Source organism: Halorubrum sp. T3 (assembly GCF_000296615.1).
In the GTDB taxonomy this organism is placed as follows: Archaea; Halobacteriota; Halobacteria; order Halobacteriales; family Haloferacaceae; genus Halorubrum; species Halorubrum ruber.
In genome coordinates this window covers 1,111,218-1,168,341 of record NZ_JH815330.1, presented here as the reverse complement: position 1 = coordinate 1,168,341, position 57,124 = coordinate 1,111,218, and the positions used below count along the sequence as shown (strand labels likewise).

The 57,124-nt window shown below is 69.6% G+C and carries 52 protein-coding genes (1 of these 52 running past the window's edge); 26 read left to right on the top strand and 26 right to left on the bottom strand.

Annotation, left to right across the window (positions count from 1 at the left end; translation table 11 throughout):
• The 3 genes in view from B378_RS0114960 to B378_RS0114950 are tightly spaced (at most 59 nt apart) and all read right to left on the bottom strand, a layout consistent with a single transcriptional unit that may run on beyond the window.
• A protein-coding gene (locus B378_RS0114960) for an amidohydrolase family protein (RefSeq protein ID WP_017344577.1) crosses the window boundary here: on the bottom strand, nt 1-93 show its start. It extends 972 nt beyond the left edge of the window; only the first 93 of its 1,065 coding nucleotides appear in the window; its start codon is at nt 91-93; its stop codon lies beyond the left edge, outside the window.
• Between the two features lie 59 nt (nt 94-152).
• On the bottom strand, nt 153-953 hold the full coding sequence (locus tag B378_RS0114955) for a class I SAM-dependent methyltransferase (protein ID WP_017344576.1): 801 nt from the start codon (nt 951-953) through the stop codon (nt 153-155).
• Nucleotides 954-984: 31 nt separating this feature from the next.
• The gene (locus B378_RS0114950; RefSeq protein ID WP_017344575.1) at nt 985-2,265 is read right to left on the bottom strand and encodes an HD domain-containing protein; all 1,281 of its coding nucleotides are present in this window, start codon (nt 2,263-2,265) and stop codon (nt 985-987) included.
• A 196-nt stretch (nt 2,266-2,461) separates the two neighbouring features.
• On the opposite strand from B378_RS0114950, the gene B378_RS0114945 reads away from it, so the two are divergent.
• Nucleotides 2,462-2,866 carry a universal stress protein gene (locus tag B378_RS0114945; protein WP_017344574.1) on the top strand — a complete coding sequence of 135 codons (405 nt, stop codon included), beginning with the start codon at nt 2,462-2,464 and terminating at the stop codon, nt 2,864-2,866.
• 47 nt (nt 2,867-2,913) lie between these two features.
• On the opposite strand, the gene B378_RS0114940 is transcribed toward B378_RS0114945, so the two are convergent.
• The 4 genes from B378_RS0114940 to B378_RS0114925 all read right to left on the bottom strand — a co-directional run bounded on the left by B378_RS0114940 (nt 2,914) and on the right by B378_RS0114925 (nt 7,901).
• Nucleotides 2,914-4,116: an HD domain-containing protein gene (locus B378_RS0114940; protein ID WP_017344573.1), complete on the bottom strand. Its 1,203-nt coding sequence runs from the start codon at nt 4,114-4,116 to the stop codon at nt 2,914-2,916.
• 82 nt (nt 4,117-4,198) lie between these two features.
• Nucleotides 4,199-4,762 carry a transcriptional regulator gene (locus B378_RS0114935; RefSeq protein WP_017344572.1) on the bottom strand — a complete coding sequence of 188 codons (564 nt, stop codon included), beginning with the start codon at nt 4,760-4,762 and terminating at the stop codon, nt 4,199-4,201.
• A 50-nt stretch (nt 4,763-4,812) separates the two neighbouring features.
• Nucleotides 4,813-6,114 carry an RNA-guided endonuclease TnpB family protein gene (locus B378_RS0114930; RefSeq protein ID WP_017344571.1) on the bottom strand — a complete coding sequence of 434 codons (1,302 nt, stop codon included), beginning with the start codon at nt 6,112-6,114 and terminating at the stop codon, nt 4,813-4,815.
• A 476-nt stretch (nt 6,115-6,590) separates the two neighbouring features.
• Nucleotides 6,591-7,901, bottom strand: a complete 1,311-nt coding sequence (locus B378_RS0114925) for a phosphoribosylamine--glycine ligase (RefSeq protein WP_017344570.1) — start codon at nt 7,899-7,901, stop codon at nt 6,591-6,593.
• 167 nt (nt 7,902-8,068) lie between these two features.
• Here B378_RS0114925 and B378_RS0114920 point away from each other — a divergent pair, with 167 nt between their 5' ends.
• The 9 genes from B378_RS0114920 (at nt 8,069) to B378_RS0114880 (ending at nt 18,039) form a co-directional block, all read left to right on the top strand.
• Nucleotides 8,069-8,875 (top strand): alpha/beta fold hydrolase, encoded by an 807-nt coding sequence (locus B378_RS0114920; protein WP_026046314.1) that lies wholly within the window; start codon nt 8,069-8,071, stop codon nt 8,873-8,875.
• 1 nt (nt 8,876) lies between these two features.
• Nucleotides 8,877-10,481, top strand: coding sequence for a class I adenylate-forming enzyme family protein (locus B378_RS0114915; RefSeq protein WP_017344568.1), 1,605 nt, complete (start codon nt 8,877-8,879; stop codon nt 10,479-10,481).
• A 55-nt stretch (nt 10,482-10,536) separates the two neighbouring features.
• Nucleotides 10,537-11,238, top strand: coding sequence for a helix-turn-helix domain-containing protein (locus B378_RS0114910; protein WP_017344567.1), 702 nt, complete (start codon nt 10,537-10,539; stop codon nt 11,236-11,238).
• 167 nt (nt 11,239-11,405) lie between these two features.
• Nucleotides 11,406-12,833 carry an ABC transporter substrate-binding protein gene (locus B378_RS0114905; RefSeq protein ID WP_017344566.1) on the top strand — a complete coding sequence of 476 codons (1,428 nt, stop codon included), beginning with the start codon at nt 11,406-11,408 and terminating at the stop codon, nt 12,831-12,833.
• Nucleotides 12,833-13,762, top strand: coding sequence for an ABC transporter ATP-binding protein (locus B378_RS0114900; RefSeq protein WP_017344565.1), 930 nt, complete (start codon nt 12,833-12,835; stop codon nt 13,760-13,762). The genes B378_RS0114905 and B378_RS0114900 overlap by 1 nt, the downstream gene beginning before the upstream one ends.
• Nucleotides 13,759-14,457 (top strand): ABC transporter ATP-binding protein, encoded by a 699-nt coding sequence (locus B378_RS0114895; RefSeq protein ID WP_017344564.1) that lies wholly within the window; start codon nt 13,759-13,761, stop codon nt 14,455-14,457. The genes B378_RS0114900 and B378_RS0114895 overlap by 4 nt, the downstream gene beginning before the upstream one ends.
• Nucleotides 14,454-15,512, top strand: coding sequence for a branched-chain amino acid ABC transporter permease (locus B378_RS0114890; RefSeq protein ID WP_017344563.1), 1,059 nt, complete (start codon nt 14,454-14,456; stop codon nt 15,510-15,512). The genes B378_RS0114895 and B378_RS0114890 overlap by 4 nt, the downstream gene beginning before the upstream one ends.
• On the top strand, nt 15,502-16,833 hold the full coding sequence (locus tag B378_RS0114885; protein ID WP_017344562.1) for a branched-chain amino acid ABC transporter permease: 1,332 nt from the start codon (nt 15,502-15,504) through the stop codon (nt 16,831-16,833). The genes B378_RS0114890 and B378_RS0114885 overlap by 11 nt, the downstream gene beginning before the upstream one ends.
• 150 nt (nt 16,834-16,983) lie before the next feature.
• Nucleotides 16,984-18,039, top strand: a complete 1,056-nt coding sequence (locus B378_RS0114880; protein WP_017344561.1) for a 3-oxoacyl-ACP synthase — start codon at nt 16,984-16,986, stop codon at nt 18,037-18,039.
• A gap of 600 nt (nt 18,040-18,639) precedes the next feature.
• Here the strand turns inward: B378_RS0114880 and B378_RS0114875 are convergent.
• From B378_RS0114875 to B378_RS0114860, 4 genes are all read right to left on the bottom strand, one after another.
• On the bottom strand, nt 18,640-19,047 hold the full coding sequence (locus B378_RS0114875) for a MaoC family dehydratase (protein ID WP_017344560.1): 408 nt from the start codon (nt 19,045-19,047) through the stop codon (nt 18,640-18,642).
• 90 nt (nt 19,048-19,137) lie between these two features.
• Complete coding sequence (locus B378_RS0114870; protein WP_017344559.1) at nt 19,138-20,370, bottom strand: FAD-dependent oxidoreductase; 1,233 nt, start codon at nt 20,368-20,370, stop codon at nt 19,138-19,140.
• Nucleotides 20,371-20,543: 173 nt separating this feature from the next.
• Nucleotides 20,544-20,777: a DUF2892 domain-containing protein gene (locus B378_RS0114865; protein ID WP_017344558.1), complete on the bottom strand. Its 234-nt coding sequence runs from the start codon at nt 20,775-20,777 to the stop codon at nt 20,544-20,546.
• Between the two features lie 128 nt (nt 20,778-20,905).
• Nucleotides 20,906-22,525 carry a cryptochrome/deoxyribodipyrimidine photo-lyase family protein gene (locus B378_RS0114860; RefSeq protein ID WP_017344557.1) on the bottom strand — a complete coding sequence of 540 codons (1,620 nt, stop codon included), beginning with the start codon at nt 22,523-22,525 and terminating at the stop codon, nt 20,906-20,908.
• A 100-nt stretch (nt 22,526-22,625) separates the two neighbouring features.
• Here B378_RS0114860 and B378_RS0114855 point away from each other — a divergent pair, with 100 nt between their 5' ends.
• Entirely contained in the window at nt 22,626-24,542 is a 1,917-nt protein-coding gene (locus tag B378_RS0114855) for a prolyl oligopeptidase family serine peptidase (RefSeq protein ID WP_017344556.1), read from the top strand.
• 66 nt (nt 24,543-24,608) lie between these two features.
• Here the strand turns inward: B378_RS0114855 and B378_RS0114850 are convergent, their stop codons facing one another.
• The 7 genes from B378_RS0114850 to B378_RS0114820 all read right to left on the bottom strand — a co-directional run bounded on the left by B378_RS0114850 (nt 24,609) and on the right by B378_RS0114820 (nt 31,429).
• Entirely contained in the window at nt 24,609-25,481 is an 873-nt protein-coding gene (locus tag B378_RS0114850; protein ID WP_017344555.1) for a sulfurtransferase, read from the bottom strand.
• A 139-nt stretch (nt 25,482-25,620) separates the two neighbouring features.
• Nucleotides 25,621-26,043, bottom strand: coding sequence for a universal stress protein (locus tag B378_RS0114845; RefSeq protein ID WP_017344554.1), 423 nt, complete (start codon nt 26,041-26,043; stop codon nt 25,621-25,623).
• Between the two features lie 69 nt (nt 26,044-26,112).
• The gene (locus tag B378_RS0114840; RefSeq protein WP_017344553.1) at nt 26,113-27,102 is read right to left on the bottom strand and encodes a Gfo/Idh/MocA family protein; all 990 of its coding nucleotides are present in this window, start codon (nt 27,100-27,102) and stop codon (nt 26,113-26,115) included.
• Nucleotides 27,103-27,188: 86 nt separating this feature from the next.
• A complete protein-coding gene (locus B378_RS0114835; RefSeq protein WP_017344552.1) occupies nt 27,189-27,710 on the bottom strand; it encodes a GNAT family N-acetyltransferase in 522 nt (173 codons plus the stop codon).
• On the bottom strand, nt 27,707-28,954 hold the full coding sequence (locus tag B378_RS0114830) for a TIGR00300 family protein (protein WP_017344551.1): 1,248 nt from the start codon (nt 28,952-28,954) through the stop codon (nt 27,707-27,709). The genes B378_RS0114835 and B378_RS0114830 overlap by 4 nt, the downstream gene beginning before the upstream one ends.
• Before the next feature lie 177 nt (nt 28,955-29,131).
• Nucleotides 29,132-29,335, bottom strand: a complete 204-nt coding sequence (locus tag B378_RS16535; RefSeq protein ID WP_082224278.1) for a hypothetical protein — start codon at nt 29,333-29,335, stop codon at nt 29,132-29,134.
• A 192-nt stretch (nt 29,336-29,527) separates the two neighbouring features.
• Entirely contained in the window at nt 29,528-31,429 is a 1,902-nt protein-coding gene (locus tag B378_RS0114820; protein WP_017344550.1) for a site-2 protease family protein, read from the bottom strand.
• 108 nt (nt 31,430-31,537) lie between these two features.
• Between B378_RS0114820 and B378_RS0114815 the strand changes: the two genes are divergently transcribed.
• Both B378_RS0114815 and B378_RS0114810 read left to right on the top strand, forming a co-directional pair.
• On the top strand, nt 31,538-32,023 hold the full coding sequence (locus tag B378_RS0114815; RefSeq protein WP_017344549.1) for a MauE/DoxX family redox-associated membrane protein: 486 nt from the start codon (nt 31,538-31,540) through the stop codon (nt 32,021-32,023).
• Nucleotides 32,024-32,086: 63 nt separating this feature from the next.
• Entirely contained in the window at nt 32,087-32,326 is a 240-nt protein-coding gene (locus tag B378_RS0114810) for a hypothetical protein (RefSeq protein ID WP_017344548.1), read from the top strand.
• A gap of 36 nt (nt 32,327-32,362) precedes the next feature.
• Here the strand turns inward: B378_RS0114810 and B378_RS0114805 are convergent, their stop codons facing one another.
• The 3 genes from B378_RS0114805 to B378_RS0114795 form a co-directional block, all read right to left on the bottom strand.
• Complete coding sequence (locus tag B378_RS0114805; RefSeq protein WP_017344547.1) at nt 32,363-34,048, bottom strand: methyl-accepting chemotaxis protein; 1,686 nt, start codon at nt 34,046-34,048, stop codon at nt 32,363-32,365.
• A 167-nt stretch (nt 34,049-34,215) separates the two neighbouring features.
• The gene (locus B378_RS0114800) at nt 34,216-35,199 is read right to left on the bottom strand and encodes a 5,10-methylenetetrahydromethanopterin reductase (protein WP_017344546.1); all 984 of its coding nucleotides are present in this window, start codon (nt 35,197-35,199) and stop codon (nt 34,216-34,218) included.
• Nucleotides 35,200-35,201: 2 nt separating this feature from the next.
• Nucleotides 35,202-35,957 carry a coenzyme F420-0:L-glutamate ligase gene (locus tag B378_RS0114795; protein WP_017344545.1) on the bottom strand — a complete coding sequence of 252 codons (756 nt, stop codon included), beginning with the start codon at nt 35,955-35,957 and terminating at the stop codon, nt 35,202-35,204.
• 428 nt (nt 35,958-36,385) lie between these two features.
• On the opposite strand from B378_RS0114795, the gene B378_RS0114785 reads away from it, so the two are divergent.
• On the top strand, nt 36,386-36,889 hold the full coding sequence (locus tag B378_RS0114785) for a DUF367 family protein (protein ID WP_017344543.1): 504 nt from the start codon (nt 36,386-36,388) through the stop codon (nt 36,887-36,889).
• A gap of 81 nt (nt 36,890-36,970) precedes the next feature.
• Nucleotides 36,971-37,444: a redoxin domain-containing protein gene (locus B378_RS0114780; RefSeq protein WP_017344542.1), complete on the top strand. Its 474-nt coding sequence runs from the start codon at nt 36,971-36,973 to the stop codon at nt 37,442-37,444.
• Nucleotides 37,445-37,924: 480 nt separating this feature from the next.
• On the opposite strand, the gene B378_RS0114775 is transcribed toward B378_RS0114780, so the two are convergent.
• Entirely contained in the window at nt 37,925-38,287 is a 363-nt protein-coding gene (locus B378_RS0114775) for a DUF5518 domain-containing protein (protein ID WP_017344541.1), read from the bottom strand.
• Nucleotides 38,288-38,424: 137 nt separating this feature from the next.
• On the opposite strand from B378_RS0114775, the gene B378_RS0114770 reads away from it, so the two are divergent.
• Entirely contained in the window at nt 38,425-40,875 is a 2,451-nt protein-coding gene (locus B378_RS0114770) for a cation-translocating P-type ATPase (protein WP_017344540.1), read from the top strand.
• 99 nt (nt 40,876-40,974) lie between these two features.
• Nucleotides 40,975-43,128, top strand: a complete 2,154-nt coding sequence (locus B378_RS0114765; RefSeq protein WP_017344539.1) for a GH32 C-terminal domain-containing protein — start codon at nt 40,975-40,977, stop codon at nt 43,126-43,128.
• Here B378_RS0114765 and B378_RS0114760 read toward each other — a convergent pair.
• Nucleotides 43,122-44,492, bottom strand: a complete 1,371-nt coding sequence (locus B378_RS0114760; RefSeq protein WP_017344538.1) for a glycoside hydrolase family 68 protein — start codon at nt 44,490-44,492, stop codon at nt 43,122-43,124. The genes B378_RS0114765 and B378_RS0114760 overlap by 7 nt on opposite strands.
• A gap of 108 nt (nt 44,493-44,600) precedes the next feature.
• Complete coding sequence (locus B378_RS0114755; RefSeq protein ID WP_017344537.1) at nt 44,601-45,428, bottom strand: hypothetical protein; 828 nt, start codon at nt 45,426-45,428, stop codon at nt 44,601-44,603.
• 227 nt (nt 45,429-45,655) lie between these two features.
• Between B378_RS0114755 and B378_RS0114750 the strand changes: the two genes are divergently transcribed.
• The 5 genes from B378_RS0114750 to B378_RS0114730 all read left to right on the top strand — a co-directional run bounded on the left by B378_RS0114750 (nt 45,656) and on the right by B378_RS0114730 (nt 51,486).
• A complete protein-coding gene (locus B378_RS0114750) occupies nt 45,656-47,089 on the top strand; it encodes an extracellular solute-binding protein (protein ID WP_017344536.1) in 1,434 nt (477 codons plus the stop codon).
• 148 nt (nt 47,090-47,237) lie between these two features.
• Nucleotides 47,238-48,242: a carbohydrate ABC transporter permease gene (locus tag B378_RS0114745; protein WP_049890545.1), complete on the top strand. Its 1,005-nt coding sequence runs from the start codon at nt 47,238-47,240 to the stop codon at nt 48,240-48,242.
• A 1-nt stretch (nt 48,243) separates the two neighbouring features.
• Nucleotides 48,244-49,221 (top strand): carbohydrate ABC transporter permease, encoded by a 978-nt coding sequence (locus B378_RS0114740; protein ID WP_017344534.1) that lies wholly within the window; start codon nt 48,244-48,246, stop codon nt 49,219-49,221.
• A 6-nt stretch (nt 49,222-49,227) separates the two neighbouring features.
• On the top strand, nt 49,228-50,409 hold the full coding sequence (locus B378_RS0114735) for an ABC transporter ATP-binding protein (RefSeq protein WP_017344533.1): 1,182 nt from the start codon (nt 49,228-49,230) through the stop codon (nt 50,407-50,409).
• A gap of 138 nt (nt 50,410-50,547) precedes the next feature.
• Nucleotides 50,548-51,486, top strand: coding sequence for a carbohydrate kinase (locus B378_RS0114730; protein WP_017344532.1), 939 nt, complete (start codon nt 50,548-50,550; stop codon nt 51,484-51,486).
• A gap of 38 nt (nt 51,487-51,524) precedes the next feature.
• Here B378_RS0114730 and B378_RS15945 read toward each other — a convergent pair whose 3' ends face one another.
• Nucleotides 51,525-52,628, bottom strand: coding sequence for a TrmB family transcriptional regulator (locus B378_RS15945; protein ID WP_017344531.1), 1,104 nt, complete (start codon nt 52,626-52,628; stop codon nt 51,525-51,527).
• 158 nt (nt 52,629-52,786) lie between these two features.
• Here B378_RS15945 and B378_RS0114720 point away from each other — a divergent pair, with 158 nt between their 5' ends.
• The 3 genes from B378_RS0114720 (at nt 52,787) to B378_RS17165 (ending at nt 54,498) form a co-directional block, all read left to right on the top strand.
• On the top strand, nt 52,787-53,779 hold the full coding sequence (locus B378_RS0114720; RefSeq protein WP_017344530.1) for a hypothetical protein: 993 nt from the start codon (nt 52,787-52,789) through the stop codon (nt 53,777-53,779).
• 114 nt (nt 53,780-53,893) lie between these two features.
• Nucleotides 53,894-54,193, top strand: coding sequence for a hypothetical protein (locus tag B378_RS0114715; RefSeq protein ID WP_017344529.1), 300 nt, complete (start codon nt 53,894-53,896; stop codon nt 54,191-54,193).
• A gap of 128 nt (nt 54,194-54,321) precedes the next feature.
• Complete coding sequence (locus B378_RS17165; protein ID WP_017344528.1) at nt 54,322-54,498, top strand: hypothetical protein; 177 nt, start codon at nt 54,322-54,324, stop codon at nt 54,496-54,498.
• Between the two features lie 59 nt (nt 54,499-54,557).
• Here B378_RS17165 and B378_RS0114705 read toward each other — a convergent pair whose 3' ends face one another.
• Complete coding sequence (locus B378_RS0114705) at nt 54,558-55,625, bottom strand: type II glyceraldehyde-3-phosphate dehydrogenase (protein WP_017344527.1); 1,068 nt, start codon at nt 55,623-55,625, stop codon at nt 54,558-54,560.
• A gap of 185 nt (nt 55,626-55,810) precedes the next feature.
• Here B378_RS0114705 and B378_RS0114700 point away from each other — a divergent pair, with 185 nt between their 5' ends.
• On the top strand, nt 55,811-56,761 hold the full coding sequence (locus tag B378_RS0114700) for an aminopeptidase (RefSeq protein WP_017344526.1): 951 nt from the start codon (nt 55,811-55,813) through the stop codon (nt 56,759-56,761).
• The last annotated feature ends 363 nt before the right edge of the window (nt 56,762-57,124 follow it).

Sequence of the window (57,124 nt, the reverse complement as noted above, 5' to 3'; positions counted from 1 at the left end):
CTCGATCCGGACGATCTCGCCGTCCGCGACGACGACCCGGCCCTCGACCGGCTCGAAGTCGCGACCGACCAGTACCGTCCCCTCCAGATGCATACCGAGGGCTCGCCAGCCCGGGGTTAAAACGTCACGGGAAGCGACCCCGCTCGGCGGCCTCAGCGCCCGTCGAGCCGGGCCCAGAACCCGAGCGTCTCGGGGAGGAGCTCTCGCGGCTCGGCGGCCGCGGCGGCGTCGCCCTCGCTCGTCGTTTCGCCGCCCTCGCTCGTCGTTTCGCCGCCCTCGGGCTCCGGTTCGACGACGCGCTCGACGACGAACCCCGCGTCCACGAGGGCGCGGTGGAGCTCGGAGACGGTGCGGTCGAACGCCACGAGATCCGCGTCGTACGACTCGTCGATCTCGACCTCGCGGCGCGGCGGCGCGTGGTAGCCGCGCCGGGGCGCGCCGCCGTCCGGGTCGATCAGCTCCCGGAACGGGTGCATCACCGCCAAGTAGAACGCGCCGCCCGGCCGGAGGACGCTGCGCGCCTCGCGCACGGCGGCGTCGAGGTCCGCCACGAGCTGGAACGCCGCCTCCGAGAACGCCGCGTCGAAGGCGTCGACGGCGAGCGGGACGCCGGTCACGTCCCCCTGAACGAACTCGGCGTCGACGCCGTAGTGGTCCCGGAGGCGCCGTGCGTGTCGGAGCTGCTCCTCCGAGACGTCGACGCCGACCGCCCGGCCGGCGCCCGCCAGCGCGGTGCCCACGGTCCCCTGTCCGCCGCCGCAGCCCAGCTCGACGACCGCCGCCTCCTCGATCGGCGGCGGATACTCGGCACCGGTGGCGGCGTGGCCGTCGGAGTCGAACGGGGTCGGCGCGGGCGGCGCTCCTCCCTCGTCGGTGTCGGCGTTCCACAGCGCCTGGAACGCGTCGCTCCACTCGTTCCAGAGGCGGCGGTTCTCGCGGTGCGCGTCGGTCACGCCGGCACGTCGAACGGGGTCGGCATAAACCTCACTCGAACTCGTCGAGCGTCGTCGGCATCGCGCCGCGCACCTCGGTCACGAGCCCGTCGGGGTCGAGGCCGAGCACGTCCGCGGCCGCGCGGCCGACGCGGTCGGTCGCCGGCTCGGGGGCGTACACGCCGAGGCGCCACTGGTTTCGCTGGGCGGTCCGAAGCGCGGAGACCAGCGGCGACTGTCGTTCGAGCCGCCGTATCTCGCCGTTGACGGTGACGCGCGCGGTCGACTCGCGCATCGTCGGCTCGGGCGGCACGTCGAGGATCACGTGGTCGCGGGCGACGCCGGCCTCCGCAGCGATCTCGCGTTCGAGGGCGGTCTCGGCCGCGCGGTCCGCGTCGTGGACGCGGTCGGGGACGTCGTCGTACTCGGCCCACACCGCCAGCTTGTAGAGGTCGCGCTCGTCGTACCGGCGGGCGAACTCGGCTGTCGCCCGGCAGTCGCGGACCGCGGCGAGGAAGTCGTGGTCGTCCATCCGGCGCAGCTCGGCCGCCGTCGTCGCGGTCGCGTCGAGGAGTTCGCTCGCGGCCCGGCGCAGCATCGCCTTCGAGATGCGCGCGACGTGGTGGGTGTACACGACGGGGTTCATCAGCGCGCGGGCGAGCAGGAGGCTCTCCGCGGTCTGGACGTTCCCCTCGTCCAAGACGAGCTCCGGACCGTCGCGATCGGGTCCGCTCCAGCCGTCCGGTCCGTCGGCGTCCGCGCCCGCACCGCGCTCGACGAACGTCAGCTCGCGGACGAACCGCTCGGTGTCGATGGTGCCGTACGGGACGCCGGTGTGGTAGGCGTCGCGCACGAGGTAGTCCATGCGGTCGACGTCGAGCTCGCCCGAGACGAGGCCGGCGTACGGGCCCTCGCCGGCGACGATTTCGGCGATCCGATCCGGGTCGAGGTCGTGGTCGCGCAACACCTCGCCGACCGCGCCGGTCGCGAGCAGCTCGTCGACGTCGTCGTGGTACTTCCCTGTCCGGCGGTGTGTGAGCGACTCGAGGTTGTGGCTGAACGGGCCGTGGCCGACGTCGTGGAGCATCGCCGCGGCCTCGATGCGGTCGGCGCGTTTCCCCTCGATCCCGAGGTGATCGAGCGCGCGGTTCGCGAGGTGGTAGACGCCGAGGCTGTGTTCGAACCGGGTGTGGTTCGCGGATGGGTAGACGAGCTGGACCGTGCCGAGCTGTTTGACGTGGCGCAGCCGCTGGAGGGCGGGCGTGTCGACGAGGTCCGCGGCGACACCGTCGATCTCGATGTGGTCGTGGACGGTGTCCTTGACCGTGAGCATGCGTCCGCCTTCGGCGGCACGGGATAAAAGGCTGGGAGTGTCGCCCGGGTCGGGGGAGCGCCGCTGCGGGCCGCTGTCCTCGCGGGCCGACTCCGCCGCGGCCCGATTTCCTCGCGATCCGACTCCGCCCCCGACCGATTCCGTCGCCCGCAAATTTGCGGCACGATTTATCACCCGGCCGCGCGAACGATCGCGTATGTACGACGTACTCATCGGCGTCGGGCTTGACGACGAATCGCGGGCGACGGCACAGGCCGAAGCGGTCGTCGACCTGCCGGGCGACTCCGACGAGGTGACCGCGCACCTCTGTCACGTCTTTCAGGATAACCCGGAGGGGGCGTCGGTCCACCAGCTCGGGGCCGTGCGGCGCGCCCGGGAGATCCTGGAAGACGCCGGCGTGAACTGCGTCCACCACGAGGCGAGCGGCGATCCGGGCGAGGAGCTCATCGCGGCTGCCGACGCCGCCGACGTCGACCTCATCTGCGTGTCGGGCCGCAAGCGGAGCCCGGCCGGCAAGGCGGTCTTCGGCAGCACCACGCAGACGGTCGTGTTGAACGCGGACCGACCCGTGTTGACCGTCCCGGTGTCGGCTAAGGACTGAGTCGACGCAGAAGCGACGGGCTCGGGCACCGCCCTCGCCCGCAGCGCTCAGGCAGAGGGTCGTCCCGTCGCGCGCAGCCCCAGAATGTCCCGCGCCGCGGCCGCGACGGCGTCGACGCGTTCGGCCGGGCAGTAAACGCCGAGCGTCCAGCGGCGGCGCTCGGCCGCCCGGAGCCCGGTCACGAGTTCGGAGGCGTCCTCCAGCCGCTGGGGGACGCCGTCGACGACGACCGCGGAGCCGGATTCCTTGAGCGCCGGTCGCGAGGGGATGTCGACGACGACCGCGTCGCGGTCGACGCCGACGGCGTCCGCGATCTCGCGCTCCGCGGCCCGCTCCTCCGCGCGGCCGGCGTCGACCGTCCCCGCCGGCACCTCGTCGATCCCGGCCCAGACGGCGCGCTTGTAGAGGTCGCGCCGCTCGATGCGCTCGCCGAGCGCCGGGACGCGGTCGCGGAGCGCGACGAGGAGGTCGTGGTCGGCCATCTCGCGGAACGCCTCGACGTCCGTCCCGGTGCGGTCGAGGTACCGCTCGGAGGCGCGCTCCAGCATCGCGCCCGCGACCCGGGAGACGTGGTGGCGGTAGACGACGGCGTTCATCAGCGACCGCGCGACGAGCAGGCTCTCGGCGGTGGCGACGTTCCCCTCGGCCAAGACGAGGTCAGCGGACGCCCCGCTCCCGTCGCCGCCGATCAGCCGGAGTTCGGTGACGAGCCGACCGGTGTCGACGGTGCCGTACGGGACGCCGGTGTGGTGGGCGTCGCGCACGAGGTAGTCCATGCGGTCGACGTCGAGTTCGCCCGAGACGAGGGGGCCGAGCGCGCTCTCGCCGTCGATCAGGGCGGCGACGCGTTCCGGCTCGAGCCCGTTGCGTTCGAGGACCCGACAGACCTCGCGGTCCGCGTCGGTGAGCAGCCACCGCACGTCGTCGTGGTCGCGCCCGGTCGCGCGCCGGATTATCCCCTCGGTCTGGTGGCCGTACGGGCCGTGGCCCACGTCGTGGAGCATCGCCGCGGCGCGGACGTGCGCGGCCGTGTCGTCGTCGACGCCGAGCCCGTCGATCGCGCTGCGCGCGAGGTGGTAGACGCCGAGGCTGTGCTCGAACCGCGTGTGGTTCGCGGAGGGGTAGACGAGCCGGACCGTGGACAGCTGTTTGATGTGTCGCAGCCGCTGGAACGCCGGCGTGTCGACCAGCTCGGCGGCCACGTCGCCGAGCCGGACGTGGCCGTGGACGCTGTCCTTGATCGCCTTCATCGCCGTCGCCTCGCGTCCCGCGCGGTCGGCGACGCGTTGCGCGACCGCGATCTCGACCCGGCGACGGGGGTGGTGGCGCGGGTCACTCGTCGACGACGTCGATCCCGAACCGCTCTTCGAGCGCTCGCACGACGGACCCGCCCACGTCGGCGGTCGCGGCCCGCCCGTCCTCGACCGCGAGGAGGTCGTCCTCGTCGACTCCGAGCTCGGCGGCGACTTCCTCGACGGTCAGCCCGGCGTCCTGTCGCGCCTCGGTGACGACGTCGCCGTAGCCGGAAACGAGGTACGGGAGACGGTCCGCCTCGTAGCTCGTCCCCTCCTCCTCCCAGCGCTTCGAGTCGCCGGTGGCGGAGTCGTACATCTTCGCCTGCTTGCGGGCGAGCTCCTTGTTCCGGCTCTCGGTCGCCCCCGAGCCCGAGTCGCCGCCGCCGGCGCCGCCGGGGCTCCCGCCGGAACTGCCGCCACGCGACCCGCCGCCGCCGCTCGGCGCGTTGCCGGCGTCGTCGTGGGGGCGGCAGTTCGAACACACGAGCAGCTTCGCGCCGGCGACCGTCGCCTTCCGGAGGTCCGTGGTCTCGCGACCGCAGAGCTCGCACGCGTCGCCGTCGTCGCCGCCGCCGCCGCCGCCCGTCGAGTACTTCGGCATACCCCGTGTAGTGGTCCGGACCGTTAAAAAGTCGTGGAGGGCAGCGTCCGTCAGTAACCCACGACTGAAGTCGTGGGCTTGTCAGTGGACTCCCCTTCTGTCGTCGAATCGACGCTGGCGGTGAATCCGCCCTTCAGGTTCAGCGTCCCTGACGTCAGCGCACACTGACAGGGTGCGCCTCCATCCGAAGACATCTGCCCCGAATGGAGTCGTTTCATCAGTTTCCGAGCGATGTTCTTGCTCGCGTTGTAGTCCGCGTTCAGCTCGTACTCGCACTTCTGACACACGAACTGGTGTTTCGACCCCCGATTCCTCTCGTGTGTAAAGCCGCACTTCGAACACCGCTGACTCGTGTACGCCGGGCTCACCTGCTCGACCTCGACATCGAGCAGCTCGGCTTTGTACTCGACGTACTCGTACAAGCGTCGGAACGCCCACGCGTGGAATCGCTTCGCACCAGTCATCCGATCCCGGATATCGGTCAAGTTCTCGAACGCGACGTGCGTACATCCGTGATCGCGAGCTTCGTCGAGAATCTGGTTCGAAGCACGATGGAGTTCGTCCTGTATCCAGCAGTGTTCGCGATCATCCATCGACTGGATCGACAGGTGCGCCGACCGCGTGCCCGTCTGTTGCATCGTTCCGCGCGTCTTCTCGAACTCGCGGCGTCGGTGGTTCATCTCGTCGGCGTTCCCGATGAACGCGCCCGTTGAAGTCACGGCGAGCGAGCCGTCCACGTTCAGATCAACGCCGAGGACTGTTCTGTGCTCGGCGTTAGAAGACGCAGCCGCGGACTGCTCGTATTCGTCTGTGGTACAGCGCATTCGTGCGTGGAGGTAGAATGAGTCGGTCGAGCGGTCGTACTGGAGCGTGGACATCCGGAACTCGTACTCCTCGTTCAGCAGGTACTCGCCGATCGGTGTTCCCTCAGGGTCATCGGGGATTATATACTCACACTCGACACGCCCGTTTACCGTGGACAGAGAGACGTAGTCGCGGTGGAACGTCGCGGAGCGCTTGTCGTAGACGACGCTCCACGCGTCGAACTGCGGTTGACTGGTGGTTTCGCCCTTTTTGAGTCGGGCAACACCGCTTTTTGTGGCTTCGATAGCGCGTCGAATCCCCTTCTGGACGAGGTTCGCAGTCAACTCCGTCTCGTCCCGGAGTCGGTCGTAGAGCGCGTTCTCGGCTTGTTGTTTCGACGTGACGCAATGCTCGTCCGGGTGTCGCCACGCCCATGCTGCGGTTGTGTTCGCACAGTGGAGGAACTGCTCTTTCGTCTGATGGAGGTCGTCGCACCGCCCCTCGGGCACGTTAAGTTTGACTTTGACGGTGCGAATCACATCCCCCATCTGTATTTCACATATCAATCTATTTATTCATAAATCCTGCGGCTGGTAGTGGGGAGTCAAGTTGCTATCGCCCGTTGGTTCTGACGAGTAATGTCGGATTCCTCCTCGTTCCTCTGTGAATTGAGAAACTATTGCGGTGGCGCGTGCCAACGAGCGGCCGCAGGCCGCGAGTCGCACGCGCGAGGGAGTCGCTGGCGCCAGCGGCGCCAGCGACGAGGCTGGGGTGGTGTGAGGTGTTGTGCGGTCGCGGTCGGGTGGGACTCAAAGCCCCAGCCGGGAGGCGGGCGCAGGCGACGCAAGGACCGCAGGGAGCGAGCGACTGAGGACCGCAGCGAGCGTGCGCCCGCCTCCCGGCTGGGGCTTTGGAGGTGTTCACCACAGGATCTTCGATCCCATATAAAAATCCGATGACGACATCTAACCTCCACTTATAAACTGCTACCCCGTCACGGCAATTTACCCACTCCTGATCTCGATCACGGCCCGAGGTAGCCCCACGCCTGGAGCCGGTCGCCGTCGCCGTCGACCCAGCGCTCGCCGATGTCGTCGCGGTAGTACATGTTCGGCATCACGATATTGTCGATCCGGTCGTACGCTTGCTCGCGCGCCGCGCCCATCGTCTCCCCTTTCCCGGTCACGACGATCGGCATCCCGCTCTCGCCGGCGACGCGCCACTGCCCGTCGACCTGCTTCGTGTCCTCCAGATGGATTCCCTCGCGGTCGTCGGTCTGGAAGACGACCGCGGCGTTCCGCGAGTTTTCGTCGTACGTCTTCTCGTCGTCGAACGGGAACGGCGGCAGGACGACCCTGACGGCGATCTGGTAGCCGCCGTGGACCTCGGGCTCGGGCTTGTTCCCGTGCGCGAGGTCGTAGAAGAACTCGGCGGTGGACGACTCGATCGACTCCTCCTGGAGGGCGATCGTCGGATACCCGAACCGCGGGGTGAACTCCAGCGGGTAGATGCCCGTCTCGTTGACGATACAGTTGATGTCGATGCTGCCGACGTACCCCTCGTCGGCGAGCCATCCCTCGATCTTGCCGAACGTCTCCTCGAACAGCCTGTTCTTCCCCGCCCAGAACATCGACGTCCCCATCTCGCCGGTCGACGGGCCGATGTTTCCCGGGAACAGCTTCTTGTGCTCGAAGTTGAAGTTCACTCGGTCGACGAACTCGTTCCCGTCAAAGAAGCCACAGATGGCGATTTCGACGCCGTCAACCTTCCGCTGGAGCTGGAACCCCTTCATCCGGTGGCCCCACGCCTTCTTATACGCCCGAAGCACGTCGACCACGTCGCTGCCGTCGTCCTCGTTGCCGACGTACAGCAGGCGCTTGACGTTCTGAACCTCCCCGAGCGGCTTGATCACATACGGGGCGGGGTTCTGCTGAACGTGTTTGATCCCCGCGTCGAACTCGTGGAACACGTGGTGTTCGACCGTGTTGACGCCGTGGTCCTCTAACACCTCCATCGCGTAGCCGCGGTCCTCTTCGAGGCGGTCGGTGTTCGGCGTCCCGCCGACGACGGCCTTCCCCTCCGCGCGGAGTTCCTGCGCGAGTTCACCCGTGCCGATATCCGACCCGACCCAGATGTCGTCGAAGATTATCACGTCGGCCCAGTCGACCTCGGCGCGCCAGTCGTCCGTCTTCGGGACGAACCCGTCGCCGATCTCCCGGTCGCTTTCGGCCTCGATGTAGTACTTCACGTCGTGGCCCTCGCGGCGGACCTGCCACGCCAGGTCCGTGATGAGCGCCGCGTCGGCCGAGACGAAGAGGAAGTTCGCGGTGTCCATGCGGGGTTCTCTCGCGGGACGGACTTGAGTGTGGGTGCCGGGCCGGGGGCCGAACGGTCGCGGGGCGGGCGGCGAACCACGTGAAGACGCCCGCGCCCCCAGTCGTCTCCGAGGAGGTTGAAACGTTAACACGCGGGTTGATGGGCCGTGGCGTGGTCGATCACGGTATGCCAAGCGTGACACGCGACGGCGTGACGATCGACTACGCCGTCGACGGGGACCCCGACGGACCGACCGTGCTGCTGCTCGAAGGGCTCGGGTACGGCCGGTGGATGTGGCGGTGGCTCGCGGAGGCGTTGGCAGACGACTACGAGGTCCTCCGCCCGGACAACCGCGGCACCGGAGACTCCGACGTGCCGGAGGGACCGTACACCGTCGCCGAGATGGCGGCCGACGCGGCCGCGGTCCTCGACGACCGCGGCGTCGACGCGGCCCACGTCTGCGGCGCGTCGATGGGCGGGATGATCGCCCAGGAGTTAGCACTCGCCGACGACCGCGTCGCCTCGCTGACGCTGCTATGTACGTCTCCGGGCGGCGACGACGCGGCCCCGACGCCGCCAGAGGTCCAAGAGCACATCTTCTCGGCGCCCGAGGACGCCGGCCCCCGCGAGCGGGTCCGCTACCTGATGGAGCCGGCGGTCTCCGACGGCTTCTACGAGCGCGAGCCGGAGCTCGTCGACCGGATCGTCGACTGGCGGCTCGCGGGCGACGCGACGCCGGCTGGCCGCGAGGCGCAGGCCGCGGCGGTGGCCGGATTCGACGCGAGCGACCGGCTCGGCGACCTGTCGATTCCGACCCTGATACTTCACGGGACCGCGGACCGGGTCCTCCCGGTCGAGAACGCCGACCTGCTGGCGGAGCTCCTCCCGCACGCCGACGTCGAGCTGTTCGAGGGCGGGCCGCACCTCTTCTTCATCGAGGAGCGCGAGCGCGTCAACGACCGGGTCCGGACCTTCCTCGGCGAGGTCGCCTGAGATGGCGACGGAGAACGATCCCCAGGCGGACGACCGCGGGGACGGAAGCGCCGCCGACGCCGACCCGCGACCGCACCCGCACGGCGACCGCGGCTACGACTGGGTCGGATCGCTGTCCGCCCGCCGCGCGCGGCTCTCGCCGGACCGCGTCGCGGTCACCGACACGGCCGCGAACGCCGAGTACACGTACGCGGAGTTAGAGGAGCGCGCCAACCGCACCGCGCGCTTCCTCCGCGAGGCCGGCGTCGAGACGGGCGACCGCGTCGCCGTCGTCTCGCGGAACCGCGTCGAGCTCGTCGACCTGTTCTTCGCGACCGCGAAGACGGGGGCGGTGCTGGCGCCGCTCTCGCACCGGCTCGCCGAGCGCGACCTCGCCGCGGTGTTAGGCACCGTCGACCCCGAGCTGCTCCTCGTCGAGGCCCCGTTCGGGGGCGACGTCATCGACGCGTTAGAGCGGGCCGACGTCGAGCCCGCCGTCCGATCGATCCCGACCGACGGCGACGACGCGTGGCGGTCGTACACGCGGGATCTACCCGTGGACGGCTCGCCGGTCGAGACCGCCGAGGTGTCGCTCTCGGACCCGCACCTCTTCTTGCACACCGGGGGCTCGACCGGAACCCCGAAGGAGACGGTGATCAGCCACGGTGCGATCCGCTGGAACGCGTTCAACACGATCACGGCGTGGGGGCTCCGCGAGGATGACGTGACGCCGATGGTGTTCCCGATGTTCCACACCGGCGGGTGGAACGTGCTCACGGTCCCCTTCTTCCAGATGGGCGGGCGCATCCTGCTGAGCCCGGAGGTCGACCCCGGCCGCGTCCTGCGCGACGTCGAGCGCGAGTCGGCGACGACCCTCGTCGCGGTGCCCGCCGTGTTGCGGATGATGGCCCGCCACGAGGAGTGGAGCGAGACCGACCTCTCCTCGCTCCGGTTCGTGAAGAGCGGCGGCGGCCCCTGCCGGGAGAGCGTCATCGCGGCGTGGCGCGACCGCGGCGTCGAGATATCGCAGGGGTACGGGCTCACCGAGTGCGGGCCGAACAACTTCGCGATGCCCGACGACTTCCCGCCGGAGAAGACCGCCAGCGTCGGGGTCCCGGCGCTCGCGGTCGACGCGCGCGTCGTCGACGAGGACGGCCCGGTCCCCGACGGCACGGTCGGCGAGCTGGAACTCGCGGGGCCGGCCGCGGCCGACGGCTACTGGAACGAGCCCGAGGAGACGGCGGCGACGTTCGGCGACTGGGTGTCGACCGGCGACCTCGCGCGCGTCGACGAGGACGGCTACTACCACATCGAGGGGCGGAAAAAGAACATGTTCGTCTCGGGCGGCGAGAACGTCTACCCGCCCCGCGTCGAGGACGCGCTCACCGACCACCCAGACATCGAGGAGGCGGTCGTGATCGGCGTGCCGAGCGAGCGGTGGGGGACGGTCGGGAAGGCGATCCTCGTCGGCGACGAGTCGCTGACGCTCGCCGACGTGGAGTCGCACCTCGCCTCGCGCGTCGCCCGGTACGCGATCCCGAAGGAGCTGGCGTTCGTCGACGAGATGCCGACCTCGGGCCCCTCGAAGATCGACCGCGCGGCGCTGAAGGAGCGCTTCGGCGAGTAGGCGGCGCGGATTCCACAGGAACAACCATTATATACGCGGACAATAAGGAGGGGGCATGCTCGACGTCACGATGGATATGGAGCAGTTCGACTGCCCGTTCATCGACACCTCCGCCGACCACGACGTCTCCTTCTCCGCGATGCACTGGCAGTTGGACACCGCGGCGGAACAGCTGGAGACGCGGCTGCTCGTCGAGTCGCCGGACCGGTACGAGCTCGGCGAGGGGCTCTCGGCGCTCCGCAACCACGAGAACATGGCCGAGTACAGCCTGTTCTCGAAGGAGGACGGCACCGCCATCATCCGGACAGTCATCGAGGAGACGAACGCGATGTCGACGATCACGGACCACGGCGGCTACATCACCGGCCCCTTCCTGATCGCCGACGGCTCCGAGCGCTGGCAGGTCGGGTTCGACGACGAGGCGACGACCGAGGCGGCGCTCCACGACCTCGAGAAGGGTAACGAGTTCGTCGTCGAGGACCGCTCTGAGCTGTCGATGGAGGCGCTGTTCGACACGATGCGGAACGCGAACGCGGCCTCGACGATGCTGGACGCGTGCCGCGACCTGACCGACGTCGAGCGCGAGACCATCGAGTCCGCGGCCGACGCGGGGTACTTCGAGTCGCCGCGCGAGGCGACGCTGTCGACGCTCGCCGACGAGTTCGACGTCTCGACCGCGGCCGTCTCGAAGAACATGCGCCGCGGCGAGAAGAAGCTGCTCCGCAGCGTCGTCGCCGCGCTCGACCGACTGGAATAGGGTCCGGAGCGAACTGCCGGCGCGGGGAGCACGCGAATCCGACCACGTTAGCGTGTCGTTCGAGAAACGCGGTTCAGCCCCCTTTTCCGGCGTATTCGGTCGAATCCGCGCGGACTGTTAACATCTTAACTCGGCCCTTCATGGTGGTGTCCGTCCTCGATCAGTGTATGCGAGACGACCACACACGGCGAGCGTATCTGCGACGAACCGGCGCCGCGGTCGGCGCGGCCGGACTCACCGGACTGGCGGGCTGTTCCGGCGGGGGGGACGGCGGGGACGGCTCCGACGGCGGGGATGGATCGGACGGCGGGGACGGTTCCGACGGCGGAGACGGTTCCGACGGCGGCGATCTCTCCGGCGAGACGGTCCGGATCGGGGCGCTCCAGCCGACCTCCGGAGACCTCCAGTACTACGGGCAGATCAGCCTCCGCGGGTTCTACTCCGGGCTGGCGTACAAGTACGACCTCGACCCGATCGAGGAGGCCACGCCGGGGACGTACACGGTCGAGCCCGAGGGCGGCCCGACCTACGAGATCATCGTCGAGGACACGCAGTTCAGCCCGGACACGGCCCAGAGCGTCGCGACGGACCTCGTCTTAGAGGAGGAGATCGACGTCCTGTTCGGCGGGACCTCCTCGGACAGCGCACGCCGGCTCATCGACACCGTCGTCGACGAGACGGACGTCCCGTACCTGATCGGCCCCGCGGCCGACGCCGGCATCACCGTGAGCGACGAGTTCTGTCACCCGATGGCGTTCCGCGCGAGCGAGCACACCGCGATGGACGCGCGGGCGGGCGGGACGTACGTCGCCGAGAACTTCGACATCGACACGGTCGCGATCTTCGCGTCCGACAACGCGTTCGGGCAGAGCGTCGCGAGCAACTACACCGAGGTCTTAGAGAGCAACGGAGTCGACGTCCTGGAACCGCGGTTCGTCGAGGTCGGCTACTCCGAGTTCGACGGGCTCTTCGAGCAGGCGGTCTCCGACGGCGCGACGGGCGTCGTCGGCGGCTTCACCGCGTCGACGCTGCCCCAGTTCCTCACCTCGGCCATTTCCTACGACGTCCAGGTGTTCGGCGGCTTCGCGGCGCTGCTGACGACGCAGCTCATCGGCGGCACGATCGAGTCGGCCCTGGGCGAGGACTTCACCGCGCAGGACATCAAGGACGCCGGGCTCGGTCCGTTCACCAGCCGGTACCACTGGAACCAGTACGAGAACCCGATCAACGAGGAGTTCCGGCAGATGCACGTCGACGCGTACGGCATCGTGCCCGACCTGTTCAGCTCCGGCACCTTCACCGCGGCCTCGGCGCTCGCGCAGGCCGTCTCGGAGTCCGGCTCGACCGAGGGCGCCGACATCGCCGACGCGCTGCGCGGGATGACCGTCACGGACACGCCGAAGGGCGAGGACGGGTACACGTTCCAGGAGCACAACAACCAGGCGGCGTCGAAGATGACCGTCGCGTGGCCGGTGCCGACGAGCAACGAGTACGCCGAGACCTGGGACGCGCCGATCATGCCCGGCGAGCCCCTCGAACGGCTCGACGCCGAGGATGTGATGGTCCCCGAAGAGGACGCCGGCTGCTCGCTGTAATGCTGTTGGAGACCGACGGGCTCACGAAACGCTTCGGCGGCATCACCGCCGTCGACGGCGTCGACTTCGCCTTAGAGGCCGGCGAGCTCTGCTCGATCATCGGCCCGAACGGCGCGGGGAAGACGACGTTCTTCAACCTGCTCACGGGCGTGTTGGAGCCCTCCGACGGGCGAATCCGGTTCGATCCGGCGGGCGGAGCCGACTCGACCGGCTCCAACGGCTCGGGGTCGGCCGGGGACGACACGGCGCTCGACATCACCGCCGCCTCGCCGGACGAGACGGCGCTGGCCGGGATCCACCGGTCGTACCAGATCACGAACCTGTTCCCCACGCTGTCGGTGCTGGAGAACGTCCGCGTCGCCGCACAGGCGAGCCGCGGGAACGACTCGTGGAAGCTGTGGCGCAACGTGTCCGACTTCGAGGACCATTACGCGGAGGCGACGGCGATCCTCGAGCGGATCGGGCTCGCGGCGGAGGCGGAGACCGTCACACAGAACCTGAGCCACGGCGAGAAGCGGAGCCTCGAGGTCGGCGTCGCACTCGCCGGCGACCCCGACCTCCTCCTGCTCGACGAGCCGACCGCCGGCGTGTCGAGCGAGGGCGTCGACGAGGTCGTCGCGCTGATCGAGGACGTGGCGGAGGACCACTCGGTGATGCTCATCGAACACAACATGGAGGTGGTGATGGATATCTCCGACCGGATCGCCGTCCTCCACCGCGGCGAACTGATCGCCGACGGACCGCCAGAGGACGTGCGCGGCGACGAGACCGTTCAGGAGGCGTACCTCGGCGGGTACGGCCGCGAGGAGTCGGGACGCGACGGCGGCTCGGCGGACGGCCCCGCCGAGAGCGACGCCGCGACCGACGGCGGCCGACAGGTGGGCGCCCGAGCCGGGCGCCGCGCCGACCTCGGAGGTGACCGGCCGTGAGCCTGCTCGAACTCGACGGCGTCCACACCTACTACGGCGAGAGCCACATCCTCCAGGGGCTCTCCCTGTCGGTCGAGGCGGGCGAGATCGTCGCCCTCGTCGGCCGGAACGGCGTCGGGAAGACGACGACCCTCCGCACCGCGCTCGGGCTGACGCCGCCTCGCGAGGGAACGGTCCGGTTCGACGGGACCGACGTGACCGGGATGAAGCCCAACGAGATCGCCGCCCGCGGGATGGGCTGGGTACCCGAGGAGCGTCGCGTGTTCTCGCATCTCACGGTCGAGGAGAACCTCCGCGTCGCCGCGCACTCGGCGGCCGACCCGGACGCACGGATCGCGGAGGCGTACGAGCTGTTCCCGGCGCTCGACCGCTTCGCGGACAAGGAGGCGGGCGACCTGAGCGGCGGCCAACAGCAGATGCTCGCCATCGCCCGTGGCATGGTCGGCGACAACGACCTGCTGTTGGTCGACGAGCCGAGCGAGGGACTCGCGCCCCAGATCGTCGAGGACGTCGTGGAGGCGCTCCGCGCGGCCTCCGCGGACACGACGATGGTCCTCGTCGAACAGAACTTCCGGCTGGCGATGGACCTCGCCGACCGGTTCTACCTCGTCGACCACGGCGTCGTCGTCGAGGCGGGCGAGACGGCCGGCGTCACGAGCGACGACGAGCGGATCCGGAGGTACCTAACGGCATGACCCCCGGAACGCTCCCCGCTCTCGTCGACGCCGCGGCCCTCGCCTCCGCCGTCGACCCGGGCGCGCTGCTGGCGACCGGCGGCGCGGTCGACGGGCTTCGGACCGCCGCCCGCGTGCTCGTCGAGGGGATCGGCAAGGGCGCGGTGTACTTCACCATCGCCGTCGGTCTGACGCTCGTCTTCGGGCTGATGGGCGTTCTCAACTTCGCGCACGGCGCGGTCGCGATGGTCGGCGCGTACCTCGGCGGACTCGTGCTCGTCCTCGTCGTGGGCGCCAACACCGGAACCGTCGCGACGATACTCGTCTTCTTCGTCGCCCTGGCGCTGGTGTTCGCGGTCACGACCGCCGCCGGCAGCGCGATGGAGGTGGCGCTGATCCGACCGATCTACGACCGCACGCCCACCTACCAGATCCTGTTGACGTTCGGCGTCTCGCTGGTCATCGAGGAGCTGGCCCGGATCGTCTTGACGCTCCGCGGGATCCAGCCGAACCCGCAGTGGCAGGCGCCGATGGCGACCACCCCCGACGTGCTGCTCGGCCGGACCGACCTGCTCGGGATCGGCGTCAGGCGGCTGTACCTCTTTGAGATCGCGATCGGCGCGGTCGTCGCGGTCGCCGTCTGGGCGTTCCTGACGAAGACGCTGTACGGCCTCTACATCCGTGCCGGCAGCGAGGACACCGAGATGGTCCAGGCGCTCGGCGTCGACGTGCGGCAGGCGTTCACGGTCGTGTTCGGCGTCGGAACCGGCCTCGCCGCGGTCGGCGGCGTCCTGCTGATGTGGGACCCGATCTGGGGGCCGAGCGTCCTCCTGAGCGTCGACGTGCTGCTGTACGCGTTCGTCGTCGTCATCATCGGCGGGCTCGGCAGCTTCACCGGAACGCTCGTCGCCGCGGGCATCGTCGGCGTCGCCGACTCGGTGACGACGTGGCTGTTCACCACCGGGATCGTCGCCTTCCCCGGCCTCTCTGAGGTGACCATCTTCCTCCTGCTCGTGGTGATGCTGATCATCCGCCCGCAGGGGCTCTACGGCGTCGAGGAGGTGGGTGGCCATTAGCGACTCCGACTCGCTTAGCGACGAAGCGGCTCCACTCGGCGAAGAAGCTCCCGTCGACGAGACGGACCCGATACCGCCGTCGACCGCGACCGGTGGGCTCCGCGAGCACCTGCGGGATCACGCCGTCCACGCGGCCGTAATCGTCGGGTTCCTGCTGTACCCGCTCGTCTACGAGGCGCTGCTCGCGACGCCGGCCGCGACGCTCGCCGAGGCGTTCCTCCCCGCGGTCACGTTCATGATCGCGGTGTTGTACATGGGGCTGTTCGCGATGAGCTTCGACTTCGTCAGCGGGTACACCGGGTACCTATCCTTCGGCCACGCGGCCTTCTACGGCACGGGCGCGTACTTCGTCGTCCTCGCCGCGAACGGGCAGGTTCCGGGGATCCCCGCGGGGACGCCGTTCATGATCACGCTCCTGCTCGGGGCGGTACTCGCCGGCCTGCTTGCGATCGTGATCGGGTCGGTGTCGTTCCGGCTCACGGGCGTCTACTTCGCGATGATCACGCTCGGGTTCGCGCAGGTGATCTACGAGCTGATCCGCTCGTGGGGGTACGTCTCCTCGAACCCGACGGAGGGAACGACCGTGAGCGGCGACGCGCTCGCGGTCGGCGTCCCGTACATCGACGCGCTGAGCCTCAACCTGGGGCGGCTGACGGGCGAGAGCGTCGAGAACCTGCTCGGGCTCGGGATCGACCTGTCGGCGACGGTGGTCTCCTACTACGCGCTGGGGATCGTGGTCGTCGTCTGCTACTTCGCGATGCAGCGGATCGTCCACTCGCCGTTCGGCCGCGTGATGGTCGCGATCCGCGAGAACGAGGAGCGCGCCCGCGCCGTCGGCTACCCGACCTACCGGTTCAAGCTGGCCGCGTTCGCGATCAGCGGCTTCTTCGGGGCGATCGCCGGCGGCGTCTTCGCGGCGTACTCCCGGTCGGTCGCACCCGACGGGACGTTCTACTTCCTCGTCACCGCGGACGCGCTGATCACGACGATCATCGGCGGGTTCGGCACCCTCGCGGGGCCGGTGTACGGCACCCTGTTCACGCAGGGGTTAGAGGACGTCCTCTCCACCGAGAGCGGCGGGATAGCGACCCTGCTGCGCGAGGGGATCCCGGAGGGCGTCTACGAGACCGACCTCTTCGGGGTCAGCCTGGAGCTGTTCGTCAACACGGCCGTCGACGGGCGCGCTCCGCTGTACCTCGGGATCATCTTCGTGCTGTTCGTGCTGTTCGTCCCGAACGGCATCCTCGGGACCCTGCGCGACCGGCTCGGCGGCACCGTCGGGAAGCGGCTCCCTGACCACCTGCGGCGCTACCTCCGGTAGCGTCGCGGGCCCGCCGCGCTGTCGCGGCGGACGCGGAACGGCGATACGCTACGATTCGGACTTACGACACATGATCGACACCACGCGACACGACGAGAGGGCTCGAACGCGACAGGACGAAACGGACCGAACGCGGCATCGAAGAAGAGCATGACCGTCGGGATCACCGGACTCGGGACGTACGTCCCGGACGAGACCGTCACGGGCGAAGCGATCGCCGCGGAGAGCGGGATCCCGGAGGCGGTCGTCGTCGAGAAGATGGGCGTCCGCGAGAAGCGCGTCTGCCCGCCGGACGGCGACCACGCGACCGACATGTCCGTGAAGGCGGCCGAGGCCGCGCTGGCGGACGCGGACGTCGACCCGACCGACCTCGACGTCGTCGTCTACCACGGCTCCGAGTACAAGGACCACGTCGTCTGGTCGGCGGCGGCGGCGATCACCGACCGGCTGGGGGCGACGAACGCCTATGCGACCGAGAGCTACACGCTCTGTGCGGGCGCGCCGATCGCGCTCCGGCAGGTGACCGCCCAGCTGGAGACGGAGCCGATCGACGCCGCGCTGCTCGTCGCCGCCAGCCGCGAGGAGGACCTCGTCGACTACGGCAACGAGGACAGCTCGTTCATGTTCAACTTCGGCAGCGGCGCGAGCGCGTTCGTGGTCGAGGCGGTCGACGACGGCGGGGACGGGTCGGCCGACGGCGACCCCTTCGACGGCCGAGCGCGGGCGACCGTCCGCGCGAGCGCGGCGGAGACCGACGGCTCGTTCGCCGACGACGTGGTGATGCCCGCCGGGGGATCGAAGCGCCCGCCGAGCGAGGAAACCGTCCGCGAGGGGCTCCACACGCTCGACGTCCCGGACCCGGAGGGGATGAAGGAGCGTTTGGGGCCGGTGTCGCTGCCCGCGTACCTCTCGGTCGCCGACACCGCCTTGGAGCGGTCCGGGTTCGACCGCGACGACCTCGATTACGTCGCGCTCACCCACATGAAGCGGTCGTTCCACGAGCGCGTCCTCGATGAGCTCGGGCTCGACCCAGCGAGCGACGGCTACTACCTCGACGAGTACGGCCACGTCCAGAGCGTCGACCAGGCGCTGGCCACGGAGCGCGGCGTCGAGACGGGTCGGCTGGAACCGGGCGACCTCGTCTGCCTGCTCGCGGCCGGAACGGGGTACACGTGGTCCGCGACCGTCGTTCGGTGGCACGGCTGACCGCTTATAAATAGCGAGGCGTGGGGCGTGTCCCGCAACCTCGCAGGACCGTCGCTCAGAACGTCTTTACGTGGTTTCGCTTGAACCGGACGATTTTATAAATAGAGTCCATCAAATCTCGGCGAGCGCTTCCGGATTCCGGTCGCTCATTTATAACTCGTCGCTAGCGGTTCGGGGACGAATACCGCCACATCCTCGGCCGCTTATTTATAAATAGCTGCTAGCGATTTGGCGGCGAACACCGTCAAAGCCCCAGCCGCGAGGCGGGCGCACGCTCGCTGTGCTCCTCAGTCGCTCGCGCTGCTCGCTCCTTGCGGTGCTTACGTCGTCATCAGAACGCGAAGCGTTCTGATTGGCTCACGAGAGCTTCGCTCTCGTGAACGCCTGCGCCCGCCTCGCGACTGCCCCTTTGAGTCCCACCCCGCACCGCCCCGCACAGCACCTCACCCCTCCCCAACCTCGTCGCTGGCGCCACCGGCGCCAGCGACTCCCTCGCGCGTGCTCCTCGCGTCCTTCGGACGCTCGGAGGCACGCGCCACCGCCTCGACTCGTCGATTATTTATAAACAATACCGACCGGGCGGCTGCTGTCATCGGTCAGTTACTCGTCGCCGTGCGGCACCGACAGCACCGTCGCCTCGCCCGAGAGGACGCGCTCGTCGCGCTCCGGGACGGTCGCAGTCGTCTCGACCGCGAGCCGGTCGCCGCCGAGGTCGTCGATGACGCTGACGCTCGCTTCGACCGTCTCGCCGGGGTAGACCGGCTTCTCGAAAGAGAGGTCTTGAGAGAGGTAGACGATGTCGCCGGAGAGCCGCGCGAGCGCTCCGGAGACGACGGCCGCGGATATGATTCCGTGCGCGACGCGGCCGCTGAACATCGTCTCGGCGGCGTACTCGTCGTCGAGGTGGATCGGGTTCTCGTCGCCCGAGAGCTCCGCGAACGCCTCGATCGTCTCCTCGGTCACCGTTACCTCGTTGGTCGCCGTCTCGCCGACCGTCGCGACTGGCATACCGATCGGTCTCACCGGCGGGGCCTCAACCCCGTGGTTCAGCCTCGAACCCCCGCCGGGGTCCCGCGGCGATCCGGCGATCCGGCCGGGTCAGTCGTCCGCCGGCGCGTCGACCACGTCGGCGTCGGTGGGGTTCGCCCCGCCGTACTCCGCCACGAGTTCGTCTAACCGCTCGGGGTCGTCGGCGTGCGCGAGCGGCTCGTCCGCGGTCTCGCAGGCGGCTTCGACCCCGAGGCGGTCGCAGACGCGGTCCGCGGTCGTCTCCGCCATCTGTCGGTAGGTGGTCAGCTTGCCGCCCACGACGCTGTAGAGGCCGTCGGCGCCGTCGCGCTCGTGGTCGAGCAGCGTGAACCCGCGGGAGATCCCGCGGCGGTCCTGCCCGGCCTCGTCCGGCTCGTAGAGGGGTCGAACGCCCCACCAGGTCCGCACGGTCGGCGCGTCCGCGACCGCGGGGAGCATCGCGGCGCACTCCTCGACGGAGCGCTCCACCTCCCAGTCGGCGGTCTCGTAGTCGTCGGGATCGGAGACGGGGACGCTCGTCGTCCCCAACACGACCTCGCCCTCGTGGGGGACCACGATGTCGCCGTCGTCGGGGTCGCGACACCGGTTCAACACCGGGCCGAGTCCCTCGTACTCGACGGAGACCATCACGCCGCGGCTCGGCGCCATCCCGACCTCGACGCCCGCCAGCTCCGCGATCGAGTCCGCCCACGCGCCGGTGGCGTTGACGACGACGTCGGGCGACAGCGTCGCGTCGACCGAACCGCCGACGCTGACGGACGCAACCTCGCCGTCGCGGACCGTCACGTCCTCCACCGGCGCGTGGGGATAGACGCTCGCCCCGCGCCGCTCGGCGTCGGCGGCGTTGGCCGCGACTAACCGCGACGGGTAGATGGCGCCGTCGGGGACCCGGAACGCCGCCTCGACCTCGTCCGCGAGCCCCGGCGCCGCCTCGCGGGCGTCGTCGCCGTCGAGGCGTTCGGTCTCGATCCCGAGCGACTCGCAGGCGGCGAGTTTCTCCTCTAAGTAGTCGGGGTCGTCGCCGTCGAGGCGGACGAACAGGCCGCCGGTGTCGCGGACGCAGGCGCCGGCGATCGACCTGAGCGTCCGGTTCTCCTCGATACACTCGCGCGCCCCCTCGGCGTCGGCCTCGGCGTACCGGGCGCCGCTGTGGAGGAGGCCGTGCGACCGGCCGGAGGTGCCGCTGCCGAGCCCCCCGCGGTCGACGAGCGCGACGTCGACCCCGCGCATTGAAAGGTCGCGGGCGACGCCCGTTCCCGTCGCGCCGCCGCCGATCACGAGGACGGTCGGGTCGCCGCTCACGGGGCGATCACTCCGGCTCGGGTGCGGTCACGGGCCGCCGCGAGACGCCGCCTACTCGGACTACTGTCGCGCATGGGAACGATACGCATCCGCGACACTTGAGACTGCCGTCCACTTCGGCAAAAACCGCGTTCCTAAGAGCCTCTATTCTTAAAATAGGCCAGCGTCGGGGGTCAGCGCGAGCCGCCGGCGTCGGCCGGACAGGTGTCGACGCCGAGCAGCGAATACAGGCCGCAGGTCCCGGTCGCGGCGGTCCCGAGCATCATGAGGGCGACGACGCCGAGCACCGGAGCCGCGATGGCGGGGAGCGGCGCGGCGTTGGCGAGCGTAGCTAACGAGGCGACACCGGCAAGAGCGCCGACCGCGGTCCTGACGCGCTTGTCCGTCGCACCGACGTTTTGGTTCATGCGCTACAATACGGCACACGACCGTATGAACCTTTCCACCGTCGGTATCTCGGGTCGTCGCGCTCGGTCTGATCGGGCGGACGCTCGCACGGTGGGCGGCGGGAATCGGCGGGGACGCTCGGCCCGCCTCACCCGAAGTCGTCGAGGCCGGTCTGAGAGGTCCCGCCGGCGTCGGTCGCGTCCGCTCTCCCCGGCTCGCCGCGCTCGGCCGCGATCGACCGTGCGGCCTCGATCCCGCCCGACAGCGACGCGCGACGCGCTGTCTCCTCCTCGCCGAGTCGCGCCGCGGCCGCGCCGTGGACCGCGCCGTACCGCTCGCGGAACTCGCTGCGGGCCGCCTCGTAGTCGACGACCGGGTACGGGTACTCCTCGCCGACCCGGACGCCGACCTCGCGCTGGACCGCGAGGGGCGCCTTCTCGGGGGCGTCGAGGTGTGCGGCCGGCAGCGGGTCGAGTTCGGGGACCCACCGCGTGACGAACTCGCCGTCCGGATCCTGATCGCGCACCTGCTTGCGGGGGTCGTACAATCGCAGACCGGGACGGCCGACCAGCCCGCACTGCGACTGCCACTGGGTGTAGTTGATCGCGGCGTCGCCGTCGATCAGGTGCTCGTAGAAGTGGTCCGCGCCGATCTTCCACGGCTGCTGGAGGATATGGAAGTAGACGGAGGCGCACAGCGCCCGCATCCGGAAGTTGAGCCACCCCGTCTCCCGCAGACAGCGCATGCTCGCGTCGACCATCGGGAACCCGGTCTCGCCGCGCTTCCACGCCGCGACGAGGTCGGGATCGTGTCGGTCGTGGTTGAACCCCTCGTAGACGGGGTTGACGGCGCGGTCGAGCCATCCCGGCCAGTCGAGCAGCTTCTGGGTGTAGTGGCGGTTCCAGTAGAGCCGGGAGACGAACATCGACTTGCCGCGGCCGTCGGGCGCCTTCTCGTCGACGTGCCGGTGGACCTCCCGAACCGAGAGGCATCCGAACCGCAGATAGGGGGAAAGGCCGCTCGTTCCGTCGCGGGCGTCGACCGGCGAGGAGATGGAGCCGGGGTATTCCGCGATCCGTTCGGTGAACGCGCGGAGGCGCTCGCGGCCGGCCTCGCGCCCGCCGGTCGGGACGCGCGTCTTCGTCGACTTGACGTCGTACGCGTCGGCGACCGCTTCGGGGTCGATCCCGGTCTCGACGCCGTCGACCGCGACGGATCGGGGGTCCCAGTCGAACGGGTCGGCCGCGAGCCACGACTCGACGTGATCGCTCCAGTCCTCGCGCGGGCGGTCAGCGTCGCGGACGAGGCCATCCCCGTCGACGAAGCGGACACCGAGCCGCTCGCGGGCGCGCTCGTCGCGGCGGCGCCCGTACCGACCGGTCGCGCTCGCGCTCGCGACCACGTCCCAGCCGGCGTCGACGAACCGCCCCAGCACGTCGATCGGGTCGCCGTGGGCGTACGTCAGCCCGGCACCGTCGACGTCGCGGTACTGGCGGTCGAGGTCGCGCAGGCAGTCGTGGAGGAACGCGATCCGCGCGTCGCAGGCCGCGCCCCGCTCGTCGTAGAATCCGGGGTCGAAGACGAACAGCGGGACGATCCGGTCGGCCTCGTCGGCGGCCGCCGCGACCGCTGGGTTGTCTTTGATCCGGAGGTCGTCGCGGTGCCAGACGACGGTTCCTGTCTCGTCGGGTCGACCGTCGGCCTCGGAGAGCGACCGGACCGCTTCCGAGTCGGGGCTCGACGGGAGCCCGGCGTCGCCCGCGGTCATGTAAATTAGTGGTAACGGGCCGGCGGCGCAAGGGCCTGTCGGCCGCCGCGGGGTCCGCGGCGGAAACGTTGAATAGGGAGCCGTCACCGTGTTGACATGGATGTCAGACTCAGACGAGACCGACGTACTGCGCGAACTCGCGAAGCTGCCGACGATCGCGAGCCCGCGCGTGTCCCCGGACGGAGAGACCGTCGCCCTCTACTACGACGTCACCGGCCGCAACGAGCTTCACCTCTATGACCTCGACGACGGCTCCCTAGAGCAGCTCAGCGACGGCGACGTTCCCCGGTCGGTCCGGGCCGGGTTCAAGTGGGACCCGAGCGGCGACCGACTGTTCTATCACCGCGACGAGGCCGGCGACGAGCAGCACGACGTGTGGGCGATGTCGCTCGACGGCGAGAGCGAGCCCGTCGTCGAGATGGACGGACAGATCCGGCTCCACGACGTGGGCGAGGACGGCGAAACGCTCCTGCTCGGCTCCAGCCGCGACGGGCAGATGAACCTCTACCGCCACGACCTGCCGAGCGGCGAGACGGCGAAGCTCACCGACTACGACCGCGCGGTCAACGCCGGCGAGCTCTCGCCCGACGGCGACCGGATCGCGTACGCGACCAACGAGACGGACACCTACGAGAACCTCGACGCCTACGTCGCGGACGCGGACGGCGCGAACCCGCGGAACCTCGGGGTCGGCGACCTCGGCGCGGAGGTCGTGCCGACCGACTGGGGCCCCGACGGCGAGCGCCTGCTGATCACGGACAACAGCGCCGACCTCGGCCGGGCCGGGATCGTCGACCTCGGCGGCGGGGACGCGGCCAGCCCGGACGGCGACGCCGCGGACGTGACCTGGTTCGGCGCGGGCGAGTTCGAGGAGTCCCCGAGCCACTTCCTCGACGACGGCGACCGGTTCGTCGCGAGCCGGACGCGCGGCGCCGTGACGGTCCCGGTCGTCTACGACGCCGAGACCGGCGAGGGCCGCGAGCTCGACTTCCCGGCCGGCGTCGCCAGCGTGGCCGACGGCCGCCTCGCGGACGACCGCCTGCTCGCGTACCGGACGACGTCGAGCCGGCGGCCGGAACTAGTCGCGTACGACCTCAGCGCCGACGAGACGGAGACGCTGTTCGACGCGGAGTACGGTCCGTTCGACCCGGACGACTTCGTGGAGCCCGAGACGGTCTCGTTCGCCTCCGACGGCGTCCCCGAAACGCCGGCGCGCGCGGTCGACCACGACCCGTACGAGGAGTTCGAGATCGAGGGGCTGCTGTTCGACTCGGGGCGACGCCCCTCGCCGCTGATCGTCAACCCGCACGGCGGCCCGCGACACCACGACAGCCGGCGGTTCAGCTACCGCGTCCAGTTCCTGCTCTCGCGCGGCTACTCGGTCCTCCAGGTGAACTACCGTGGCTCCACGGGGCGTGGCCGCGAGTTCGTCCAGGAGCTGTACGACGACTGGGGCGGCGCCGAGCAGGGCGACGTGGCGGTCGGCGCCGAGCACGTCCTCGACGAGTACGACTGGCTCGACGAGGACCGCGTCGCCGTTTACGGCGGCTCCTACGGCGGCTACTCCGCGAACTGGCAGATGGTCCAGTACCCGGACCTGTACGCCGCGGGGGTCACGTGGGTCGGCGTCAGCGACCTGTTCGACATGTACGAGAACACCATGCCGCACTTCCGGACGGAGCTCATGGTGAAGAACCTCGGCGAGCCGGACGAGAACGAGGCGATCTACCGCGAGCGCAGCCCCGTCAATTACGTCGAAAACGTCGACGCGCCCCTCCTGATCGTCCACGGCGTCAACGACCCGCGGGTGCCGGTCTCGCAGGCGCGCATCCTCCGCGACGCGCTCGATGACGCCGGCTTCGAGGAGGGTGTCGACTACGAGTACGAGGAGCTCGGCGAGGAGGGCCACGGCTCCGGCGACATCGACCAGAAGATCCGCTCGCTGGAGCTGCTCGACGACTTCCTCGACCGCAAAATCGGCGCGGAGCGGACCGCGGTCGCGTCGCTGGAGGGCTGAGGCGGTGACTCCCCGCGTCGGGAGTAGTTGAAAAGGGGTACGGCGGTCAGCGACCGCGAGCTTCGCTTACTCGCCGGTCTCGATCGGCGCGCCGACGAGGTTCCCCCACTCGGTCCACGAGCCGTCGTAGTTGCGGACGTCGTCGTAGCCGAGCAGCTCGTGGAGCAGGAACCACTCGATCGACGAGCGCTCGCCCACGCGGCAGTAGGTGATCGTCGATTCGTCGCCGTCGACGCCGGCGTCGCTGTACAGCTCGCGGAGCTCGTCCGCGCTCTTGAACGTCCCGTCCTCGTTCAGCGTGGTGCCGATCGGTACGTTGCTGGCGCCGGGGATGTGGCCGCCGCGCTGGGCGGTCTCGTTGAGCCCCTCGGGCGCGATGACCTCGCCGGAGAACTCCTCGGGGGAGCGGACGTCGACCATCGGGATCCCCTCCTCGATCGCCTTGTCGATGTCGTCCTTGTACGCGCGGACGCTCTCGAAGGGGCCGCGGGCCTCGTAGTCGCGCGGCGTGAAGTCGGGCTCTTCGGTCGAGAGCGGGTAGTCGTTCTCGACCCAGTACCCCTTCCCGCCGTCGATCACGCGGATGTCGTCGTGGCCGTAGTACTTGTAGATCCAGTAGCCGAACAGCGCGAACCAGTTCGGGACGCGGCCGCCGCCGTACACGACGACCGTCGTGTCGGCGTCGATGCCGCCCTCGCCGTTTCGGGCCGCGAAGTCCGCCTTCGAGACGATGTCGCGCTCGGTCTCGTCGGTGAACACCGCGTCCCACTCGAAGTTGAGCGCGCCGGGGACGTGGCCCTCCTCGTAGGGCGTGTACTCCGACTCGTCGGTGACGGTCGGGTTGTTGATCTCGACGAGCCGGAGGTCCGAGTCGTCGTCCTGGAAGCGGTCCAAGCGGTCTTCGACCCAGTCCGCCGTGACGAGTACGTCTTCTGTCATCACCCGTACTACGGTCTAACGCCGTTTTGAACGTCCGATAATGGCGGTTCTTTCCGGCGCCTGTGACAGCCGGATCGGCGCGCGAAAACGGAAAATTCGACCGCCTCGCGGCCGCTCAGTCGTTTTCTTCGGCTGACACCTACCGGATCACCGTCACGGGCACGTCGGCCTTGTCGACGACGCTTTTCGCGACGCTGCCGACGACCTGCTCGCGCTCCTCCGAGAGCCCCCGGTGGCCGACGTAGATGGCGTCGACCGGCTCCTCGTTCGCGTACTCGGTGAGCGCGTCGGCCGGACGCCCCGTGAGGAGCTGGGTCTCGACGTCGATCGGTTCGTCGACCGCCTCCTCCGCGATGCTCCGAGCGCTCTCTAAGACCCCTTGTCCGGCCTCGACGGCGGCCTCCTCGCCCGGGAGGACGATCGTCCCGTCGACGAGCTCCGAGTCCGGCGTCAACACGTGGGCGATCTCGAGCGTCTCGTAGAACGCGACCGCCTGACGCGCCGCGTACCGGACGGCTTCGTCGCTCTCCGTCGACCCGTCGGTCGCAACGAGGTAGCTCATACGCGGAGATGCGTCCGTGAGACACATAACTCCTGCCGGGCGTTCCCGGCCGACGACTCCGCGATCGGGTTACTTCTCCCGGCCGCTACCTCCCGGCCGAACCCGATCCCCATCCGAGGCGTGGATCGCGTCGAGCACCTCCTGAACGCGTGTCGCCTCCGCGAACGAGACGAGGTCGCCGCCCTCGCCCTCAACCGCCCCCGCAAACTCCGTCAGGAGCGCGCTCACGGTGTCGCCGCGCTCGTCAACGAGCGTCTCCTCGTCCTCGCGCCCCCGGTTCCGAACGAGCCGGTACCACGCCGTCAGCGACAGCGACGCCTCGTCGCCGACGACCGTGATCGCGTTCTCCTCCTCGCCCTCGTGGTCGCAGAGCAGGTCGATCGTTCCCCTGACGCCGTCGACCCGGAAGGAGCCGACAACGTCGTCCTCGTAGGTCTCCGGTCCGGAGTAGCCCACGTCGGCGGAGACGGTCTCGATCGGGCCGAACAGCTCCTGAACGCCGAACAGGAAGTGCGTCCCGACCTCGCGGAGCGGGCCGCCCTGCTCGCGCGACTCCAACCACGCCACGTCCTGCCACTCGCGAGGCCACTCCGGGAACCGGAACCGGAGTTCGACCCGGCGCGGGTCGCCGATATCGCCCGCGGCGACCGCCTCGCGCAGGCGGACGAACCCCGGCGTGTAGCGGAACGGGAGGTTCACGGCCGTGACGCGGTCCGTCTCCTCCGCGAGCCCGACGAGTTCGCGGCCCGTCTCCGCGTCCGCCGCGATGGGCTTCTCGCAGATGACGTGCCTGTCGGCAGCGAGCGCGTCGGCGACGACCTCGCGGTGGGCGAGCGGCGGCACGCCGACGTACACCGCGTCGAGGTCGTCGCGCTCGACGAGCGAGGCGTGGTCGGTCGTCGTCTGGGTGCGGTCGGTGCCGTGGTCGGCCGCGAGCGACGCCGCGCGGTCCGCGTCGAGGTCGCAGGCGGCCGCCAGTTCGTATTGGTCGTGCTCCGCGACGGCGGCCGCGAGTCGGTTCCCGATGACGCCGCAGCCGACGATCCCGATCTGTATCACGGCCGACGAGAGCGGGCGAGCGCGCTTGTAGCTTCGGGAGTCGGAACGGGTCGGGTCGGGCCGATTGCGGTCGCGTGGCCGTGATGTCAGGCGTCGTCCAGCGGCCGCGCCACCATCTTGCCCCACGGCTCGAAGCCGTGACGGTCGTAGAACCCCTTCGCGCGCTCGTTCGCGGGGTCGACGTCGAGGACCAGTCGGTCGAGTGGGAGGTCCTGATCGGCCGCGAGCGCGAGCGCGGCGTCGATCAGGTCGTCGGCGACGCCGGTGCCGCGGTGGTCGGGGGCGACGTAGATCTCGTTCAGGACCGCCGCGTCCCAGATCATCGCGGTGCGCTCGGGGAGGACGAAGACGTAGCCGACGACCGAAGCGCCGCTTTCGGCCTCACTTCGGTCGACCGCGACGGTCACGCACCGCTCGTCGTCGGCGACGCAGCGGTCGACCCAGTCGAGCCACCGCTCGCGGTAGGCGTCGGTGAGCTTCCCCTCGTAGGCGGCCGCCTTCTCGTCGCCGCCGGTGTTCTCGCCGAGGCCGCGCTCGAAGGCGCGCTTCAGTTCGTAGAGGCCGTCCGCGTCGCGCTCGCGGTCGTAGGGGCGGAGTTCGGGGGTCACGCCTCGTCCCCCTCCAGCACGAACTCCGCGAGCGTCGGCACGAACGTCCCGATGTCGGTGACCATCCCGATCGCCTGCGCGGAGCCGCGGTCGAGCAGCTGGGTGACCGTTGCGGGGTTGATGTCGACGCAGACGGTCTTCGTCGTCGACGGGAGGCAGTTTCCCACCGCGACGGAGTGGAGCAGCGTCGCGAGCATGATCACGAGGTCGGCGTCGTGGGCCTGCTCGCGGATCGCGTCCTGCGCCTCGACCGCGTCGGTGATCGTGTCCGGGAGCGGGCCGTCGTCGCGGATCGAGCCCGCGAGGACGGTGTCGACGTCATTCTCGACGCACTCGTACATCACGCCCTCCGTGACGATTCCCTCGTCGACTGCCGCCTCGATCCCGCCGGCCCGGATGATCTCCGAGATGGTCCAGATGTGGTGTTTGTGGCCCTTCCGCGGGTGTTCGAGCGTCTCGACGTTCATCCCCAGCGAGGTGCCGTAGATGGAGCGCTCTAAGTCGTGCGTGGCGAAGCCGTTGCCCGCCGAGAGCGCGTCGACGTAGCCAGCGGCGACGAGGTCCGCGAGCGCGTCGCCGGCGCCGGAGTGGATCACGGCCGGCCCCGCGACGACCATCACGTTGCCGCCGTCTTCCTTCACCGCGCGAAGCTCCTCGGCGACCTCGCGGATCGTCGACTCCGAAGGGCGCTCGGCGGAGACGCCGCCCTGCATGAAGCCGAACGCGCCGCCGCCGCTCCGCGGGCGCTCCGGCGGGTTCACGCGGATCCCGGACTGGTCCGTCGCGACGAGGTCGCCTTCCTGGACCGCGTTGAGCGTCTTGGTGTAGGCGCGGGGGGAACCGTCGGAGGCGCCTTCGGGATCGACGACGAGCGCGCAGTCCATCTCGATCCGCTCGACGTCGATCCACTCGCCGTCGTACAACACCTCGGTCGGGTGGTTCGTCGTCGAGTAGAAGTTCGGCGGCACCACCTTGTCCGCGGGCGCCGCGACGAGGTCCACCTCGGAGGGGTCCTCCAGTACGGCGCCGTTCTGGTGGAGCTCGTGGAGGATGTCGCGCAGCGTCTCTGGGTCGTCGGCGGAGACGGTCAGCCGGCAGTACGACTCCTCAGTTTCGTGTTTTCCGACGTCGAACTGCTCGACGTCGAACGAGCCGCCGAGGTCCATCACCGCGCCGAAGCAGCGCTGCATCGTGCCGCTGTCGATGATGTGACCTTCGAGTTCGACGGTCCGCGAGTGCGTCATACGGAGGCGTCGCGCCCGTCGGGGAAACCGGTTTCCCTCGGTCTGTTACGACTCTTCAACAGAGAGGATTCTGACGTATCTCGCGCAGTACGGAAACGGCGGTGAACGGTAGCGAGGGAGTATGAACCTGTGTGGTTGATCGGTTACTTATAAACCGGATCGTGGTGTTGCCGTCGGCTATTTATACGTGGCCGATGGCGCGGTGACGATCTCCAAAGCCCCAGCCGCTCGTTTATAAATGACGGCCAGTAGATCGACGAAGACAACCTCCAAAGCCCCAGCCGCTCGTTTATAAATGCCTGATCGCGGATCGACGGAGACAACCTCCAAAGCCCCAGCCGGGAAGCGGGCGCACGCTCGCTGCGCGCTTCGGTCGCTCACTCCGTTCGCTCCCTCCAGTGCTTGCGTCGCCTGCGCCTGCTTCCCGGCTGCCCCTTTGAGTCCCGCACCGCACGGCACCGCGCCTCACTCCTCCCCAGCCTCGCGGTTCGCGCTCTTCGAGCGCTCACCGCTCCCTCGCGCGTGCTCCTCGCGGCCGCCTTCGGCGGCCACTCGGAGGCGCGCGCCACCGCCTCAGATAACCCCGAGCGCGGTGAGGATCTGGTTGCCAAAGATCATCGCGACCAGCCCGGCCAGCATGACGAGCCCGGACGAGACCGTTATCGTCCGCACCGCGGCGTGCCGGTCGCTGATCGGGACCCGGCTGATCACCGCCTCGGCGACCATCCGGAGGATGCGGCCGCCGTCCAGCGGGAACGCCGGCAGGCAGTTGAACAGCGCCAGCTGGATGTTGATCCACCCCGACCAGAAGAGGAGGTTCGCAAGCAGGAAGGTGCCGCCCCCGAGCGCCGCCAGCGGCCCCTCGACGACGAAGAAGTTGGTCAGGTCGCCGGTGAACCCCGCGAAGTTGAACGGGAGTCCGAAGAGGCTGCCGAGCGGGAGGATGAGCGCGACGAAGACGAGGCCGAGCGGCGACTCCGTGACCCCGCCGAGCGGGAGCCCGTCCGCGGCCTCCTGACCGCCGTCGCCGCCGAGCAGTTCGAGGTACGCGCCGGCGGGGTACTCGGTGACGCCCACGTCGTCGAGCGCGAGCCCGCTCGTGCCGGGGAAGACGCTGACGCCGATGAACCCGCCGTCGCGATTCGGGTGCGCGTCGAGCTCCACGTCGTACGTGGTGCGCTCGCCGTCGGCGTCGTAGACGGTGACGGGAACGGTCTCGCCGGCCTCGCGCTCGCCGAGGACGGCCGAGAGCGCCTCGTTGTCGGCGACGCGCTCGCTGTCGACCGAGACGATCGTCAGCGGCTCGCCGAGCGCGGCGCCCGCGTCGTGGATCGGGCCGTCCTCCTGAACGCCGACGACGTACGCGCCGACCGGCACGTCGGGGACGGTGACCGCCGCGTCGCCGTCGGCCGCCTCGACGCCGGACGCGTTCTCGGCGCCCGGCGCGTCGCGGACTTGGTCGAGGACGGTCGCGTTCCCCGTCACGGTCAGCGTTGCGCGCTCGTCGCCGCCGACCGCGTCGAAGAAGTCCGACTCGGTCGCGACCGGCTCGCCGTTCACGGCCGCGATCGTCACGGGCACCTCCTCGATGGTCACCCCGAGGGGGTTGCCGCCGGCGGAGCCGACCACCTGTAGCTCGCGGTCGACCGTCACCGTCTCCCGCGTCTCGCCGTCGTCGACCGTGAGCGCGACGGAGTCGCCGGCGTCGGCGATCGCGGACTCGAACTCGCCGCTCGTCTCGATCGGCGTCCCCGCCACCTCGACGACGCGGTCGCCCTGCGAGAGGTCGGCCGCGGCCGCCGGGGAGCCGGGGTTCACCTCGCCGACCGCGTAGCCGGCCGCCGGCGAGATGGCGCCGACGACCGGGCCGAAGAGGAGCGCGAAGACGACGATCGTCAGCACCGTGTTCGCGGTAACGCCGGCCGCGAACATCCGGGCGCGGGCGCCGCGAGACGCCTCTTGGGTCGCCTCCTCGTCGGGTTCGACGAACGCGCCGACCGGGAGCAGCGCGAAGAAGACGAGCCCCATCGAGTCGATGTCGATGTCCTCGACCCGGCAGAGCAGGCCGTGCGCGCCCTCGTGGACCACCATCGCGCCGGCGAGGCCGGCGACGATCTCGGGCGCGACCGACAGCGGGAGGAAGTCGTTGACGCCGGGGATGATGAGGAAGTTCTGCGGCTGCTGGATCGCGGAGGGCTGCGCGTTCGTGAACGCGGACATCGCCGATGAGAGGATGAGCGCGAACGACGCCACCATCGCCACCAAAGCCCCGCCGAGTCCGAGGTTGGCGACCGCACGCCAGAACCGCTTCGGGGCCGCGAGTCGACCGAGGAAGGCGCGCCCGCGGAGCGTCCGGAGGGTCAACACCGGGCCGGAGACCCTGAACGCGTCCGGGAGGACCCCCTTGTTCCGCAGGTACATCGCGACCGCGGAGTACGCGAGGATCCCGGTGAGCACCCAGAACAGCGTGTTCATTACGGGTCAGTTAGGTTCGGCCGTTCCTAAGACGTTCGGTTCCCGGAATCCGGGCCGGCCGCGGCGGGGCGGCGAGGAGTAATACGCCTCCCGTTCGTGGGACGAGGCGTGACCGACGCAGACCGAACGCAGTCCAGGCCGGTGGCCGACGCGCCGGACGAGTCGCACAGCCAGGGAAGCGGCGAGTCCGAGCGCTCGCTCGCGCCGCTGATGGGCGCGACGTACGTCGTCGCCGGTATCGCGCACTTCCTCGCTCCGAAGCGGTTCGCCGAGGCGGTTCCGCCCTCGTTCCCGCGGCCGGTGGGGCTCGTCTACCTCTCCGGAATCGCCGAGATCCTCCTCGGGATCGGCGTCGCGATCCCGCGGACGCGACGCCCGTCGGCGTGGGGGATCGTCGCCCTCCTCGTGGCCGTGTTCCCGGCGAACGTCCACCTCGCCCGGAGCGACACCCTGAACGACCTCGTCTCCGACCGGCTCGTCGGCCCGGCGCGGCTCGCGGCGTGGATCCGGCTGCCGTTCCAGGGCGTCCTGATCGGCTGGGCGCTGCGGTACGCGCGCGCCGACGAGGCGGCGACGCCGCGGTCGGAAGGGTGAATCGATCGGCGAATCGCCGCCGCGAACTCAACACCCAAGTACCCCCCGGCCCAACCGTGGCCCATGATCGCGCTCATCGACTTCGTTTCGCGGCTGGTCGGCGACGTCGGCCGGTTCGTCGACATCTTCCTGAACGACCTGATCCTCGGCGCGGGCGACCCGCTGTCGGCGCTGCTCGTCGTCGTCGGACAGCTCCTGCTTGTCGGCGGCGTCGCCGTGTTCGGCTACGCCGCGGTCGGCGCGCTGCTCAACGAGATCGGCGTGAACCTCCCCGCGCTCGGCGGTCGCGGCCGCTCCGAATAAAGAGGTGAAAACCGGGGGCTCGATCGGACCCTCTCTTCAGTCGTCGTCGGCGCCCGTCGCCGACCGCGTCCCGGAACCGCTCGCCGGCCCCCCGACCGCGGTCGCGGCCCCGTCCGACCCGTCCGGCACCTCGAACTCGTTCAGCCGCGCGAGCAGCTCGTCGGACTGGTCCGAGAGCGTGTGGACCTGCCCCGTCACCTCGGAGACGGTCGCGGTCTGCTCCTCGGCCGCGGCCGCGACGGTCTCGGCCTCGGTCGCGGTCTGTCTGCTCACGGACGCGACCCCGTCGACCATGTCGACGACCTCCTGGGTCGTGCGCGCTTGGTCGTCGGTCGCGTCGCTGATCTCCTGGACGGTCTCGTCGACCGTCGTCACGTCCTCGACGACCCCCTCGAACTCCCGCAGCGTCGACTCGATCGTCTCGACGCCGTCCGCGACCTGCGTCTCCATCTCCTCGGCGTCGGCCGCGGTCTCTGCCGACGCCTCTTGGACCTCCTCGATCCGCCCGGAGATCTCCGCCGCAGACTCGCGGGTCTCCTCCGCGAGCGACTTCACCTCGTCCGCGACGACCGCGAACCCGTCGCCGGAGCCGTCGGCGCGCGCCGCCTCGATGGAGGCGTTCAGGGCGAGCAGGTTGGTCTCCTCCGCGATCTCGTCGATCACGGCTGCGATCTCGTCGATCTCGCCGACCCGCTCCGCGAGGTCGGTGACCGCGGCCGCCGTCTCGCCGATCCGGGTTTCGAGGGTCTCCAGCTCCGCGATCGCCTCGGCTGCCTCCTCTCGGCCGGACCGACCGCGCTCGGCGGCGTCGCGGGCGGTCTCGGCCGCGTCGTCCGCGCTCGCCGCGATCTCCTCGACCGTCGCGGACAGCGTGTTCATCTCGCCGGCGATCGCCTCTAACTCGTCCGTCTGCTCTGCTGCGCCGTCGGAGATCTCCTGAACCGAGCGGGCGACTTCGCCGCTCGCGTCGTCGACCTCGTCCATGCTCGCGCGCACGTCGTCCGCGGTGCCGGCCACGTCGGCGGTGAACGAGCCGACGTCGCCGAGCGTCTCGCCGAGGGTCGCCACGAGCCGGTTGTAGTTGTCGACGAGCTCGGCGTACCGCTCCTCGTCGGTCGCCAGCGCGTCCGCGTCGATGGTCGCCGTCAGGTCGCCGTCCTGCGCGCGCTCCGCGGCGTCGCCGAAGGCGTCGACGAGCGCCTCCAGCTCGGCCGTGTAGGCGGCGAGGTTCTCGGCCATCTCGTCGAGCGACTCGCCGAAGGAGCCCGGGACGTCCTCGTCGAGCGCCGGGTCGTCGAACTCCTGAGCCGCGAGCGCCTCCGCCTGCGCCGAGACGGTGGTGAGATAGCCGTGGACCTCGCCGAACGCGCCGACGAGGCTCCCGACCTCGTCGGGTTGGGTTGGATCGAGCGCGCCGGCCGCGTCGCCGTCCGACTGATCGGCCGCGTCGACGCCGCTCGTCCCCTCGATCTCTCCCGCGGCGATCGCGTCCGCCTCGCGCTCTAACGCTCGGATCGGGGCGACGAAGTCGCGTCGGACGATGAGCAGGGTGTTGTAGATGGCGACGACCGCGCCGAGGAACAGGGCGCCGGAGACGACGTACGCGGCGGTCCCGGAGAGGACAAACTGCGTGACGAAGATGCCGACGGTGACGAGGAACTGGATGCCGACCGCCGTGACGACCTTGCGCTCTATCGACTCCGTGACGCCGAGGGCGTCCATCGTCCGCCACAGAATAGCCTCGTACCGCCCGCGTATCCCCGGGCGGCGCTGTCGTGTCGTGGACATGTTCGGACCTCGATGAGAACGCCATATGAACCTCCCGCCGGGGTTATCAGGACCGATTCTCGATTGTCACGGGGTGAGAATCCGCCGCGGTGCGGGAGGTGTTAAAAGAGCCCGTCGACCGCGTCGGCGGCGAGGTCGACGGCGTTCTCCAAGTCCGGGCCGAGCGGCGAGCCGACGACGAGCCCGTCGGCGTGCTCGGCGACCGCGGCGGCGCGTTCGCGGACGGTCTCGGGGGTGCCCGCCATACAGAACGCGTCTATCATCTCCGGGGTCACGCGCTCGAAGGCGGCGGAGAACTCGCCGGCCGAGACGCGGTCGCCGATTTCCGTCGCCGCGTCCGGGTCGATCCCGTGGCGCTTCAGGACGGGCGGCGCGGCGCCCGCGGTGATGAACGCGACCGGCGGGCGGGCGGCCTCGCGGGCGGCGGTCTCGTCCTCGGCGATAGAGACGGCGGCGTACGCGATCAGGTCGAACTCGCCGCGGTGGTCGGGCCTGTCCGCGAGGCCGTCGTCGACCTGCTCGCGGGCCCACACGAGGTCCTTCGGGTGCGAGCCGTTGTACAGCAGCCCGTCGGCGTGCTTCGCGGCCATCCGGCACATGTGCGGCCCCTCGCCGCCGACGTGGACCGGAATATCAGCCCCCTGCGGCGGCTCGTAGTTGAGCCCGGCGTCGGTCGCGTCGAAGGTCCCCTGGTGGTCGACGCGCTCGCCGGCCCACAGCTTCTGGGCGGTCTTGAACGCCTCCAGCACGGGGCGGAGCCCGCGCTCGTCTTCGAGCCCGAGGTTCGCCAGCGTCGAGGGGTCGCCGGGGCCGAGGCCGAAGACGGCCCGGCCCCCGGACGCCTCGTCGAGGGTGGCGACCTTCGAGGCGAGCGTCACCGGGTGCGTCTCGTAGGGGTTCGCGACGCCCGGGCCGAGCCGGACGGAGTCCGTGGCGGCCGCGAGCCGCGAGAGGAACGCCCACGGGTCGCGGTTGTTGTAGTGACACGTCGAGTAGACGGCGTCGTAGCCGGCGTCCTCGGCGCGGACGCCGAGGTCGACGAGGCGGGACAACTCGTGTTCGGGGGTGAGTTCGATACCGAGCATGGTTATTCGTCGAAGGTCCACTCCCGCAGGGCCTGCCGGACGAAGTCGCCCTCGACCTCGCGGAAGTGGTTGTCCGAGCCGTCGTGGTCGCCGAACTCCCAGTCGCGGACGACGACGACGGGGGTTCCGCCGTCGCCCTCGCCCGCGACGAGGTTGGCGGCCGCGGCCAGCTCGTCGATCACGTTCTGGACGGTGACGCCCATCTCGCGGCCGTCGCGGTCCGTCTCGCCGCGCCAGTCGCGACTGGCGGGGGTTCCGGCCCAGCCGATCGCGACGCCGCGCTGGCCGTGGCGGAACGGGCGCCCGCAGGTGTCGCTGACGACGACGCGGTCGGCCGCGAGCCCCTCGCGGATCCGCGCCGCGCTGTCGGAGGGGCGCTCGGGGAGCAGCAGCAGGTCGCCGTCGGGAACGTTCGACCGGTCGATGCCGGCGTTAACGCCGATATGGCCGAAGCGCGTCGCGGTGAGGAGGAAGGGCGCCTCCATGAGGAGCTCCGTCGACTCCTCGATGACGGCCTGCGCGAAGCGCGGATCCTTCTGTTCGCCCGAAATCTCCGCGAGCCGGTCGGCGACCGCCTCTGCGCGCTCGCTCGCCGGGAAGTCGTCGAGGTCGAAGACGCGCCCCTCGGCCTTCGAGACGACCGTGCTGGCGACGACGACCACGTCGTCCTCACGGAGGTCGACGCGCTCGTCGATCATGGCCGCCAGATCGTCTCCCTCCCGGATCTCCGGGAGGTCCGGAACCGCGAACAGCTCCATACGATCACCTGCGCGGCGACGAGGAAAAACACCGCCGGTACCGGGTCGGTTTGACGGTATCGGGACCGTGGCGCGAGATCCGACGATGCGTATCATCGTTCGTCGAACTAAATCCGAAATAGCTGTTTGATATTCGTTGTACAGGGAGAAAAGATAAACGTATATTAGGAGATAGAAGAGATAACGAGACGTTCAGCCGAACAGTTTTGTACCACGAGCGGCAAGCGTGGCCTGCGATGTGTGAACTAACGACGGACGACGAACCGGCGCCGGTCGAGACGCGGACGCGCGTCCCGGCCGAGAGCGACGACTCGGAACCGATCCTGACCCGGACCCGCGCCCCGTGACGGGCGGCGGGCGACGGCTCCGCGTATTTTTGTGTTGTCCACGTCCGCACGGCTTATAGGCGACTCCGTCGAATCCGGGGTGTGGACCTCCACGTCCGGTACGAGGGCGACGACGACCCCGACAAGTGTACGGCCCGGAAGCTCGCGCGCTTCGACCTCGCGGCGCTCCATCGCTCGGACCGGGCCACGCCGTACGGGGTCGTCCTCAACCCCCACGCCGAGCGGGCGCTCTCGCCGGCGGACGCCGAGATGGCCCGCGAGAGCGCCCTCGTCGCGCTCGACTGCTCGTGGGAGTCGGCGGGCGAGAAAATGTTCTCGTTACCCGGCGAGCACCGCGCGCTCCCGTACCTCGTCGCCGCCAATCCCGTGAACTTCGGGCGGCCGATGCGGCTCACGACGGTCGAGGCGTTCGCGGCCGCACTGATCATCCTCGGCGAGCGCGACCACGCCGAGCGGGTCCTGTCGAAGTTCACGTGGGGCGAGACGTTCCTCGAACTCAACGACGAGCCGCTCCGGCGGTACGCCGACTGTGATGATTCCTCGGAGATCGTCGCGATCCAACAGGAGTACCTCGACCGCGAGTAGCGGTCCGCGACCCCGCGCCGACACCGGCACCGAACGCGGTCGCGACAAGCCTTTTGCGTGAATCGACCGTACTGTGTGAAGATGGTATCCACAGGCGACGCCGCACCCACGTTCACCGCGACGGTCGGCACGAGCGACCACGAGCCGTTCGACCTCGACGAGGAGATCGGCGACGGGCCGGTCGTGCTCGCCTTTTTCCCCGGCGCGTTCACGCCGCCGTGTACGAATGAGATGATCGCGTTCCAGGAGCGCGCCGACGCGTTCGAGTCGGCCGGCGCGACCCTCTTCGGGGTCAGCGCCGACTCGCCGTTCTCGCAGGGCGCGTTCCGCGAGGAGCACGGGATCGAGTTCGACCTCGTGAGCGACATGGCCGGCGACGCGATCCGGGCGTACGGGCTGGAGATCGACATCGCCGAGCTGGGCCTCCACGGCATCGCCAACCGGGCGGTGTTCGTGATCGACGACGACGGCGAGGTCGTCTACGACTGGGTCGCCGACGACCCGACGAACGAACCCGACTACGAGGCGGTCCTCGACGCCGTCGAGAGCGCTTAAAAACCAGTTGCCGCTCCAGTCATCTTTTTATAAGCCAGCGGGGTGACCGTAGTGGCGCATCTCTCTGGAGCCCCAGCCGATCGCTTATAAATAACTGCTAACCGATCAGCGGCAAACACCCCCAAAGCCCCAGCCGCGAGGAGGCCGTACGCTCGCTGTCGTTCGAAAGGCGCTTTGCGCCTTTCGTGATGACGAGAGAGCTTCGCTCTCTCGAACCACGCTCCTCGCTCAGTCACTCCGTTCCTTCGCTGCGGTGCTTGCGTCGCCTACGGCCTCCTCGCGGCTGCCCCTTTGAGTCCCGCCCCGCACAGCGACCGCACCTCACGCCTCCCCAGCCTCGTCGCTCGCGCTTAAAAGCGCTCGCGACTCCCTCGCACGCGCTCCTCGCGGCCGTTTAAAAACGACCGCTCGGAGGCGCGCGCCGATGAGGAAACTACCTTTTTTGACCCCCTTAAAACCGACTGTCTCGCAAAAACGTGCTTATTTCCCGACCACGCCGCCGATGGCGCCCGCGAGCGCCGAGTCGACGGCGAACAGAAACGTGAGGAACAGCCCGACCACGAGGACGCCGGCGCCGCCGAGCAGGCTCCCGAGCGGGCCGCCCACGAGACCGACGAGCCCGCCGAACGCGGCGAGCAGCAGCGTGACGACGACCCCGCTCACCGACCCCGCGAGCAGGCCGTGCCAGAAGCCGGAGAGCAGGCCGCCGCCGGCGAGGTAGCCCGCGACGAACCCGCCGACGAGCCCGGCGGCCGCGTGTCCGACGACCGGGACGGCGGTCGCCAACACCCCGGCGATCAGCATCACGACGAACCCATAGCCGACGGCGCGCCAGTCTGTCATGCCCGCGAGTAGCCCACCGACGGGTAAATACTCGCGGATGTTTTAGTATATCTAATCGATATTTTAATAATTACTTATAAAATAACCCGTGAGAATGGCAGTTGGATTAATAATGATGCGGCGGATAGGGTCGGACAATGAGCGACTCACGCGAATCGAACGGCCCCGACGACGGGGCGACGGATCCGCCCGGCGGCGGCGCGACCGACACCCCCGACGGCGCGCGGCTCCGGCTCGCCGTGCCGGACATGGACTGTTCGTCGTGCGCGGGGAAAGTCGAGGGCGCGCTCGACCGCGAGGGCGTCCTCTCGATCGACACCCGCCCGACCACGGGCGTCGTCGTCCTCACGTACGATCCCGACCTGACGGACGTCGAGGCGCTGACGGCCGCCGTCGAGGCCGCCGGCTACGCGGTCGAAGACGCCGACTCCGACGGCGTCGCCGACGACCTGTTCACGAGCCCCCGAGCGATCGCGACCGCGGTCGGCGGCGTCTTCCTCGCGGTCGGACTCGCCTTGGAGTGGCTGCTCCCGGGCCTCGACCCGACGTTCGCGACCGTCGGCGGCGTCGGCTTCCTCGGGCCGTGGGGCGTCACCGGCGCGTCGGTCGCGTTCCTGCTCGCGGTCGCGGTCGCGGCCCCGCCGATCCTGCGGAACGGCTTCTACTCGCTGCGCGGGCTGAGCCTCGACATCGACCTGCTGATGAGCGTCGGCGTCGTCGCCGCGCTGCTCGTCGACCTCCCGTTCGAGGCGGCGACGCTCGCGGTGCTGTTCTCGGTCGCGGAGCTGCTCGAACGGTACTCCATCGACCGGGCGCGCACCTCCCTGCGCGAGCTGATGGAGCTGTCGCCCGACGACGCGGTCGTGATCCGCGACGGGGAAGAGGAGACGGTGCCCGCCGAGAGCGTCGCAACCGGCGAGCGGCTCGCGGTGCGCCCCGGCGAGCGCGTCCCCCTCGACGGGGTCGTGAAGGAGGGCTCCGGCGCGGTCGACGAGTCGCCGATCACCGGCGAGTCCGTCCCCGCAGAGAAGGAGCCCGGCGACGAGGTGTACGCCGGCTCGATCAACGAGGCGGGCTACCTCGAAGTGGAGGCCACCGCGCCCGCCGAGGAGTCGACCATCGCGAGGGTGGTCGAGCTCGTCGAGGCCGCCAACGGCGAGGAGACGCGCGCCGAGCGGTTCGTCGACCGCTTCGCGAGCGTCTACACCCCGATCGTCGTGGTCGGGGCGATCGCCACGGCGACGCTCGGCCCGCTCCTCGTCGGCGGCGGCGCGGAGACGTGGTTCGTCCGCGGGCTCACGCTGCTCGTCGTCGCGTGCCCGTGCGCGTTCGTCATCTCCACCCCCGTCAGCGTCGTCTCCGGCGTGACCGCGGCCGCGCGCAACGGCGTCCTCATCAAGGGCGGCGAACACCTGGAGGCCGCGGGCGACGTCGACGCCGTCGCGCTCGACAAGACGGGGACGCTCACGCGCGGCGAGCTGTCGGTGACCGACGTAGTCCCCCTCGGCGACCGCGAGGCCGACGACGTCCTCGCGTGCGCGACCGCCATCGAGCGCCGGAGCGAACATCCCGTCGCGGCGGCGATCGTCGCGCGCGGGAGCGAGTCCGCGGACGGGACCGGTGGTACCGACGCCGCGAGCGACGACGTCGAGGTCACCGGCTTCGAGGCGCTGACCGGCGAGGGAGTGCGCGCCGACCTCGACGGCGAGACGCACTACGCCGGCAAGCCATCGCTGTTCGAGGAGCTCGGCTTCGATCTGAGCCACGCGCACGTCCGCGCCGACGGCGGGTCCGCGCTGGCGGATCGAGACGGCGCCGAGGGAGCCGACGCCCCCGCGGAGCCCGAGTCCTGCGATCACGGCCAGTTCCTCGACTTGGCGAGCGAGACGATCCCGCGGCTCCAGGCCGAGGGGAAGACGGTCGTGCTCGTGGGGACGGAGACTGAGCTCGAGGGCGTCATCGCGGTCGCGGACACCGTCCGCCCGGAGGCGGCGTGGGTCGTTGACCGGCTCCACGAGCTCGGGATCGACCGCGTCGCGATGCTCACCGGCGACAACGAGCGGACCGCCCGGGCGATCGGCGAGCGCGTCGGCGTCGACGAGGTGCGCGCGGAGTTGCTCCCCGAGGAGAAGGTCGACGCGGTGCGCGAGCTCGGCGCCGAGGCCGACGGCGTGGCGATGGTCGGCGACGGGATCAACGACGCGCCGGCGCTTGCGGCCGCGGACGTCGGGATCGCGATGGGTGCCGCCGGCGCCGACACCGCCATCGAGACCGCGGACGTGGCGCTGATGGCCGACGACCTGACGCGGCTCCCGTACGTGGTCGATCTCTCCTCGCGCGCGAGTTCGACGATCCGGACGAACATCGGCGCCTCGCTCGCCGTGAAGGCGCTGCTCGCCGCGGGCGCCCCGCTCGGCTACGTGAGCGTCGCGATGGCCGTGGTCGTCGGCGACATGGGGATGAGCCTCGGCGTCACCGGCAACGCGCTCCGGCTCGGTAACGTCGAACCCGCCGAGCCCCCGACCGCAGACGCGGAGGCCGCAGAGTCGTACGCGGAGGCCGCCGAATCGAACGCAGAGGGGGCGTAGGGTCGGGCGACGACGGTCTCGCCGCGGGCGATCGGCGCCACCGCGTCGGCGTTGACCGGAGACGATACGACTTTTACTCGGGAGCAAGTTATCTTTGCTATGATTGGCCGCGAGACACGAGTCGGGTTCGTCTGTGACGGCGCGCCGTCGGACGAACAGCGGGCAGCGCTGTCGTGGCTGGAGGCACGGTCGGTCGAAATCGTGCGGGTCTCCCCCGCCGAAGTCGGAGAAGTTACCGACGAGTGCGACGTGCTGTGGTGGCACCGCGACGCGCCGATCGAAGAGAGTCTCCTCTCTGAGGGTACCGGGGACGCCTTCGACGCCTTTCTCGCAGATGGCGGCGGGCTACTGCTCACGCTTCGAGCGATGGCCGTCGTCGACGACATCGGGATCGATCCGGTGGCGCCGGACGCGGTCGGGACCGAGAGCGTCACCGAACCCACCGGCGTGCTCTGGCGGACGCTCTACGACGACCACCCGGCAGTAACGGCGTTCGATTCGGTTCGGATCCCGACCTGCGATCGAGGGGCAGTCCCGACGGCTCACTACGAGCGCGCGGTGCCTTCGAACGGCGAAGTGCTCGCGTCGACCGTCCGCGGTGACCGGGACGTCCCGAACGAGATGACCGTGGTCTCGTGGGACCGCGGCGGCGGCGTCATGGGCGTCGGAGCGCCGGTGGCGTTCGACGAGCCCGCGGCCGAGCCGATCGCCGACGCGCGCTCGGAGCTGGTCGCCGGCTGTCTGTCGGCGGTCGACGGCGGCGGTGACCAGCCCGGCCGTCCGAAGACGGCCGACGAGCTGACGGCGATGCGAGAGGCGTTCGCCGACGACCCGGGCCGACCGCGCTATCACTTCACCCCGCCGGCGAACTGGCTGAACGATCCGAACGGGCTGATCCGGTTGGACGGGCGGTACCACCTCTTTTACCAGTACAACCCCGCAGGGCCGTTTCACAACGCGATCCACTGGGGCCACGCCGTCAGCGACGACCTCCTTCACTGGACCGACGAGCCGATCGCGCTCTCGCCGTCTCCGGACGGCCCCGACCGCGACGGCTGCTGGTCGGGATGTGCGGTCGACGACGACGGGACGCCGACGATCCTCTACACGGGCGGGGACGGCCGCTGGCAGCTCCCGTGTCTCGCCACGAGCGGGGAGCCGGACCTCCGCGAGTGGAACAAGGACCCGGGGAATCCTGTGATCGAGGAGCCGCCGTCCGATCTCGACCTCCTGTCGACGGAGGACTGGGAGATCGAGTTCCGCGACCACGCGGTCTGGCGGGACGGCGAGACGTGGTACCAGCTCATCGGTAGCGGCATCTCCGACCGAGGCGGGACGGCCCTCCTGTACGCGTCCTCGGACCTCCGCGAGTGGGAGTACGAGGGGCCGCTGCTGACGGGAGACGACGGACACGGCGCCGTCTGGGAGTGTCCGGAGCTGTTGGACCTCGGCGAGCGGTCGCTCCTCCACGTCTCCAACTACGAGGATGTCGTGTACTTCCTCGGAGAGATCGACGACGGCGAGTTCGACGTCGCTCACCGGGGCGTGCTCGACCCCGGCGACTTCTACGCGCCGCAGTCGCTCCGAGACGGCGACCGCTACCTGACCTGGGGGTGGCTCCCGGAGACGCGGGAGACGAGCGCCCAGTGGGACGCCGGGTGGTCCGGAGCCCTGTCGCTCCCGCGGGTGCTGTCGCTCGGCGACGACGGACGACTCCGGCAGCGACCCGCCGCCGAGGTGGATCGGCTCCGCCAGCGCCGACTGTCGACCGCGGTCCCGGACGTCCTCGACGAGCGCCGCCACGCGCTCGACGCGGACGGCCGGACGCTGGAGGTCGATTTGGAGGTGTCGCTGGCGGACGCCTCGGCGTTCGAACTCTCGGTGTTCGAATCGACCGACCGAGACGAGCGGACGGCGATCCGCTACACGCGCGAGGGCGAACTGATCGTCGACCGCTCGGAGTCGAGCCGCGATGGGGTCGGCGCGGCCGACACCCAGCGGCTGTCCGTGCCGCCGTACGACGAGCCCCTGTCGCTCCGGGCGTTCCTCGACGGCTCGGTGATCGAGCTGTTCGCCAACGGGCGGCACTGCCTGACCAGCCGGGTGTATCCCGCCGAGAACAGTACCGGGCTATCGGTGAACGCCGAAGACGGGCGAGCGACGGTCGCCGAGTTCGACGTCTGGGAGCTCGAATCCGCGATCACGCCCGTGACGGGCTCGCCCGCCGCGGCGCCCGGCACAGAGTCTCAGTAGTTGCTCCTTAGGTACCCGACGGTCCGGTGGCGATCCATCCGGGCGTCCACCCGATCGACGTAGCCGTCGTCCGAGCCTACCTCGTCCGGCGGTCGATACTCGTCGGTGTCCGGGAGCTCCTCTTCCGAGGTGGGGATGTGCCAGTGCGCGAGCGTGCCGTGGATGCGCGTCCGATCGCCGTCGACGTCGAGCCGAAGCGTCGGGCTCAGCGTCCCGCCGAACCGGCGTCGCTGCTCGGCCTCCGAGAGGTCCGCGATGCCGTCGAGCGAGTCGCCGGCGAACTCGCGGTAGTTGTAGAAGCTCTGAACGAGTATCTCGTCCCGGTAGGGAAACGCCATCCAAGAGTACGCCTGGAAGGGGACGCTCGCTGGGTTGGTCACGACTAACCCGGACCCGTTCAGCGGCTCGTACTCCCCCCGGAGCGAGTCGGCGACGAACCCGTAGAGGCCGTCGAAACCGTGGAGACCGGGCGAAAAGGTGTGCATGTGGCTCGAAAAGAAGAGGTAGTACCGGCCGTCGCGGGGGACGACGTGGGGGCGTTCGAGCTCCTGATTGACGCAGACGCCGTCGAGAAGCGGCGGTTCGAGCTCCCAGTCGAGCGGGTCGCCGCTCGGGGACGCGGCGACGCCGACGCTCCCGTTGAACTCCGTCTGCGCCTCGTCGCCGTCGCACCGGTCGCTGTCGACGGGGACCGGCGTGTTCGCCTCGAACAGGAGGTTCGTCTCGCCCGTCTCCGGATCCTCGAAGAACCAGGGGTCGCGGAACGTGTAGATCATCCCCCGAGACTGGTCCTCGTTCTCGTACCACTCCCCGTCCGGTTCGAGGATGGTCTCGTGGCGCCAAGGCCCCTCGCTCCACACGCCGTCCTCGTCGGCCTCGAAACGGCCGCCGTGGCCGACCGCGATGCGCTGCGTGTAGTTCAGGTCGTCAGCCGACTCGTCCCCGGCGGCTGTGTAGTACAGGTACAGCTCGCCGTCGTCGTACAGCGCGGAGCCGGCCCACTGGCGCTGGCCGAGCGCGTCGGCCTCGAACACGCGATCGCCGCCGTGCCACTCGGTGCCGTTCCGGGAGTAGAAGAACCGGATCTCCGCGACGTCGTGGCGCTTTCCGGGGAGTAGTTCCTCGGGGGCGGTCAGTGAGAAGAGCACCCGCCAGCCGTCGATCTCGGCGATCTCTCCGTGTCGATCCCGGAGCAGCCACGTGTCCCAGATGTGGAGGTCGGCGGCTGGGTCCTCGGGCGGCGGCTCGATGACCGGGGCGACGGTTTCGGGCGTGCGTTCGATCCCGTCGGCCTGCGATCTCGTCCACTGCGGCGGGGACCAGCCCTCAGTGCTCCGTCGGCTGTCGGGGTTTCTCTCGCTCATGTTCAGTTACACTCCCTTCTGTAGTAAATTCACTTATTGTTCCCGGTCCGAACTGTGCGGTCCACACGTCGGCCTCTCCGCCGTGTGCGGCGCGGCGCCGGCTCGGTATCAGTCGAACGTGAACAGCCGGGCCTCGCAGTCCGGACAGACGAGCGTCTCGGACGGTTCGTCGCCGGCACCAGTGTGGCCGCCGCAACACGACATGTCCGTGCCCCGTTCCAAGGCGGCCCCGCAGTCCGGACACGAGTCGAGGAACAATCGGTTCGTCTGCGCCGCCGCCAGCCGGGTCTCGTCGTCGTCGAGGTGCGACTCGGTCGCCCGGTAGCCGGCGATCTCGGCGATCGCTACCGGACGGCTGAGCCAGGTCTCGTCCGTCACGCCGCCGTCCTCGGGACCGAGCGCGATCCACTCGTCGTCGATCGTCCGCGCCTCGGCCGCCGGGGAGATCGCGAGCGCGGCGCGGGCGAGTTCCTCCGTGGTGTCGTCGCGCAGTCGGTCCATCTCCGCGTGCCACCGCTCGTCGAACGCCGCGGTGGGAGCGACGGTGTCGTCGCCGACTTCGAGGACACCGGTCTCGACGAGCCGATCGAGCAGGGCCTCGGGGTCGGCAGGCCCGTCTTCGGCCCCCAGCGATCCGCCCCCGTTCGGTGGCTCCTCTTGGCCCCGGGGCGCCTCGTCGAAGAGGGCCGCTCCGCCCGGGACGGCGGCGACCAACGGCGGGGCGAACCGCGGGGTGCCCGGAATCAGATACCCTCGAAGCCAGACCAGCGCCAGGCCGCCGACCGCGGCGGCGACGCCGACCGTCGGCGTGACGACGGCTCCCAGCGCCGTGCCGGCGGCACCGACGAGGGCGACGTTGACGACCGTACACGGCCAACAGCGGTTCTCACCGGTGTGGTCCGACCGCCGGAGTCCGGAGACGAACGACGATCCCATCCCGACCAGATACCCGCCACCGGGGCATCAACGTTCCGCCGCCATCGACTCGGACCGACTACATCGACATCCATCGGACCCACCGCTGGGACGACGACACGCCCGTCGAGGAGACGTGCCTCGGTCCGAGCCGCCCCGGCGTCGGCACCTCCTCCGGGAACTGATTTTTACAACGGCCGTTGTAATCCACAGTAACTATATTAATGATTATTCCTTATGGCCACGTGATGTCAGAAGATAGCACACGAAACGGCGTCTCGCGGCGACAGTACCTCGCGGCGACGGGCGCGGTGGGAGCGGCCGGCCTCGCGGGCTGTTCCGGCGGTGGAGACGGTGGGGACGGCGGAACCACGGCGGGCTCGTCGGGGGACGGCGAGATCGGCGGCACGGTCACGGTCTTCTCGGGACCGCAGTTCGTGGACGCCGGCTTCCCCGAGGTGCTCCACGAGGCGGGCGTGCCGGACTCGATCACGATCGAGATGACCCGGCCGCCACAGGACACGGGCAGCAAGCAACAGCAGCTCCGGACCGCGATCAACGCGGAGGAGTCCGACCCCGACCTGGTGTTGACGGACAACGGGTGGACCCTCCCGTTCATCGTCCGCGGCGACCTGGTCAACCTCGAAGAGGAGATGGACGACGAGTTCATCTCCCGGGTCAGAGAGGAGGGCGTCCAGTCGATGATCAACACGGGGACTCACCCCGAGACGGGTGACCTGTACTCGGTTCCCGTGTTCCCCGACTTCCCGACCATCACGTATCGGAAAGACCTGCTTCGGAACGCGGGCTACGGCGAATCGGACTTCAACACGTGGCGCGGGGACCCGCCGACGTGGGGGGAGTTCTCCCAGATCGTCTCGGAGGCCATGGACGGCGCCGACGTCGATTACGGCCACCTCTGGCAGGGGAACAACTACGCCGGGCTGGCGTGCTGTACGTTCAACGAGTACCTCACGAGCATGGGCGGCGCCTTTTTCGGCGGTCAGGACAACCTCTTCGGGCCGATCGGTGACCGTCCGGTCACCCTCGACACGGAGGAGTCCATCGACGGGATCGAGGCCGCGGTCGACACCATCCACGGTACGGGCAGCGCCCCGATGGACATCGAGGGCGTCTCGCCGCAGGAGGTGGCCGGCTGGTCCGAACCGGACACGAAGAGCCTCTTCGAGGACGGCAGCGCGGTCACCCAGCGCAACTGGACCTACTCCATCGGCGGGGCCCTGACCGCCTTCGAGGAGACGGACATGGAGCTCGGCGTGATGCCGCTTCCGCAGGGACCGAACGGGTCCTGGCACGCGCAGGGCGGCTGGATCATGTCGATGAACCCCTACACCGACAACATGGCGTCGGCGAAGGAAGTGATCAAGGCGTGGTGGGAGGACTCCGTCCTCGAGTACCAGTTCGACACGGCCAACTTCATGCCGCCGAAGCCGGAGCTGTACAGCTACGTCGAGCAGAGCGACACGTACGGCCCGTACTTCGAGGCGCTCCAGTACTCGGCGGAGAACCTCATCCCGCGGCCGACGACGTCGGTGTGGCCGAATCAGCGTAGCATCGTCGCAACCGAGGTCAACGCGGCGCTCCGCCAGGAGAAGAGCCCGCAAGAGGCGGCGTCGGCGATGCAAGAACAGATCTCCGCCGTCGAAGAGCAGTCCGGATAACTGGAGCGGGGTCGGCCCCGGGTCGAGGGGACTCAGGGGCCGAACACACATGTAAAATAGACAATAATGATAAATATTCGCACGAGAAACACGCGGGCGATGCTCGTACCACAACGGCGGGCAATGGCACAGGGAGGTGTTAGTCGGGATGGCAGTTGAACAGGGCAGATCGGAGGTGGCAGAGGGATCTGGCGGGGTCCTAACGCGACTCGGGACGTGGACGGAGAATCTGAGCGAGCAGGCGTACGCGTACCTGCTCTTGACCCCGGCGTTCGTGGTCCTGCTGTTGTTCGCGTTCTGGCCGCTGGCGTCGGCGATCAGGATGTCGTTTTTCGCCGACGTGATCACCGGCGGGAGCCTGGGGGAGTTCGTCGGGGTCCAGAACTACGTCCAGCTGCTCACCAACAACAACGCGCTGGCGCCGGCGGCGTTCGTCGACCCCTCGTTCGAGACGCCGATCTTAGAACAGGCGCTGTTCATGACGATCCTGTTCGCCGTGTTGAGCGTCACGGGCGAGACGCTGCTCGGGTTCCTCTACGCCATGCTGATGAAAGCCGAGTACAAGGGGCGGCGGCTCGTTCGCCTGCTCATCATCCTGCCGTGGGCGATCCCGATCGTCATTCAGGGGATGATCTTCTTCCTGCTGTTCCGCCCCGGCTACGGGCTGTTGACCGAGCCGCTTCAGCAGCTCGGGATCTTCTCCAGTCTCCCTCTCAACACGACCTTCGACAGCTTCGTCATCGTGACGGTGGCGGACATCTGGAAGACGTCGGCGTTCATGGCCCTGCTGATCTTGGCGGGGCTAGAGAGCGTCAACCAGGACCTCTACGAGGTGGCCGACGTGATGGGCGCCTCCCGGTGGCAGCGGTTCCGCTACATCACGTTCCCGCTGGTGTTCCCGGTGTTGATGGTCGCGATGCTGTTCCGGACGATGGGCGCGCTCCGGGTGTACGGCATCATCGAGTCGACTACCGTCGGCTGTTCGACCGTCCCGTCGATGACCTGCCTGGTCACGCAGATGATGTTCGGGTCGTCGACGCTGTACGGCTCGGCGGCCGCCGTGAGCGTGCTGATCGCCATCGTGGTGGGGCTGTTCATCATGGTGTACCTCCTGTTCATCAAACAGAGCAACCAGAGCCTGGGGTTAGCCTGACATGAGCATCGACGCACGCGACCACGAGGACGCGGAAGTGTTCGACGGATCGGGCGACGACGCCGACGACGAGGGGGACAACAAGTCCCGCGTCGCGCGGTGGGCGGACGACTGGATCAAAAACCCCGAGAAGGCGTACGCCGTCATGTTGGTGTTCCTCGGCGGGGTGCTGTTGACCACGTCGCTGTTCCCGCTGTACTGGCTGTTCAACGTCGCGATGGCGCCGCCCGGACAGACGGACATTCCGCTGTTCCCGGCGACGATCGATCTTTCGGCGTTCGTTCAGGTGTTCCAGCAGGTCCCGTTCGCGCGGTTCATGTTCAACAGCCTCTTCTACGCGTTCACGGTAACTGTGTTCGTGCTCCTCGTCGGGAGCCTCGCCGGGTACGCGTTCGGCCGCCTGGAGTTCCGGGGGAAGACGCCGCTTCTGTTCTCGCTTCTGGTGCTCAGCTTCTTCCCGCCGGCGACGCTTTTCATCCCGCTGTTTCGGGCGTTCAACCAGCAGGTTCCGATGCTGGGGCTGTTCACGCTCCCGGTGGAGCTGTACGGGACGCCGGGCGCGGTCGTCACGCCGCTCAGCGCGTTCACGATGCCGCTGGCGATCTTCATCCTGACCACGTTCTACGGGCAGATCCCGGACGGACTCGAGGAGGCCGCCAGAGTCGAGGGGACGACGCGCATCGGCGCGCTGTTCCGCGTGATCATGCCGCTTTCGGCGCCGGGCGTCGCGACCGCCGGCATTCTCACCTTCATCACCGTCTACACCGAGTTCTTCTTCTCGTACCTGATGACCGGCAACAGCGCCGCGGAGTGGGCGCCGGTGGTCGACGGCGTCCTCGCGTTCCAGACGCAGTACACCGTCCGGTACGACCTCCAGGCGGCGGCGAGCCTGATCGCGATCGTCCCGGTCGCGATCCTCGTCGTCGTCGCACAGGACAAGATCATCAGCGGCCTCACGCAGGGAGCCCTCAAGGAGTGACTCCACATGGCACGAGTTAAACTCACAGACGTCACGAAACAGTACGACGACGTAACGGCGGTCGACAACATGAACCTCGACCTGAAGGACGGGGAGTTCATCTGCCTCGTCGGACCGTCGGGCTGCGGGAAATCCACGACGCTCGAAACCGTCGCGGGCCTCACCAAGCCCACGTCGGGGGAGATCCTGATCGGCGACCGCGAGGTGACGAACCTCCCGCCGAAGGACCGCGGCATCGCGATGGTGTTCCAGAACATCGCGCTGTTCCCGCACATGGACGTGTACGACAACATCTCCTTCGGGCTCCGCCTGCGGGACTTCCCCAAAGAGGAGATGGACGAGCGGGTCGACGAGGCCGCGCGGGTCGTTCGGCTCCAAGGGATGTTAGACCGGATGCCGAGCGAGATGTCCGGCGGCCAGCGCCAGCGCGTCGCGATCGCGCGGGCCATCGTCCGCGACCCGGACGTGTTCCTGATGGACGAGCCGCTGGCGAACTTGGACGCCAAGCTGCGCGTCAACATGCGGACCGAGCTCCAGCGGCTCCATAAGCAGCTGGACACGACGATCATCTACGTCACGCACAACCAGGCGGAGGCGATGACGATGTCCGACCGGATCGCGGTGCTCAACAAGGGGGAGCTTCAGCAGATCGCCGCGCCGCTGACCTGCTACAACCAGCCCGCAAACCGGTTCGTCGCCGGCTTCATCGGCTCGCCCTCGATGAACTTCTTCGACGCGACCGCCGGCGACGGCTCGCTCGACGCGAACGGCTACTCCATCGCCTTCGACACCGCGGCGGTCGACGGCTTAGGGGCCGACGACCCGGTGGAGGTCGGTATCCGCCCGGAGGACATCTACCTCGAGGGCAACAGCGGCGAGGCCGAGGACCCGAGCCGCACGTTCTCGGTCGAGACCGACGTGCTCGAACCGATGGGCGACGAGATCTTCGTCTACCTGAAGCCGATCCTCGAATCGTTCGACGAGGAAGACGCCGACTTCGAGGAGCGCCAGGGGCTGTTGATGAGCGTGGACCCCGCGACCGACATCGGCGAGGAGGAGCACGTCGAGATCGTCTTCGACCGCGCTCGGATCCACCTGTTCGACGACCAGACCGGCGACGCGATCTCGCACGGCGTCGTCTCCGACGCGGACGTCGAAGCCGGCGACGAGGGCGTTCAGGCCGACTGAACCGCTCACCTCTGCGGCACGGTTCCGAGCCGGTACGCGACCGCCCGGTCGGGCCGGAACGCACCGCCCGCCGGGTCGGTCGCGCCCTCGTCCGAATTTTTATTGTTTTCATACTCCTGACTCCGAGCATGGTGGCGCATGACGCGTGAGGCCCTTGTCGCCGGCGAGACCCTGATCGATTTTATTCCCGACCGCCCCGGACCGCTCGCGGACGTGGAGTCGTTCTCCAAGCGAGCGGGCGGCGCGCCGGCCAACGTGGCGGTCGGGCTGGCGCGCCTCGACCGGACGCCGTGGTTCTGTACCGCGCTCGCCGACGACCCGTTCGGCTCGCATCTCGCGCGGGTGCTCGACCGCGAGGGCGTTCCGGACGACTTCGTCACGGAGGTTCCGGACAGCCGGACGGCGCTGGCGTTCGTCTCGCACAGCGAGGACGCCGACCGCGAGTTCACCTTCTACCGCTCGGACACGGCGGACAGGCGCCTCGACACGAGCGTCGTCGGCGACGACGTCCTCGATTCGGTCGAGGTCGTCGTCGTGGGAGGGGTCACGCTGACCGTCGAGCCAGCGCGATCGGCGACGTTCGACCTCGTCGAGCGGGCCCGTGACCGAGACTGCTGCGTCTTCTTCGATCCGAACGTCCGCCCCGAGCTGTGGGAGACGGATCCGGGGCCCACGATAGAGCGGATGCTCTCCGAGACGGACGTCCTCAAAGTCACCCGCGAGGACCTCGAGGGCGCCGGTCTCCCGACGACGACCGCGGAGGTTCTCGCCGCCGGACCGGACGCGGTTTTCCTGACCGAAGGCAGTTCCGGCGCGCGGCTGGTCACCGACGAGGGCTCGCGGTGGGCCGCCGGCGAGTGGCACCACCCCGGATACGAGATCGAGGAGGTCGTCGACACGACCGGCGCCGGCGACGCCTTCTCCGCCGGAGCGATCGCGGGACTCGTCGACGGCGACGACCCGGACGGTATCCTCGGGTTCGCCAACGCCGTCGCCGCCGCGTCGACGAAGCGCCGCGGTGCGATGGCCGCACTTCCCGACCGGGAGGCCGTCGAGGAGCTTCGCGACGGGCTGTGACCCGTTCTACGTGGCCCCGGAGACGCTGCCGTCCGCGATCACTCGGCCGGTTCCGTCCCCGCCCGTAGCGACGGGTACTCGTCGGTGTCCGCAATGTCGGTGATGACGATCCGAGTCGCCTCGACGTCCTCGACCACGGCGTTCCAGCCGCCGACGCTGATCCGGTTGGTGCCGGTGTCGACGACCATCAGTACCTGTCCGGCGACCTGCGTGTCCGACTCCCTGTCGCCCACGTGTGACCGGACTTCCTCGACGGTCCCCGCGATCGTCCGCGGTTCGCCGGTGGAGACGTCGGTCCCCTCAACGCGGACGGTCACCGTCGCCTCGGACTCGAAGAGCGGCCGCGCTTCGCGTACTAACTGACGGATGTCGACGTACTCGATCGGCAGCGTGTCCTGTCCCTCCGAGTGTATCGGCGTCCCGTGTTCCCAGAGGCACGTCATGAAGAACCAGTGGAAGACGAAGGTGTACTCCTCGTCGTTGACGAGGACGCCGGTCTGGTTGACCGCGTCCGGATGGTGTGAGAAGCAGGCGCTCTGTCGGTCGACCGACGCGACGAACGGCGCCGGGAGCCCGCGGTATCGCGCCTCCCGACAGATCCCGGCTATCGAGTCGACCGTCGGCCTGTCTTCGCTCGACTCTGTGTTAACGAGAATGTACACGGCGACGCCGCGCTCGTGAGCCCGCTTGAGGGGGTCGCGAAGCATCTCCAGTTGCTCGGCCGTCACGGAGACGTACACGCGGGTTTCCGCCTGTTCGATGAACAGCCGCGCGCGGTCGATAACCGTCTGGAACTGCTTCACGATGCTGGCGGTGGACTTTTCGAGCGGGGGCTGTTCCCACCGGTCCTCTATTTCGGCGGTCGCCGATTCCAACTGATCGATCCTGTTTTCGAGGTCCTCGAGCACCTTCCCGGGGCTGTGTGCCCGCACTTTGATCGTCCCCTGCTCGTATTTCTCGACGTATCCGCGCTCGGCCAAGGCGTCGATCACGTCGTACACGCGCGGCGTCGGGATGTCGCTCTCGTTGGCGATCTCGGTCGCGGTCGCGGTCCGTAGATCGAGGAGCGCGACGTACACCGCCGCTTGGTACGGTGACAGGCCGGCGTTTTCGAGCGTCTCCGTCAGGGAGTCCGCATCCATACCTCCCCTCTACGCGGGTAGCGAATAAGTATCATCCTCCCCGAAGCGACCGGGAGAGCGAGTGGCGCGCACCGCGAACGACCGTCGGGACCCGGGACGCGTCACGTCGCACCGCGCTCGGCCTCACTCTTTTGCCATCCCGGAACGACTCGGCGCGTATGCCCTCCGAGAGCCGAGAGCCCGCCGCCGCCGACGCCGTCGACGCCGCCGATGGCGTCTCGACGGCCGACGACGGCCGCGGCGTGGCCGAGGGGTCCGAAACTCCCCGCGATTCCGAGGCGACCGCCGAACGCGACCCGATCGAGTGGGGGCCGGTCCGTCACGACCGCCTCCGCTCGCTCGCGGCCGGCGCGACGGTCGGGATCGTCGGCACGGTCCTCGTCTCGATCGGCGCCGTCGCGGTCGCCGCGCTCGCGGGCGCCGCCGCCGGCGAACTCGCGCTCCCGAGCGTCGGCCTTACCGAGGCCGCGGTCGGCGTCGGGTTCCTGTTCGCGCTCGCGGTCGCCACCCTCCCCTCGCTGTACGTCTGGTACCGCGAGACCTCGGTCGGCGAGCTGACCGGCTCCCGGCTCCGGGAGGCCGCGGGCGCGCTCAGTCCGGGGTGGACGCTCGCCGGGTTCGGCGCCGTCGTCGCCGCGGCGCTGGCGGCGCCGTCCGACTTCCTCCCCGCCCTCTGGCCGCTGTTCTGGCTCGTCTGGTTCGTGCCGGCCGTCGTCCAGTCGTCGGGCGTGGTCGTCCGACTGGATTCGGTCGAGTCGACGGTCGAGCGGACGTATCCGAGCCACGATCGGGCCCGGAGCGACGACCTCGGGGCGGTGGTCCGGACGCGGCGGGTCGACCTCCGATGGACGACGCTGTTCCTGCTCGCGTACCGTGGGAACGCGTGGTTCCGGTCGACGCCGTGGCTGTTCGTCCCGGTGGAGCGCGCCAACGCGGTCGAGTCGGCGCTCGACGCGGCACTGGCGGAAAGCGACGGGCCGGACCGCGCGAGCGTTCCGGAACGGCTCACGCTCGCGGCGCTGGGGTCGTTCTCGCTCGTCGTCGGCGTGCTGATGACCGTCGCGGCCGGCGAGGGGGCGGGCGGACTGGCGCTGGCGCTGCTCACGGCACCGTTCTCGCTGCTGTTCCTCGTGCTCGCCGCGCGGCTGTGAGTCGGCTGCGCGCCCGCCGGCAGGTGGCGGAACGTCCGGTCGAAGCTCCTCGGCGTCACCGGACGTGCCACCCCCTACCACGCGACTGATATACTCGCGGCACGTAGCGGGAGCATGGACAGAAAGCGTCTGGAACGCGCACTCGAAGACGAGTTCGGCGGGACCGAGGCCGAGCGGCGCGCGGTCTCGCGGTCGGCCCGCGACCTCGTCGACTCCGGGCGGCCCTCCGAGGACCGCGGCCACGGACTGACCGTGACGGGGGTGATCGGACACTTGGAGGACGCGCCGGACGGCTCCTCGCTCGTCGAGCGGTGGAACTGGTGGATGGGCGCGCTCGACGCCGCCTACGGCGGCTACGACTACTTCACGGTGCGGTTCGTCGAGGACGACGAGGCGACGGGGCTCCGCCGGTAGGGCGGGCGGGGGACGAGGTCCCCGTCCGTCCGCGTTCGGATCGCCCGGCAGCGGTTCGGAGCCGTCTACTTTCACTTTCACTCCGCGGATGGCTCGCTTATAGGGGCTGTCCGGTCGAACGGTGAGGTATGAGCGCAGTCACCGCCGACCGACCGCGGTACGCGACGCCGACGCGGGTGGACGTCACCGACTGTCGAACCGACCGCCTCCCGGACCGGGTCCGGGCGAACCGCGTCGACGGCAGCGAGGTCCACCTCGAACGGCGGGGCGGGCGGACGTTCCTCGTCACGCGCCCGAACGAGTGACCGCCGGCTGCGGGCGGTAGCGAACCGAGAGCAGTCAACGAAGGCGGTCAACGAGGACGTCAGTCGTCGGCCGGCAGTTCCGTCCGGACCAGGTCGCCGTCTCCGAGTCGGCTGTCAAGGCCCACGCCGAGCGTCTCGTTCGTACGCGCGACCGACTCGGCGGCGTCGACGTCGGTCGCCATCGCGCGGACCGCGTCGACGTTCTCGGGGACCACGTCGGCCTCCTGGTGGACGTTCTGGAAGAGGTAGAGGTCCCGACCGGTCACGCTTATCGACTCCTCCCAGACGCAGTTCTCCCAGAGATCGCCGCGCGGGCGCCCCGCGTCGGCGGCGTACTCCTTCAGCGCACCGGCGCCGTCGATGCCGGCGCCCTCGGGGACGAGGAAGATACGGCTCTCGTCGGCGAGCAGGTCGCGGACCGCCGCCGGGTCGGGGTCGGTCGCCAGGGTGACGTTGACGCTGTGGGTGTGCATCCCGGTGACCGGCGCCTTCAGCGCTGCGGTGTCGACGGTCACGTCGGGGAGGATCTCGTTCACGTCCGGGCCGTGGTGGGAGGGGACCGTCGCCGGGTCGGGGACGATGTCGTTTATCGGACCGCGGTCGGTCTCGTTCGGGTCGCCGCCGCGGCGGACGAGCGTGACGCGCGCCTTCTCGACGCCGTAGGTCTCGTCGAGCGGCGCGAGCAGCCGCGAGAGCGCGGTCGTGTTACAGGAGACGACGCGGACGGCGTCAGCGCCGCGCGCCGCCTCGAAGCGGCCGCGGGCGTTGAACGAGGCCTCGGCGACCGCGGCGTCCTCGCCGCCCTGGAAGACCGCCTTCGTGTCGTGCGCCTCGTAGACCGGCGCGTTGCGCTCGCCGACGCCGGAGGGCGCGCAGTCGACAATGACGTCGACGGCGTCGAGCAGGTCGCCGAGCGTCCCCGCCAGTTCGACGCCGGCGGCCGCGAATTCGTCGACGCGGTCCTCGACGGCCGCGTACAGGTCGTAGCCGCGGCGGGCCGCGGCCTCGACGCCGTAGTCCGGCGACGCCTTCGTCACGCCGACGAGCTCCATGTCGGCCTGGGCCGCGACGGCGTCCGCGACCCGCTTGCCGATCGTGCCGTAGCCGTTGACGCCCACGCGTATCATATACCGTCTCTCGCTCGGGGACCGGTATAATCTTTTCGAGGAACCTCAATTGGAATTAACTACCCCACGAGTAATCGATCGGTTAATTCGACGCCGATCGGCACCGGACGTAAATAATTCAATTACAGAATAGAGTAAAATCGTCGATGGCAAGGCCTAACGCCCGGGCGGACGGAGGCGCGGACATGCCAGCCGACCTCTCCGACGCCGCGGCGACCGCGGTCGAACAGTGTCTGAACGTCGCCCCCGACGAGTCGGTCGTCGTGGTCACCGACGACGAGCGCGAGCCGATCGGCGAGGCGCTCTACGCGGCCGCGTGCGCCGTCACCGACGACGCGACGGTCCTGCGGTACCCGCCGGCCGGGCAGCACGGGACGGAGCCGCCGGCGCCGGTCGCGGCCGCGATGCGAGAGGCGGACGTCTTCCTTGCGCCCACGACGAAGAGCCTGAGCCACACCCGCGCCCGCGGCGCGGCCTGCGACGCCGGCGCACGCGGCGCGACGCTCCCAGGGATCACCGAGGACGTGTTCACGACCGGGCTCGACGCCGACTACGCCGCCATCGACGCCGCCTGCGACGACGTGCTCGATCAGGTCGCCGACGCGGACGAGGTCCGGGTCACCGCGCCCGCCGGCACAGACATCACGTTCGGGATCGGCGACCGCGAGTGGCTCGCCGACACCGGGATGGTCCGCGAGCCGGGCGACTTCTCGAACCTCCCCGCAGGCGAGGTGTTCGTCGCGCCCGAGACCGCGACCGGGACCTTCGTCGTCGACGGGACGATGATGCCCCACGGCCTGCTCGACGACGGCCAAGAACTCGCGTTCGAGGTCGAGGACGGGTTCGTGACCGAGATCGGCGACGACGAGATCCGGGCCGACGTGGAGGCGGCCGCCGAGGAGGTCGGCGACGCGGCGTACAACCTCGCGGAACTCGGCATCGGGACCAACGGCGGCGTCGAGGAGCTCGTCGGCTCGGTCCTCTTAGACGAGAAGGCGGGCGGCACCGTCCACATCGCGATCGGCGACAACGCCGGCATCGGCGGCGAGACGGACGCGCCGCTCCACCTCGACGGCATCATCCGAAATCCGACCGTCTACGCCGACGGCGAGCCGATCGACCTGCCGAGCCCGTAAAGCGGCCCAAGGCGGGAATCTAACTTTTCGTTTATAAATGTTCGAGGCGGTGGCGCGTGCCTGCGAGCGGCCGCCCTCGGCAGCCGCGAGTCAGCACGCGCGAGGGAGTCGCGAGCGCTTTTAAGCGCGAGCGACGAGGCTGGGGAGGCGTGAGGTGCGGTTGCGTTCCCGCGAGCGAAGCGAGCGGGAGCACGGAAGTCGCAGCCCGCGCAGCGAACGGAGTGAGCGAGCAGGACCGTCTTCCGGTGGTGCGGGGCGGGACTCAAAGGGGCGGCCGTGCGGCGGGCGCAGGCGACGCAAGCACCGCAGGGAGCGAACGGAGTGAGCGACTGAGGAGCGCAGCGAGCGTGCGCCCGCCTCACG

Coding starts and splice junctions, on each gene's coding strand:
- B378_RS0114950 (WP_017344575.1), bottom strand. CDS start 2,265: ATGCTCACGGTCAAGGACACCGTCCACGACCACATCGAGATCGACGGT.
- B378_RS0114945 (WP_017344574.1), top strand. CDS start 2,462: ATGTACGACGTACTCATCGGCGTCGGGCTTGACGACGAATCGCGGGCG.
- B378_RS0114940 (WP_017344573.1), bottom strand. CDS start 4,116: ATGAAGGCGATCAAGGACAGCGTCCACGGCCACGTCCGGCTCGGCGAC.
- B378_RS0114935 (WP_017344572.1), bottom strand. CDS start 4,762: ATGCCGAAGTACTCGACGGGCGGCGGCGGCGGCGGCGACGACGGCGAC.
- B378_RS0114930 (WP_017344571.1), bottom strand. CDS start 6,114: ATGGGGGATGTGATTCGCACCGTCAAAGTCAAACTTAACGTGCCCGAG.
- B378_RS0114925 (WP_017344570.1), bottom strand. CDS start 7,901: ATGGACACCGCGAACTTCCTCTTCGTCTCGGCCGACGCGGCGCTCATC.
- B378_RS0114920 (WP_026046314.1), top strand. CDS start 8,069: ATGCCAAGCGTGACACGCGACGGCGTGACGATCGACTACGCCGTCGAC.
- B378_RS0114915 (WP_017344568.1), top strand. CDS start 8,877: ATGGCGACGGAGAACGATCCCCAGGCGGACGACCGCGGGGACGGAAGC.
- B378_RS0114910 (WP_017344567.1), top strand. CDS start 10,537: ATGCTCGACGTCACGATGGATATGGAGCAGTTCGACTGCCCGTTCATC.
- B378_RS0114905 (WP_017344566.1), top strand. CDS start 11,406: ATGCGAGACGACCACACACGGCGAGCGTATCTGCGACGAACCGGCGCC.
- B378_RS0114900 (WP_017344565.1), top strand. CDS start 12,833: ATGCTGTTGGAGACCGACGGGCTCACGAAACGCTTCGGCGGCATCACC.
- B378_RS0114890 (WP_017344563.1), top strand. CDS start 14,454: ATGACCCCCGGAACGCTCCCCGCTCTCGTCGACGCCGCGGCCCTCGCC.
- B378_RS0114880 (WP_017344561.1), top strand. CDS start 16,984: ATGACCGTCGGGATCACCGGACTCGGGACGTACGTCCCGGACGAGACC.
- B378_RS0114875 (WP_017344560.1), bottom strand. CDS start 19,047: ATGCCAGTCGCGACGGTCGGCGAGACGGCGACCAACGAGGTAACGGTG.
- B378_RS0114865 (WP_017344558.1), bottom strand. CDS start 20,777: ATGAACCAAAACGTCGGTGCGACGGACAAGCGCGTCAGGACCGCGGTC.
- B378_RS0114860 (WP_017344557.1), bottom strand. CDS start 22,525: ATGACCGCGGGCGACGCCGGGCTCCCGTCGAGCCCCGACTCGGAAGCG.
- B378_RS0114855 (WP_017344556.1), top strand. CDS start 22,626: ATGTCAGACTCAGACGAGACCGACGTACTGCGCGAACTCGCGAAGCTG.
- B378_RS0114850 (WP_017344555.1), bottom strand. CDS start 25,481: ATGACAGAAGACGTACTCGTCACGGCGGACTGGGTCGAAGACCGCTTG.
- B378_RS0114845 (WP_017344554.1), bottom strand. CDS start 26,043: ATGAGCTACCTCGTTGCGACCGACGGGTCGACGGAGAGCGACGAAGCC.
- B378_RS0114830 (WP_017344551.1), bottom strand. CDS start 28,954: ATGACGCACTCGCGGACCGTCGAACTCGAAGGTCACATCATCGACAGC.
- B378_RS0114820 (WP_017344550.1), bottom strand. CDS start 31,429: ATGAACACGCTGTTCTGGGTGCTCACCGGGATCCTCGCGTACTCCGCG.
- B378_RS0114810 (WP_017344548.1), top strand. CDS start 32,087: ATGATCGCGCTCATCGACTTCGTTTCGCGGCTGGTCGGCGACGTCGGC.
- B378_RS0114805 (WP_017344547.1), bottom strand. CDS start 34,048: ATGGACGCCCTCGGCGTCACGGAGTCGATAGAGCGCAAGGTCGTCACG.
- B378_RS0114800 (WP_017344546.1), bottom strand. CDS start 35,199: ATGCTCGGTATCGAACTCACCCCCGAACACGAGTTGTCCCGCCTCGTC.
- B378_RS0114795 (WP_017344545.1), bottom strand. CDS start 35,957: ATGGAGCTGTTCGCGGTTCCGGACCTCCCGGAGATCCGGGAGGGAGAC.
- B378_RS0114780 (WP_017344542.1), top strand. CDS start 36,971: ATGGTATCCACAGGCGACGCCGCACCCACGTTCACCGCGACGGTCGGC.
- B378_RS0114775 (WP_017344541.1), bottom strand. CDS start 38,287: ATGACAGACTGGCGCGCCGTCGGCTATGGGTTCGTCGTGATGCTGATC.
- B378_RS0114770 (WP_017344540.1), top strand. CDS start 38,425: ATGAGCGACTCACGCGAATCGAACGGCCCCGACGACGGGGCGACGGAT.
- B378_RS0114765 (WP_017344539.1), top strand. CDS start 40,975: ATGATTGGCCGCGAGACACGAGTCGGGTTCGTCTGTGACGGCGCGCCG.
- B378_RS0114760 (WP_017344538.1), bottom strand. CDS start 44,492: ATGAGCGAGAGAAACCCCGACAGCCGACGGAGCACTGAGGGCTGGTCC.
- B378_RS0114755 (WP_017344537.1), bottom strand. CDS start 45,428: ATGGGATCGTCGTTCGTCTCCGGACTCCGGCGGTCGGACCACACCGGT.
- B378_RS0114750 (WP_017344536.1), top strand. CDS start 45,656: ATGTCAGAAGATAGCACACGAAACGGCGTCTCGCGGCGACAGTACCTC.
- B378_RS0114745 (WP_049890545.1), top strand. CDS start 47,238: ATGGCAGTTGAACAGGGCAGATCGGAGGTGGCAGAGGGATCTGGCGGG.
- B378_RS0114740 (WP_017344534.1), top strand. CDS start 48,244: ATGAGCATCGACGCACGCGACCACGAGGACGCGGAAGTGTTCGACGGA.
- B378_RS0114735 (WP_017344533.1), top strand. CDS start 49,228: ATGGCACGAGTTAAACTCACAGACGTCACGAAACAGTACGACGACGTA.
- B378_RS0114730 (WP_017344532.1), top strand. CDS start 50,548: ATGACGCGTGAGGCCCTTGTCGCCGGCGAGACCCTGATCGATTTTATT.
- B378_RS15945 (WP_017344531.1), bottom strand. CDS start 52,628: ATGGATGCGGACTCCCTGACGGAGACGCTCGAAAACGCCGGCCTGTCA.
- B378_RS0114720 (WP_017344530.1), top strand. CDS start 52,787: ATGCCCTCCGAGAGCCGAGAGCCCGCCGCCGCCGACGCCGTCGACGCC.
- B378_RS0114715 (WP_017344529.1), top strand. CDS start 53,894: ATGGACAGAAAGCGTCTGGAACGCGCACTCGAAGACGAGTTCGGCGGG.
- B378_RS17165 (WP_017344528.1), top strand. CDS start 54,322: ATGAGCGCAGTCACCGCCGACCGACCGCGGTACGCGACGCCGACGCGG.
- B378_RS0114705 (WP_017344527.1), bottom strand. CDS start 55,625: ATGATACGCGTGGGCGTCAACGGCTACGGCACGATCGGCAAGCGGGTC.
- B378_RS0114700 (WP_017344526.1), top strand. CDS start 55,811: ATGCCAGCCGACCTCTCCGACGCCGCGGCGACCGCGGTCGAACAGTGT.